The following is a 55,811-nucleotide window of genomic DNA, read 5'->3' on the forward strand; positions in this document are numbered from 1 at the left end:
CGCGGCTACAGTATTTTGCTGGACGAACGCGGCCAGGCGATCCGCAACGCCGCGCAGACCCAAACCGGCCAGCGCCTGACCGCGCGGCTCGGTGAAGGCGAACTGCTGGTGCGGGTCGAAGACAATCACCTGACGCCGGTCACCCTTTCTCTATTGGATTGATTCATGCCGCGATATCTCGCCCCATTGCTCTTGCTGTGCCTGACCTTCAACGCCAACGCCGACAGTTACATCACCCGCCTGCTGAACAAACCGGTGCCCGGCGGCGTGGCCGTGGTGGACCTGGGCAGCGCGGCCCAGGCGCCAAAAGCCAGTTACCAGGGCAAACCGGTGCTGGTGGTCAAGGAAAAGGATAACTGGCTGGCGATTGTCGGCATCCCGCTGACGGTCAAGCCCGGCACCCAGCAGATCAGCAGTGGCGGCAGCACCCAGCCGTTCGTGGTCGGCTATAAAAAGTACCCCGAGCAACACATCACCCTGAAGAACAAGCGCCAGGTCAATCCGAACCCGGCGGACCTCAAACGCATCAACGCCGAACTGGCCGTGCAACTGAAGGCCTATCGCAGCTTCAGCCCGAACATCCCCAGCAACCTGCTGCTGGACAAGCCGGTCAATGGTCCGATGTCGAGCAAGTTCGGCGTGCGGCGCTTCTTCAACGGCGAAGAACGCAACCCCCACGCAGGCCTGGACTTCGCCGTGCCCGCCGGCACACCCATCAAGACTCCGGCCGCTGGCAAGGTGATCCTCACCGGCAATTACTTCTTCAATGGCAACACCGTGTTTGTCGATCACGGCCAGGGTTTCATCAGCATGTTCTGCCACATGTCGAAGATCGACGTGAAGGTCGGCCAGCAGCTCAAGCGCGGCACGGTCGTCGGCAAAGTCGGCTCCACGGGCCGGGCAACTGGCCCGCACATGCACTGGAATATCAGCCTGAACGATGCGCGGGTGGATCCGGCGATTTTTATCGGGGCATTCCAGCCCTGAGTTTTTTGCGGTGAAGCTGCCGTCATCGCGAGCAGGCTCGCTCCCACACTTGGATCTCTTGTGAACACAACATTTGTGACCAACAGAAAATCCCTGTGGGAGCGAGGCTACTCGCGATGACGGCAGCCACATCCCCACCATCCAGCGAATTGCCAAGCTCAAAACATCGACGCAATTTCCAAGATCAACACTTCGAACCTGCGCGATTAAATCGCGCAAACCCGCCTAAAAACAGAACTTATCTCAATTTTTCCCGACTGCTTGCGATCCGCCCTCCGCGCGGTTAGGGTTGAAGGCATGAAAACCTCTCACACCCTCATTCAGCTTCGCCAGCACCGCAGCCTGTGCCTCGTCAGCGCACGACTGCCGGGCTGAATCGCGGCACCTCGTTCCGGCTGTAAAGCCACCCCGTTCGAACCACCGGCAGGCCGCCTTTTCCCGGCCACGACAATAAAAGGATTCTGCGATGAGCATGCTCAAAGACCCGTCTTCCAAGTACCGCGCCTTCCCGACCATCAACCTGCCGGATCGCACCTGGCCGTCGAAGACCATCACCGCCGCGCCGATCTGGTGCAGTTCCGACCTGCGTGACGGCAATCAGTCGCTGATCGAGCCGATGGACGCCGCCAAGAAGCTGCGTTTCTGGAAAACCCTGGTCGCCGTGGGCGTGAAGGAAATCGAAGCGTCGTTCCCGGCGGCTTCGCAGACCGACTTCGACTTCGTGCGTACCCTCATCGAAGAAGGCCACATCCCGGACGACACCACCATCCAGGTGCTGACCCAGGCCCGTGAAGACCTGATCGCCCGCACGTTCGAATCCCTGCGCGGCGCGAAAAAAGCCATCGTCCACCTGTACAACGCCACCAGCCCTTCGTTCCGCCGCATCGTGTTCAACCAGGACAAGGAAGGCGTGAAGGAAATCGCGGTGAATGCGGCCAAGCTGTTCGTCAAATACGCCGCGCAGCAGCCAGAAACCCAGTGGCAGTTCGAATACTCGCCAGAAACCTTCAGCGCCACCGAGCTGGAATTCGCCAAGGAAGTCTGCGACGCAGTGATCGAGGTCTGGAACCCGACGCCTGAGCGCAAGGTCATCCTCAACCTGCCGGCCACCGTGGAAGTCGCGACTCCGAACGTCTACGCCGACCAGATCGAGTGGTTCGGTCGCAACATCACCCGTCGCGACAGCGTGCTCATCAGCCTGCACACCCATAACGACCGTGGCACCGGCGTAGCCGCCACAGAACTGGGCCTGATGGCCGGCGCCGACCGTGTCGAAGGCTGCCTGTTCGGCAACGGCGAACGCACCGGTAACGTCGACCTGGTGACCGTCGCGCTGAACCTCTACACCCAGGGCATCAACCCTGAGCTGGATTTCTCCGACATCGACGGCGTGCGCAAAGTGGTCGAAGAGTGCAACCAGATCCCGGTGCACCCGCGTCATCCGTACGTGGGCGACCTCGTTCACACCGCGTTCTCCGGCTCGCACCAGGATGCCATTCGCAAAGGTTTTGCCCAGCAGAAACCGGACACCCTGTGGGAAGTGCCGTACCTGCCGATCGATCCGGCCGACATTGGCCGCAGCTACGAGGCGGTGATCCGCGTCAACAGCCAGTCGGGCAAGGGCGGTATCGCCTACCTGCTGGAACAGGAATACGGCATCAGCCTGCCGCGTCGCATGCAGATCGAGTTCAGCCAAGTGGTTCAGCGCGAAACCGATCGCCTGGGCCTGGAAATGACCGCCCAGCAGATCCATGCCCTGCTCCACAGCGAATACCTGCAAGCCAACACCCCGTACGCGCTGGTCAGCCATCGTCTGCAGGAAGAAAACGGCAACAGCGCCGTGGAAGTCGAAGTGGCCAGCAAGGGCCAGGGCGAAACCAACCTGCACTGGCGCGGCAAGGGCAACGGCGCGCTGGAAGCGCTGGTGGCCGGGCTGCCGATTCCGGTGGAGATCATGGACTACAACGAACACGCCATCGGCGCCGGCACCAACGCCAAGGCTGCGGCGTACATCGAGCTGCGGGTCAACGGTGAGCGTGCGGTGCACGGCGTGGGCATCGATGAGAACATCACCACCGCCAGCTTCAAGGCCCTGTTCAGCGCGCTGAACCGCTCCCTGAGCCAGCCGGAAGCCAAAGCGGCCTGATGGTTTAGCTGAAATGCAAAAGGCCCTGGGGTGTGAACCCTGGGGCCTTTTTGTTTGGCGGGTGGTTTTGTACTGCCTGTCAGGGCCTCATCGCGAGCAAGCTCGCTCCCACACGGGATCTTCAGTGGGGCCGAAATCCTGTGCCCGCCTCAGCTCCCCTGTGGGAGCGAGCCTGCTCGCGATGGCGGCCTGTCAGGCAATACAAGTCTCAGGCATGGGTATCAATCGAAATAGTCATCGCCTGCAGCAAAGCGGCCTGCAAGGTCTGCAATGTGGCCTGGGTCGCCATGATCTGAGTCTGGATCGCCATGGCTTCCTGGGCTTTCTGCTCCTGGTTGGCCTGGCTTTTCTGCACGCGAGCCAACTGGGCTTGCTGCTCAGCCAGCAGCTTTTCAGTTTGCTCTATCTGTTTTTTCAGCTGCTCGATGACATCGCCGCTGCCGCTGGCTGGAGCACCGCCGATGTTCGCGCCACTGGTGTCAACTTTCAACTGGCGGTCTTTGTCTTCGCTGGCGTCAGTCGATACCGCAGGGCTGACTGCTGCTACGTCTTCCGCACCCTTGATGGAAACCTTGGGTGCAGAGAGAGGGTATGGATTTACCGTGATTGCGCTGATGCTGGTCATAAGGGACTTCTCCTTGGCTGCCCCGGTTATCGGCAAACACCAGCGCTTCTGAAGGGCTGAAACGTTTCAATCAGATGAATTCAAAACGATCGGCATCCAGGTTCGCCGGAAAGCGTGCGCGGTAAGCCGCCAGCTCCGCCGCACTCAGACACACAGTGAATACCCCGTCGGCCTCACCGGTGCTGAGCAGGGTTTCGCCCTGAAAGTCCAGCACCTGACTGTCACCGGTATAGGCAAAGCCCTTGCCGTCGTGGCCGATGCGGTTTACCGCGGCCACGTAGCACAGGTTCTCGATTGCTCGGGCCGGCAGCAAGCGGTTCCAGTGCTGGCGCCGCGCGCCGGGCCAGTTGGCGGTGTACAGCAACAGGTCGGTGTCCTCGGCGTCGCGGCTCCACACCGGGAAACGCAGGTCATAGCAAATCAGCGGGCGGATCCGCCAGCCGTTGAGTTCGAACAGCACCTGGCGCTCGCCCGGCGTGTAGTGATTATGCTCACCGGCCATGCGGAACAGATGACGCTTGTCGTAATGCAGCACTTCGCCGTCCGGTCGTGCCCAGAGCAGACGATTGCGATGGCTGCCGTCGGCGGCCTGGATAATCACACTGCCGGTGATCACCGCTCCGAGCTTCGCAGCCTGAGCCTGGAGCCACTTGTGCGAAGGACCGTTTTCCGGCTCAGCCAGGGTCTCGGACTCCATGGAAAAACCCGTGGTGAACATTTCCGGCAGGATAATCAGGTCCGCCCCGCGCGCCTGCGCAAGCAAGCCCTCGAAATGTTCCAGATTGGCCTGGCGATCGTGCCAGGCCAGGGTGGTCTGGATCAGCGCAACATTGAGATTGGGCAAGGTACTCAGATCACGCATAGTTTTTCCGCCGCTTCGCGCAGCGTCTCCTCGCGTTTGGCAAAGCACAGGCGCACCAAGCGCTGGCCTTCGGGTGGGTTCTGGTAGAACACCGAGACAGGGATCGTCGCCACGCCGTGCTCACGGGTCATCCAGACTGCCATGTCGACGTCATTGAGGTCCGGGCGGATCTGCGAGTAATCCACCAGTTGGAAATAGGTGCCGGGTACTCGCTTGAAACTGAAGCGCGAGGGGGCCAGCAAATCGCAGAACAGGTCACGCTTGGCCTGGTAGAAGTCCGGCAGTTCTTCGACGTGCTCCGGGTGATCGGCCATGTAGTCGGCCAGGGCGTACTGCAACGGCGTCACGCCGCAGAAGCTGACGTACTGATGCACCTTGCGCAGTTCCGCCGTCAGGGCGGGTGGCGCCACCACATAGCCGGTTTTCCAGCCGGTGACGTGGTAGGTCTTACCGAAGGAACTGACCACAAAGGCCCGCCGGTACAGTTCTTCATGGGCCAGGACACTGGCGTGGGCGACGCCGTCGAACACCAGGTGTTCGTAGACTTCGTCACTGATCAGGTAAATATCGCGGTCACGAATCAGCGCCGCCAACTGGTCGAGTTCGGCGCGGCTGATCAGCGCGCCACTGGGATTGTGCGGCGTGTTGAGAATGATCATGCGCGTACGCGGGCTCAGGGCTTCAGCGAGCTTCTGGAAATCGATGGCGAAATCATCCAGGCCCAATTGCACATGCACACAACGGCCACCGGCCAACTCGACGGCGGGCTCATAGCTGTCGTAGCAAGGGTCGAACACGATCACTTCGTCGCCGCTGTGAACCACTGCCGCGATGGCGCAGAAAATCGCCTGGGTCGCACCGGGGGTCACGGTCACTTCCTGGTCGGCATCGACGGTGACGCCATAGCTGCGGGCGATCTTCGCCGCGATCTGCTGGCGCAGCGCCGGCAAACCGGTCATGGGCGAGTATTGGTTATGCCCTTGGGCGACATGCCGGCCGACTGCATCGCGCAGGGCCTGCGGACCATCGAAATCGGGAAACCCCTGGGACAGATTGAGGGCGCCGGTCTGCGCGGCGAGCTGGGACATCTGGGTGAAGATAGTGATGCCGACATTCGGCAACTTGCTGGTGATCATTGGGGGTTCCCTGCGTCTACACCCGGCTCTGGTGCGGCGCGGGAGAGGTCGAGGATAGCCCAATCGCCGGGCATGAAAAAGGGTGCCACCAAGGGCACCCTTCTTACGCTGACACAACTCATACCCTGTGGGAGCGAGCTTGCTCGCGATGGCGGTGGATCAGCATGCATCCCTGTTGATGTACTGCCGCTATCGCGAGCAAGCTCGCTCCCACAGTGGAACTGCGGTGACTATCGATCAGCGTTTATCACGACGCTTCTTGTCAGCCTTCTTATGGTGCGACATCAAGCGGCGCTTCTTGTTGACCTGACGGTCGGTGAGCGTGTTCTTGTTGCCTTCGTACGGGTTCTCGCCGCCCTTGAACTCGATGCGGATCGGCGTGCCGACCAGCTTCAGGACGCGGCGATAAGTGTTTTCCAGATACCGGACGTACGACTTGGGCACCTTCTCGATCTGGTTACCGTGAATCACGATGATCGGCGGGTTGGCGCCACCCAGGTGAGCGTAACGCAGCTTGATCCGGCGGTTGTTGACCATCGGTGGCGCGTGCTCGCCGACGGCGTCTTCCAGGATCTGGGTCAGACGGTTGGTCGGCCAGCGGGTGACCGCCGACTTGAACGAGTTCTGCACCGACGCGTAGAGGTTGCCCACGCCCGTACCGTGCAAGGCCGAAATGAAGTGGATGTCGGCGAAGTCAACGAAGAACAGGCGACGCTGCAGTTCGATCTTGACGAAATCCCGTTCGCTAGGCGTCATGCCGTCCCACTTGTTGATCGCGATGACCAACGCACGGCCGGCTTCCAGGGCGAAGCCCAGCAGGTTCAGGTCGTGATCGACCACGCCTTCGCGGGCGTCCATCACGAAGATCACCACGTTGGCGTCTTTGATCGCCTGCAGGGTTTTGACCACGGAGAACTTTTCGACTTCTTCGTGGATCTTGCCGCGCTTGCGCACACCGGCCGTGTCGATCAGCGTGTACTTCTCTTCGTTGCGCTCGAACGGGATGTAGATACTGTCGCGAGTGGTGCCGGGCTGGTCGTACACGATGACCCGGTCTTCGCCGAGCATGCGGTTGACCAATGTCGACTTGCCGACGTTCGGGCGGCCGATGATGGCGATCTTGATCCCGTCTTTTTCGCTAGGGCCAGGAATGCGCTTGGCTTCCTCGCCTTCGGCAACGATTTCTTCTTCACCGTCTTCCGGTTCGTCTTCGTCGTCTTTGGGGAAATCAGCCAGGGCGATTTCCAGCATCTGGGTGATGCCACGACCATGGGCGCCGGCGATCGGGATCGCCTGGCCCATGCCCAACGGCGCGAATTCGGCGCGAGCCATGTCCGGGTCGATGTTGTCGACCTTGTTGGCCACCACGTAGGAACGCTTGTTACGTTTGCGCAGATGCTCGGCGATCATCTGGTCGGCGGCGGTAAAACCGGCCTTGGCGTCTACCAGGAACAGCACCACATCCGCTTCTTCGATGGCGAGCAGCGACTGCTCGGCCATTTTTTCGTCCATGCCGTGTTCATCACCGGAGATGCCACCGGTGTCGACCAGAATATAAGTACGCCCTTGCCACTTGGCCTCACCGTATTGGCGATCACGGGTCAGACCGGACAAGTCGCCGACAATAGCGTCGCGAGTCCTGGTCAGGCGGTTGAACAAGGTGGACTTGCCGACGTTCGGTCGGCCCACCAGGGCGATTACGGGAACCATGCGGCTCTCCACTTCGTTATTTCAGAAAATACAAAAGCCGCTGCGAGGCAGCGGCTGGTGCTCGGGGGCCATCCTGTGGGAGCGAGCCTGCTCGCGAAAGCGTTGGATCAGTCGACATCCATGCCACTGGACCACCGCATTCGCGAGCAGGCTCGCGCCCACAAAAATGAAGCCGCTTGGGATTAACCCAAGCATAGTCTTACTTGATGGTCAGGGCTTCCAGTTTGCCGCTGTTGCCATACACATAAATCATGTTGCCCACCACCAGCGGACGGGCACGCAGGCCGTCGCTGTCGATGCGCTCACGGCCGACGAAACGACCGTCCACCTGGCTGAGCAGGTGCAGGTAACCTTCCAGGTCACCGACTGCAACGTAGCTGGAGAACACTTCCGGGGCCGACAGTTGACGACGGGCCAGGGAGTCGTTGCTCCACAATGCGGTGGTGGAACGCTCGTCGACGCCTTCAACCGTGCCCGAGGACAGGCTCACGTAGACGCTGCCCAAACCCTCGGCGACGCCGGCGTAGCTGGACGCATCGCGCTGCCACAGCGGGCGACCGCTTTCCAGGTCCAGCGCCGCAACGCGTCCCTGGTAGCTGGCAACGTACAGCGTACTGCCAGACAACAGCAGGCCGCCGTCGATGTCGACCACGCGCTCCAGTTCCGAACGGCCCTGTGGGATGGCCACGCGCTGTTCCCAGACCGGCACGCCGTTGGAAATATCCAGGGCCACCACTTTACCGGTCGACAACCCGGCCACCGCGAGACGGTTGGTGACGATCGGCGCACTGGTGCCGCGCAGGGTCAGTACCGCCGGGGTGCTGTCGTACAACCAGCGCTGCTCGCCAGTGGCGGCATCCAGACCGATCAGGCTGTCATCCTGGGTCTGTACCACGACCACGTCACCGTTGGTGGCCGGCGGTGCGAGGACTTCACTGGTCACGCGAGCGCGCCATTTCTCTTCACCGCTGCTGGCGTCCAGGGCCACGATTTCGCCCTTGAGCGTGCCGATCATGACCAGCCCGTAACCCACGCCAACGGCGCCGGAAACGGGCAGTTCAAGATCCTGCTCCCACTTGACGTCGCCATTGGTGCGATCCATCGCCATCACCACGCCAGTGACGTCGGAGGCATAGATAGTGTCGCCATCGATGGCTGGCACCAGCATGTTGTAGGTTTCACCCTGGCCGTCACCGATGGAGCGACTCCATTGCTTCTGCAGCACGACTTCTTCTTTGAAGTCGGTCAGTTCGGCCGGTGGCAGTTCTTTCTTGCTGTTGCTGCTGCAACCCGCGGCCAGAATGGCCAGAGCCAGCAATGCTGCATGTTTCCAACGGATCACGTCACGCATCCCCTTTGGCCAGGTCGTCCAGCTTGATTTGCAGGCCACCGACCGCGGCTTCATCCGACAGCGCAGCCTTGGCTTTTTGGTAGGCCGCATGGGCCTCATCAGCACGACCAAGCTGTACCAGCAGGTCGCCCTTGAGTTCTTCGCGGGTCGCCAGGAACGCCTTGTCGGCATCACCGTCGAGCAGCTTCAACGCATCTTCGGCCTTGTTCTGCGCCGCCAGCACCTGCGCCAGGCGCTGACGCGCCACTTCGCCCAGGGTCGGGTTGACCGGCTTGTCGACAATGGCCTTCAGCTCGGTGGCGGCGTCGTCCAGCTTGCCGGTGTCTACCGCGACCTTGGCCACGAACAGACGGCCATATTGCGCGTAGGCCGTGCCGCCGAATTCGTTGTCGAGCTTGCCGGCCAACTCCGCCACGCGGGCAGCGTCAGGCTTGCCGTCCGGGGTCAGGGTGGTTTCCAGCAACTGCTGATAGAGCATCGAAGCGCCTTGCGCCTGGTTGCTCTGGTATTTCTGCCAGGCCTGCCAGCCGAACACGATGACCAGCGCCAACAGGCCGCCAGTGACCAGCGGCTTGCCGTTGCGCGTCCACCAGTCCTTCAAATCCGCCAGCTGTTCATCTTCGGTACTCGACACCCCAATACTCCTTAATCGCTAAATCGGCTGTTTGACAGCTTCAACCCTGCACGACGCAGGTGGCCAGGTGTGCGGCAAGCGCATCCCAGGCAATGCTTTGTTGTTCGCCCTGGCCACGCAGGGGTTTGAAACCTACCACTTGCTGGGCCAATTCGTCGTCACCGAGAATCAGTGCATACAGCGCACCACTCTTGTCGGCCTTCTTGAACTGGCTCTTGAAGCTGCCGCCGCCGGCGTTGATCTGCAGGCGCAGGTTGGGCAACTGGTCGCGGACCCGCTCGCTCAGCGCCAGGGCCGCCAGTTCGGCTGCTTCGCCGAAGGCGCACAGGTAAACGTCGACCTGACGGGCGATTTCCTGCGGGATCTTGTCCAGCGTCTCAAGCATCAACACCAGACGTTCGATGCCCATGGCAAAACCCACGCCCGAGGTCGGCTTTCCGCCCATCTGCTCCACCAGCCCGTCGTAACGGCCGCCGGCACACACAGTTCCCTGGGCGCCCAACTTGTCGGTGACCCATTCAAAGACGGTCTTGCTGTAGTAATCCAGCCCGCGGACCAGCTTCGGGTTGATGACATAGGGAATACCGACGGCATCCAGGCGCGCCTTCAGCCCCTCGAAGTGCGCACGGGATTCATCGTCGAGGTAGTCAGCCATTTTCGGCGCATCGACCAGGATCGCCTGCGTGTCGGCGTTCTTGGTATCCAACACCCGCAGCGGATTGGTCTTGAGGCGGCGCTGACTGTCTTCGTCCAGCTTGTCCAGGTGAGCGGACAGGAACTCCACCAGCGCTTCGCGGTAGCGCCCACGGGACTCGCTGGTGCCCAGGCTGTTGAGTTCGAGCTTGACCGCATCACGAATGCCCAGCTCGCCCCACAGGCGCCAGGTCAATACGATCAGCTCGGCGTCGATGTCCGGACCGTCGAGGTTGAATACCTCCAGGCCTATCTGGTGGAACTGGCGATAACGACCTTTCTGTGGACGCTCGTGGCGAAACATCGGGCCGATGTACCAGAGTTTCTGCACCTGGCCACCACCGGTAATGCCGTGCTCGAGCACTGCACGCACGCACGCCGCCGTGCCTTCGGGGCGCAAGGTCAGCGAATCGCCGTTGCGGTCTTCGAAGGTGTACATCTCTTTTTCGACGATGTCAGTCACTTCGCCGATGGAACGCTTGAACAGTTCGGTAAACTCGACGATCGGCATGCGGATCTGCCGGTAACCGTAGTTATCCAGCAAACGCGCCACGGTGCCCTCGAAATAGCGCCACAGGGGCGTCTGCTCGGGCAGGATGTCGTTCATGCCACGAATGGCTTGCAGGGACTTGCTCACAGGTAATCCTTAAATTCGTTCGACTCAACCACGCGCGATTACAGCAGCGTCGGCCTCGACCTTTTCGGCCGCTTTCTGGCGGATCAGCCGTTCCAGTTCATCCACCAGATTGTCATTCGTCAGTTTCTGCGACGGCTTGCCGTCGATGTAAATCAGGTTCGGTGTACCGCCGGTGAGGCCGATATGGGCCTCCTTGGCTTCACCCGGCCCGTTGACCACGCAACCAATCACCGCGACATCCAACGGCACCAGCAGGTCTTCCAGGCGCCCTTCCAGCTCGTTCATGGTCTTGACCACATCAAAGTTCTGCCGCGAGCAGCTTGGGCAGGCGATGAAATTGATGCCACGGGAACGCAGGTGCAGGGACTTGAGAATGTCGTAGCCGACTTTCACTTCCTCCACCGGATCGGCCGCCAACGAGATGCGGATGGTATCGCCAATTCCTTCGGCGAGCAGCATACCGAGGCCGACGGCGGATTTCACCGTGCCCGAACGCAACCCACCGGCCTCGGTGATGCCCAGGTGCAGCGGCTGGACGATTTCCTTGGCCAGCAAGCGATAGGCTTCGACGGCCATGAACACGTCGGAAGCCTTCACGCTGACCTTGAAGTCCTGGAAGTTCAGGCGCTCCAGGTGCTCGACATGGCGCAGGGCCGACTCCACCAGTGCAGCCGGGGTCGGTTCGCCGTATTTCTTTTGCAGGTCTTTTTCCAGGGAACCGGCGTTGACGCCGATGCGGATCGGAATACCACGGTCGCGGGCGGCATCCACCACCGCACGCACGCGGTCTTCGCGACCGATGTTGCCCGGGTTGATGCGCAGGCAGTCCACACCCAGCTCGGCCACGCGTAGGGCGATGCGGTAGTCGAAGTGAATGTCGGCCACCAGCGGCACTTTGACCAACTGCTTGATTTTGCCGAACGCCTCGGCGGCGTCCATGTCCGGCACGGAAACCCGCACGATGTCGACACCGGCGGCTTCCAGTCGGTTGATCTGCGCAACGGTGGCGGCCACGTCGTTGGTGTCGCTGTTGGTCATGCTTTGCACAGCGATGGGCGCATCGCCGCCAACAGGAACGTTGCCGACCCAGATCTTTCGCGATTCGCGACGTTTGATTGGAGATTCGCCGTGCATGACTTATTGACCCAACTTCAGGCGAGCGGTCTCGCCACTGGTGAACGGAGCCACGTCGACCGGTTGGCCGTTGTAGCTGACCTGCGCGCCACGGGCATAACCCAGGCGCACGGCAAACGGCGGCGTGCCGTTGACGGAAGTGCTGTCGCCCTTGCGCTTGAGGCCACTGAACAGCACCTTGCCGGTGCCATCGGTGATCTGCGTCCAGCAGTCGGCGGTAAATTGAATCTGTACCTGGCCTTGACCGGCTGCGGGAGCGACGGGCGCTACCGCAGTGGTGGAGGCTGTCGGAGTTGCTGGCGCTGCGGCTGGCGCAGCCGGAGTCTCGACGACAGGGGCTGGTGTGCTCGGTACAGCTGGCGCTTGAGTAGCCGGCGCATTGGCGGTCGGGGCTGGCGTGGCGGGTGCAGCAGGCGCGTCTGCCGGAGCGGCCGGCACACTCGGTTCAGCACCGACGGCCGGATCTGCGCCATCCTGCCCCTGAGGCAACACCAGGTTGGTCTCCCCTGCGCTCTGGCCTTCCACCACAGCCTGATCTTCCGGCTCATCCAGCGGATGTATGCGGGTGGTGCCGTCGGCGCCTTCGACCTCGACATGCTCAGGGTTCATGGCGATGGGATCCTTGGCGCGCAAGGCGGCCTGGTCCTGCCACCAGAGGAAACCGCCACCAATCACCGCGATCAACAGCAACAAACTGACGATTCGCAAAATGGTGTGGGAAACGCGAACCGGCTCTTCGATGCGGCCCAGGCTGTGCACGCTGCTGCCCTGGGCGTCGGAACCGGTGTATTGATCGAATTGCTGGACCAGTTCGGTCTGGTCCATGCCGAGCAATTTGGCGTAGGCACGGATGTAGCCCCGAGCGAAAGTATGCCCAGGCAATTTATCGAACGCGCCGGCTTCCAGGTTGCCCAGGGAAGCCACGGTGAGATTGAGCTTGAGGGCCACCTCTGCCAGCGACCAACCATTGCTTTCGCGAGCTTGGCGCAGGGTCTCACCGGGATTTACGCGAGTCGCTGCTACAACTTCAGGATGCGCCGCTTTCATCATTGCTCCGACAGGTATTGCTGATATTCCGGCGTACCGGGATAGAGTCTTTTTAGTTGCAGGCCAAAACTGGCGGCCTTGTCACGATCTTCGAACACATGGGCCAGCCGAACACCGAGCAATAGACTACGTGCATTTTGCTCGCTCAGCAGGCTAAAACGTTCGTAATAATCGCGCGCGGGCACATAATGCCTGTCTTCGTAAGACAACTCAGCCATTTCCAGCAATGCCCGTGGCTGCTGGCGGTTGAGCCGCAGCGCTTTTTCAAGCTGCTGGCGAGCCAGATCACGCTGGCCGAGTTTCGAGGCCGTCATGCCCAGGTTTTCAAACACCCGCGAACGCTCGGGGTAAAGGGTATCGGCGGTCGCCTGCTCGAAGCGCTCGTAGGCCTCTTTGTAACGCTTCTGCTCGAAAAGGAAGCTGCCGTAGTTGTTCAGGATCCGCGCATCCTGCGGCACGGCGGAGAGCGCCTTGCGAAAATGCGCGTCGGCCAGTTCAGGTTCCATCTCGGCCTGGAATACCAACGCCAGGGCCGCGTTGGCATCAGCATCTGAATCGTCCAGCTCCAGGGCTTTCTTGAGCGGCACCTTGGCCCGCTCGGTCATGCCCTGTTGCAGATAGCCTATGCCCAATTGCACATAGGCTTCACGCGCCTCGTCGCGCCCCTTGCTGGTTTTCATGGGGTTGTAGTCACCCGACAGAACACAGCCGGTGCAAAGACCGGCCAACAGCAACAGCAGCGCGAAGCGCAGGGACATAGAGTTCCTCTCTTAGTGACTGTTCGCAGCGTTTTGCGCAACATCGTCGGCGGCGTTCAACTCACGCACGGCAATGTAGCGTTCACTGCGACGGGTGCGATCCAGCACCTGTCCTACCAATTGGCCACACGCGGCATCGATGTCTTCGCCGCGGGTGGTACGCACGGTGACGTTGAAGCCCGCGTGATGAAGCTGGTCCTGGAAGCGACGAATCGCGTTGTTGCTCGGACGCTCGTAACCGGAATGCGGGAACGGGTTGAACGGGATCAGGTTGATCTTGCAAGGGATGTTCTTGAGCAGCTCGATCATCTCGACCGCGTGTTCAACCTTGTCGTTCACGTCCTTGAGCAGCGTGTACTCGATGGTCAGCACGCGTTTTTCGCCCAGGGACGACATGTAGCGCTGACACGATTCCAGCAGCATCTTAAGCGGATATTTCTTGTTGATCGGCACCAATTGGTTACGCAATGCGTCATTGGGTGCGTGCAGCGACAACGCCAGGGAGACGTCGATGTGCTTGGCCAGCTCATCGATCATCGGCACCACGCCGGAGGTGGACAGGGTCACTCGGCGCTTGGAGATGCCATAACCCAGATCATCCATCATCAGGTGCATGGCAGCGATGACGTTGTCGAAGTTCAGCAGCGGCTCACCCATGCCCATCATCACCACGTTGGTGATGGCACGGTCGACGGTCGCCGGGACGCTGCCAAAGGATTTGTTGGCAATCCACACCTGGCCGATCACTTCGGCGGCGGTGAGGTTGCTATTGAAGCCTTGCTTGCCGGTGGAGCAGAAACTGCAATCCAGGGCACAGCCTGCCTGGGACGAAACGCACAAGGTGCCGCGTTTGCCCTGGGGAATGTAGACGGTCTCGACGCAGCTGCCGGACGCCACGCGCACCACCCACTTACGGGTGCCGTCGCTGGAGATGTCCTCGCTGACCACTTCCGGACCGCGAATTTCAGCAACGGCCTTGAGCTTTTCGCGCAGGGCCTTGCTGACATTCGTCATGGCGTCGAAGTCGTCGACGCCAAAGTGGTGAATCCATTTCATCACCTGGCCGGCACGGAAACGCTTCTCCCCGATCGAGTCGAAGAATTTCTCCATTTCCGGCTGGGTCAGGCCCAACAGGTTGGTTTTGCCGTTCGATGTAGTCATGGATTCACCTTCACTCAAAAGCCTGGGCTTAGCGAGTGGTTACTTCAGTAGCGGAGAAAAAGTAAGCGATTTCGCGAGCAGCAGCGGCTTCGGAGTCCGAACCGTGAACGGCGTTGGCGTCGATCGACTCAGCGAAGTCAGCACGGATGGTGCCGGCAGCAGCTTCTTTAGGGTTGGTGGCGCCCATCAGCTCACGGTTGCGAGCAATGGCGTTTTCGCCTTCCAGCACCTGAACGACAACCGGACCGGAAGTCATGAAGGCAACCAGCTCACCGAAGAAGCCGCGCTCGCTGTGCTCAGCGTAGAAGCCTTCGGCTTCGGCCTTGGACAGTTGCTTCATTTTCGAAGCTACAACGCGCAGGCCAGCGTCTTCGAAGCGGGTAACGATCTTGCCGATCACGTTTTTAGCAACGGCGTCAGGCTTGATGATGGAGAAAGTACGTTGAACAGCCATGGTGTAACTCCAGAAACGGTAATTTGCGAAAAATTAAACCCGCGAATTATACGCGGGTTCAGGGGTATTGCCTAACTGCGTAAGGGAAGCTTCAGTCCTGCTCTTCTTTCCAGGCAGTCTGGATCGCTTCAAGGACCTTTTCACCGCCGCGATCCCGATCGTCGTCAAACCCCGGCAAAGCCATGACCATGTCACGCAATGCCACAAAGTTTACCGAATAGGGATCCGTATCCGGATAACCATCAGCCAACAGGATAGCGATCTCTTGTACATCAACCCATTTAAGGCCCATGACAGCTCCTTGAATCAGTGCGGCGCTTCGGCAGCGTGGTTAAGCGAGTATCTTGGGATTTCGACAGTCAGGTCTTCCGTACCGACAATCGCCTGACAGCCCAGGCGCGATTGCGCTTCCAGGCCCCAGGCCCGATCGAGGAAGTCCTCTTCCAGCTCGTCTGCCTCTTCGAGCGAATCGAAGCCCTCGCGAATAATGCAATGGCAAGTCGTGCACGCACAGACGCCGCCACAGGCACTTTCCATCTCGATATGGTGCTCATGGGCCAGCTCGAGAATGGAAATTCCGGGCTCACACTCCACGACCATGCCCTCGGGACAGAACTTCTCGTGGGGCAGAAAAATCACCTGCGGCATCAGTTATTCCTCAATTTCATTCAGGTTGCGCCCCGCCAGGGCGGCTTTGACCGTCGAGTCCAGGCGGCGAGCAGCAAAGGCATCGGTGACTTGCGACAGACGCTTGGTCTGCTGCTCGATGGCATAACCATCGGTGCCTTTGATCAATTCAGACAATTCCTGCATTTGCAGCTCGATCACCATGCGTTCCTCGGCGTCCAGCAGACGGTCGCCATCGGCCTCAAGAGCGGCCTGCACGGCTTCGACCAGACGCTGGCCGTCGACCTGTTGCTCGCGCAGTACCCGGGCGACCTTGTCGTCGCTGGCATGCTGGAACGAATCCTTGAGCATTTTGGCGATTTCGCCGTCGGTCAGACCGTAGGACGGCTTGACCTGGATGCTCGCCTCGACGCCCGAACCCAGCTCGCGGGCGGAAACATTGAGCAAACCGTCGGCGTCGACCTGGAAGGTCACGCGAATCTTCGCCGCACCGGCCACCATCGCCGGGATGCCGCGCAATTCGAAGCGAGCCAGGGAACGGCAGTCGCTGATCAGTTCACGCTCGCCTTGCAGCACATGAATCATCATGGCCGACTGGCCGTCTTTGTAAGTGGTGAAGTCCTGGGCGCGAGCAACGGGGATGGTGGTGTTGCGCGGAATCACCTTCTCCATCAGGCCGCCCATGGTTTCCAGCCCCAGGGACAATGGAATCACGTCGAGCAACAGCAGCTCGCCACCGTCGCGCTTGTTGCCGGCCAGGGTATCGGCCTGGATCGCGGCGCCGATGGCAACCACTTGGTCCGGGTCGATTTCAGTCAGCGGCTGGCGGCCAAAGGCCTCGGCAACGGCTTCGCGAACCCGAGGCACACGGGTCGAACCACCAACCATGACCACGGCCTTGACGTCTTCGAGCTCCACGCCGGAATCACGCACGGCGCGGCGGCAAGCCTTGAGGCTGCGGGCGACCATGGGCTCGATCAGCGCATCAAAGGCCTCACGGCTCAGTGCAGCCTTCCAGTCGCCGTACGCCACTTCGACACTTGCAGCGTCGGTCAGGGCTTCCTTGGCGGCGCAGGCCGTTTGCAGCAGGTGACGTTGCGCGCCCGGATCAAGGTCGGCGGACAGGCCCGCTTGCTCGATGATCCAGCCGGCGATGGCGTGATCGAAGTCATCGCCGCCCAGGGCGCTGTCGCCGCCGGTGGCCAGGACTTCGAATACACCGCCGGTCAGGCGCAGAATGGAGATATCAAAGGTGCCGCCGCCCAAGTCATAGATCGCGACGAGGCCTTCGGCGTGCTGGTCCAGACCGTAGGCCACCGCAGCGGCGGTCGGCTCGTTGAGCAGGCGCAGCACGTTCAGACCGGCCAGCTTGGCCGCGTCCTTGGTGGCTTGACGCTGAGCGTCGTCGAAATAGGCCGGGACAGTGATGACCGCACCGACCAATTCGCCGCCCAATGCCGCTTCGGCGCGCTGGCGCAGCACCTTGAGAATGTCAGCGGAAACTTCCACCGGGCTTTTCGGGCCCTGCACCGTTTCAATGAACGGCATGTGGGATTCGCCGTCGACGAAACGGTACGGCAGCTGATCACCCAATTGCTTGACGTCGGACAGACCACGCCCCATCAGGCGCTTGACCGACACAATGGTATTGAACGGATCGGTCGCGGCGGCCAGCTTGGCTGACTCGCCCACTTCCACATGATCGGCGTGATAGCGCACGGCGGACGGCAGGATCACTTGCCCCTGCTCATCGGCCAGCGGTTCGGAAAGACCACTGCGCAACGCAGCGACCAGGGAATTGGTAGTACCCAAGTCAATTCCCACAGCCAGGCGACGCTGGTGCGGTTGTGGACTTTGGCCGGGTTCGGCGATCTGCAGTAGGGCCATCGTAATCAGGACTTATCTGTAATCAGGCGTGCGACCGGAGCGGCACTGGGTTAATCGTCGAGGCGCTCTTCGAGCTGGCGCACTTCGTAGGTGAGCTTGTCGAGGAACTGCATGCGCCGCATCAGGCGTTCGGCCTGTTCGCGTTGCGCGGCATCGTCCCAACAGGCTGCGAAGCTTTCATTCAAGGTGTGCTGGGCGTCCTTCAAGCGGCGCTTGAACACCGCGACACCGGCCAGATCGGCGCTGTCCTGCAGATCTTCGAGTTCTTCGCGCCACTGCATCTGCTGCAACAGAAACTCGGGATCATGCACGGTGACTTCCAGAGGCAACTCATGACCGCTGATGGCCAGCAGATAACGCGCGCGCTTGGCCGGGTTCTTGAGCGTCTGGTAAGCGTCGTTGAGGTTCGCCGACTGTTCCAGCGCGCGCCGCTGCTCTGCCTCCGAGGCATCAGCGAAGCGGTCGGGATGGACACCGCGGGCCAGCTCCAGATAACGAGCGGACAACTGCTCGAGATCCAGGGAAAAGCCCGGCTGCAACTGGAACAAAGCAAAATGACAAGGAGTACCCACAAGCCGCCTCAGATGTTGAAGCTTTCGCCGCAGCCACATTCACCGCGCACGTTGGGGTTGTTGAACTTGAAGCCTTCGTTCAACCCTTCCTTGACGAAATCCAGCTCAGTGCCGTCCAGGTACGTCAGGCTTTTCGGGTCGATGATCACTTTCTGACCATGACTCTCGAACACCTGATCGTCTTCGCCCACTTCGTCGACGAATTCGAGCACGTAGGCAAGACCAGAGCAGCCCGTGGTGCGAACACCCAGGCGGATACCCTCGCCCTTGCCGCGCCCCTCAAGAGAGCGCTGCACATGCTTAGCTGCCGCTTCTGTCATCTGGATAGCCATGAAAACTCCTTACCTGTGCGCGGATCAGATCAAGCCTTTCTTCTGCTTGTAATCGCGAACGGCAGCCTTGATGGCGTCCTCGGCGAGTACCGAGCAGTGGATCTTCACTGGCGGCAGGGCCAGTTCTTCGGCCAGCTGAGTGTTCTTGATGGTTTCAGCCTCATCAAGGGTCTTGCCCTTCATCCACTCGGTGGCCAGGGAGCTGGACGCAATGGCCGAACCGCAGCCGTAGGTCTTGAACTTGGCGTCTTCGATGATGCCTTGCTCGTTGACCTTGATCTGCAGACGCATGACGTCGCCGCACGCTGGGGCGCCGACCATGCCGGTGCCAACATCAGGATCCTGCGCGTCCATCTTGCCGACGTTGCGCGGGTTTTCGTAGTGGTCGATGACCTTTTCGCTATATGCCATTTGCTTCAATCCTCATCAGTGAGCCGCTCTGGTGGCGACTTCTTCAGTGCGCCGCCCACTCGATTTTCGAGATGTCGATGCCGTCTTTGTACATGTCCCACAGCGGCGACAGAGCGCGCAGCTTGGTAACGGCCTCGCAGACTTTCTGCGCGGCGTAATCGATTTCTTCTTCGGTGGTGAAGCGGCCGAAGGTGAAGCGGATCGAGCTGTGAGCCAGTTCGTCGTTGCGGCCCAGGGCGCGCAGTACGTACGAAGGCTCGAGGGACGCCGAGGTGCATGCCGAACCAGACGACACAGCCAGATCCTTGAGCGCCATGATCAGCGACTCGCCTTCAACGTAGTTGAAGCTCAGGTTCAGGTTGTGCGGTACGCGGGCGATCATGCTGCCGTTGACGTAAAGCTCCTCGAGGTGCTCGACCTGCTTGAAGAAGCGGTCGCTCAGGGCCTTGATGCGTACGTTCTCGGCGGCCATGTCTTCCTTGGCCACACGGAAGGCTTCGCCCATGCCGACGATCTGGTGGGTCGCCAGGGTGCCGGAACGCATGCCACGCTCGTGACCGCCGCCGTGCATGGTCGCTTCAAGGCGAACACGCGGCTTGCGGCTCACGTACAGCGCGCCGATGCCTTTAGGGCCGTAGGTCTTGTGGGCAGAGAACGACATCAGGTCGACTTTGAGCTTCGACAGGTCGATGTCGACCTTGCCGGTGGACTGAGCCGCGTCGACGTGGAACAGGACGCCCTTGGAGCGGGTCAGCTCGCCGATGGCCTCGATGTCGTTGACGGTGCCGATTTCGTTGTTCACATGCATGATCGAAACCAGGATGGTGTCGTCGCGCAGTGCGGCTTCCACCATGGCCGGGGTGATGATGCCGTCTTCACCTGGCTCGATGTAGGTGACTTCGAAGCCTTCACGCTCCAGTTGGCGCATGGTGTCCAGGACAGCCTTGTGCTCGATCTTGGAGGTGATCAGGTGCTTGCCCTTGGTGTGATAGAAGTGCGCGACACCCTTGATTGCCAGGTTGTCGGACTCAGTAGCACCAGAGGTCCAGACGATTTCACGCGGGTCGGCATTGACCAGGTCAGCGACCTGGCGGCGGGCGTTTTCGACCGACTCTTCGGCTTTCCAGCCGAACACGTGGGAGCGGGACGCCGGGTTACCGAAGTTTCCGTCGACCAGCAGGCATTCACTCATCTTTTGCGCGACACGCGGATCAACCGGGGTGGTCGCAGAGTAATCAAGGTAAATCGGCAATTTCATGGACTTTCTCCTAAATCAGGCTGGCTGGCGTTCCGCTTGCTCTGCGGCGGTCATTCGACGGCGGACGCTTCAATCTTGTCCAGGTGCGGCGTCTTGCCATTGCAACGACGCTGGTCCTGACGCTGGGCTACTTCCTGCACCTCGCGACGAGTTACAAGGTCAGCCAAGCTGATACCGCTAAGAAATTCGTGGATCTGCAGGCTCAAGTCACACCACAAGTGGTGGGTCAGGCAAGTATCGCCGCCATGGCAGTCGCCAAGGCCCTGGCATTTGGTCGCATCGACCGATTCGTTCACCGCGTCGATCACCTGGGCAACCTGGATGCCCTGCATGTCGCGTGACAGCTGATAACCGCCGCCGGGGCCGCGCACACTGGAAACCAGGTTACTGCGGCGCAGCTTGGCGAACAGCTGTTCAAGGTAAGACAGGGAAATGCCCTGGCGCTCGGAGATATCGGCCAGGGACACCGGCCCGTGCTGCGCATGCAATGCCAAATCCAGCATCGCGGTCACGGCGTATCGGCCTTTTGTAGTCAGTCGCATGGACAATTACCACGGAGTTCGGAATGGGGCGAGTATGCAATTCCCGAGTATTTAAGTCAAGTATAAGACCTAGTGCTTTACTCAGGTTTACCCGCAAAAGAGCGCGCGCATCATAGCAAAGGCTGGCCAGTGGCGACCAGCGATACCGCGTTATCGTTCATCGCGAGCAAGCTCGCTCCCACATTGGATCTGCGGCGGCCTTCGATTTTGTGGCCATTGCAAATCCCCTGTGGGAGCGAGCTTGCTCGCGATGAGGCCAGCAGGGTCTCAGCTGGCCTGGCTCTCATCCTTGTCCTTCACACACGCAAAATCTTCCTCGCGCAGTTCAGGCAGGTCCTTGGCGCAGTAATTACTGCCCAGGTCCTTCAGGGCGCCGCACATGCCCTCCAGGCGCCCATCGACGGCCTGCAGGTGATCGAGCAACTGGTTGATCGCACGGGCGACCGGGTCGGGCATGTCTTCGCCGACACCGTAGGCATCGAAGCCGATCTTCTCGGCCATGGCCTTGCGGCGGGCGTCCTGCTCGTCATCGGTCTTGACGATGATCCGCCCCGGAATGCCCACCACGGTTGCACCGGCCGGCACAGCCTTGGTCACCACCGCATTGGAACCGACTTTCGCCCCCGCCCCCACCGTGAACGGCCCGAGCACCTTGGCACCGGCGCCAACCACCACGCCGTCTTCCAGCGTCGGGTGGCGCTTGCCTTTGTTCCAGCTGGTGCCGCCGAGGGTCACGCCCTGGTAGAGCGTCACGTCATCGCCTATCTCGGCGGTTTCACCAATGACAATGCCCATGCCGTGGTCGATGAAGAACCGGCGACCGACCTTGGCGCCCGGGTGGATCTCGATCCCGGTCAACCAGCGTCCGAAGTTGGAGACAACTCGAGCCAACCACTTCCAGCCCATGCCCCACAAGGCACTCGACAGGCGATGGATCCAGATGGCGTGCATGCCCGGGTAGCAGGTCAGCACTTCAAAGGCATTGCGCGCCGCCGGGTCACGATGGAAAACGCTTTGGATATCTTCACGCAAACGATCGAACATCTTTATTCCTTCCGCTTAATCAGCTCGCCACGGGCCGCTTTCTGGGTTTCCGTGAGGATGCCGCGCAATATATTCATCTCCGCCCGGCTGACCGAGCTTCGTCCGTACAACCGACGCAGGCGCGCCATCAAGTGCCGGGGCTTGTCCGGGTCGAGAAACTCGATGTCCACCAGGGTCTGCTCCAGGTGTTCATAGAGCCGCTCCAGCTCGTCCATGGTCGCCAGTGTCTCACTGCGCGGCGACGTGGCCTCGAATTTTTCCACCTTGCTGGGCTTGCCTTCGGCTGCCAGCCAGGCCATGCGCACTTCATAACTCAACACCTGCACCGCCGCCCCGAGGTTCAGGGAACTGAACTGCGGGTCGGAAGGGATATGCACGTGAAAGTGACATCGCTGCAGCTCTTCGTTGGTCAGGCCGGAATCTTCACGGCCAAACACGAGGGCGATCTCAGCACCCTGCCCGGCTTCCTCGACCACTTTCGTTCCGCATTCGCGGGGGTCGAGCAGCGGCCAGGGGATACGGCGGTCGCGGGCGCTGGTGCCGAGCACCAGGTTGCAGCCCACCAGGGCGTCTTCCAGGGTGGCGACCACTTGGGCGGCTGCCAGGATGTCACCGGCGCCGGAAGCCCGGGCGTCGGCTTCGTGATGGGGAAACGAGCGTGGCTCGACCAGCACCAGCCGCGACAGGCCCATGTTCTTCATGGCCCGCGCAGCCCCGCCGATATTTCCCGGATGGCTGGTATTGACCAGGACGACACGAATGTTCTGCAACAAGGGAGGCGCTCTCGAACACGATAAAGGGAGCAAATCTTACCTAAGCACCTACCGTTAAGCTATGAAAGCGAACACCAACCTTCTCCTGGGAAAACTTTCTGATAGAATGCGCGGCTTTCTTTAACAACCTTAGGTGACACATCCATGCAGCCCATGCTGAATATCGCGCTGCGCGCCGCCCGCAGCGCCAGTGAACTGATCTTCCGCTCCATCGAGCGCCTGGATACCATCAAGGTCGATGAAAAAGACGCCAAGGACTACGTGTCCGAGGTTGATCGCGCCGCCGAACAGAAAATCGTCGACGCACTGCGCAAGGCTTACCCGAACCACTCGATCCTGGGTGAAGAGACCGGCATGCACGCCGGCACCGGCATCGAAGGTGAAGAGTACCTGTGGATCATCGATCCGCTGGACGGCACCACCAACTTCCTGCGCGGCATCCCTCATTTCGCTGTCAGCATCGCCTGCAAATACCGTGGTCGCCTGGAACACGCCGTCGTGCTGGACCCGGTTCGCCAGGAAGAATTCACCGCCAGCCGTGGCCGTGGCGCCCAGTTGAACGGTCGTCGCCTGCGCGTCAGCGGTCGCACCAGCCTGGACGGCGCCCTGCTGGGTACTGGCTTCCCGTTCCGCGACGACCAGATGGACAACCTGGACAACTACCTGGGCATGTTCCGCGCCCTGGTCGGCCAGACCGCCGGCATCCGCCGCGCTGGCGCCGCGAGCCTGGACCTGGCATATGTCGCCGCCGGCCGTTTCGATGCATTCTGGGAGTCGGGCCTGTCCGAATGGGACATGGCAGCAGGCGCCCTGCTGATCCAGGAAGCCGGTGGTTTGGTGAGCGACTTCACCGGCGGCCACGACTTCCTTGAAAAAGGCCACATCGTTGCCGGCAACACCAAATGCTTCAAGGCTGTGCTGACGGCCATCCAGCCACACCTGCCGGCTTCGTTGAAGCGCTAAGCAGCTCGGCTACAGAAAAAGCACCTTTCGGGGTGCTTTTTTTATGCCTGTCTCACACCACTCACTGATCGTTCCCACGCTCTGCGTGGGAATGCCGCCAGGGACGCTCCGCGTTCCGCTTCTAGAGGTGACGCAGAGCGTCACGGGATGCATTCCCACGCAGAGCGTGGGAACGATCAACATTCACACCGCTATCGCGAGCAGGCTCGCTCCCACAGGGAATTTGGGGTGGGCCATAGAATGCGGGCATAAAAAAGCACCCCGAAGGGTGCTTCTTCATAACCGCTGGATCACTGAGCCGGTTCGTTCTGACCCAGGATCAGTTGGCCTTCCTTGTTCACCGGGATCTGGTTGCCCGGGTCGCGGTCCATGCGGACGTTGCCTTCCTTGCCATCGAGCATGTAGCGAACGTCATAACCTACAACCTTATCGCTGATGTCGTTGACCGTGTTGCAGCGAGTTTGGGTGGTGGTGTAAGTGTCGCGCTCCTGCATGCCCTCCTGAATCTTGTTACCGGCATAACCGCCGCCGGCCGCACCCGCCACGGTGGCGATTTTCTTGCCGGTGCCGCCGCCGATCTGGTTACCCAACAGGCCACCGGCCACGGCGCCCAATACGGTACCGGCGATCTGGTGTTGATCCTGGACCGGCTTCTGCCGGGTCACGGTGACGTCCTTGCACACCTCACGGGGGGTCTTGATTTGTGTTTTAACCGGGTCCACGGCCAATACTTGCGCATACTCAGGGCCGCTTTTGACCAAGCTGTAGGTGGCTACCGCACCACCGGCAGTCACACCGACAGCACCCAATACCGCACCAACCAGCATCGATTTGTTCACTTGAACCTCCTGACCATCACATGCGGATTTATCCGCGCTTCTCCCAGCCTTGGAGCACAAAAAAAGGCGCGAGTTCAACTCGCGCCTTTCAGGCCGTGACGGGCGGAAGCCAAACCTTACGGTCGGTCGTCCACTTCCGTATCTGTGGCCACCGGAGGAATCAGATCCTCGGTGCTCAGGTTCAGCCAGATCAGCACCACGTTGGCGATGTAGATCGACGAGTAAGTACCCGCCAATACACCAATGAACAGCGCAATGGAGAAGCCGAACAGGTTGTCGCCACCGAAAATCAGCAGCGCGCCGATCGCCAGCAACGTGGAGATCGACGTCGCCATGGTCCGCAGCAGAGTCTGGGTGGTCGAGATGTTGATGTTCTCGATCAGCGTCGCCTTGCGCAGCACACGGAAGTTTTCACGCACCCGGTCGAACACCACGATGGTGTCGTTGAGCGAGTAACCGATGATCGCCAGCACCGCCGCCAACACCGTCAAATCGAAGGTGACCTGGAAGAACGACAGGATGCCCACAGTCACGATCACGTCGTGGATCAGCGAGACAATCGCGCCCACCGCGAACTTCCACTGAAAGCGGAAAGCCAGGTACAGCAGGATCCCGCCCAGCGCCATCAGCATGCCGAGGCCGCCCTGGTCGCGCAGCTCTTCACCCACTTGCGGGCCGACATACTCGACACGCTTGACCTGCGCCGGGTTGTCACCGCCGGCCTTCTGCAAAGCCTCGGCCACTTGCTGACCCAGTTGCGGGTCTTCACCCGGCATCCGCACCAGCAGGTCGGTGGTCGCGCCAAAGCTCTGCACCACAGCGTCGGTGTAACCCGAGGTCATCAGTTGCTCGCGCACCTTGGTGACATCGGCCGGACGCTCGTAGGTCAGCTCGATCAGCGTACCGCCGGTGAAATCCAGGCCGTAGTTCAGGCCCTTGCTGAACCAGCTGAACAACGCCAGCAGGGTCAGCAATACAGTGACGCCGAACGCAACGTTGCGAACGCCCATGAAGTTGATTGTACGTAACATGGCAGCCCCTTAAATCCACAACTTCTTGAAGTCACGGCCACCATAAATCAGGTTGACCATTGCACGGGTCACCAGAATGGCTGTGAACATCGAGGTAAAGATCCCGAGGGACATGGTCACTGCGAAGCCCTTCACCGGGCCGGTGCCCATGGCGAAGAGAATCCCGCCCACCAGCAAGGTGGTCAGGTTGGCATCGATAATCGCAGTAAATGCCCGGCCGAAGCCTTCGTTGATTGCCCGCTGGACCGACATGCCCGCGGCGATCTCTTCACGAATCCGCGAGAAGATCAGCACGTTGGCGTCCACCGCCATACCCATGGTCAACACGATACCGGCAATACCCGGCAGGGTCAGCGTAGCCCCCAGCAGCGACATCAGCGCCAGCAGCAGCACCATGTTCACCGCCAGCGCAACCGTGGCGATCAGGCCGAAGAAGCGGTAGATGGCGATGATGAACAGCGAGACAAACAGCATGCCCCACAGCGATGCATCGACACCCTTGGCAATGTTGTCGGCACCCAGGCTCGGGCCAATGGTGCGCTCTTCAGCGAAGTACATCGGCGCAGCCAGACCACCGGCACGCAGCAGCAGGGCCAGTTCCGAGGATTCACCCTGGCCATTGAGGCCGGTGATGCGGAACTGGCTGCCCAGCGGCGACTGGATGGTCGCCAGGCTGATGATCTTTTTCTCTTCCTTGAACGTCTGGACCGGTACGTCTTTCTCGACGCCGTTGACCACTTGCTTGGTGTAAGTGGTGGTCGGCTTCTGCTCGATGAAGATCACCGCCATGCTGCGACCGACGTTGCTGCGCGTGGCGCGGCTCATCAGTTCGCCGCCGTGGCCGTCCAGGCGAATGTTCACCTGTGGGCGACCCTGCTCGTCGAAGCCCGCCTGGGCGTCGGTCACCTGGTCACCGGTGATGATCAGGCCGCGCTCGATCTGCGCCGCCGGACGACCGCCTTCACGGAACTCGAAGCTCTCGGTGGTAGCGCGGGAAGCACCCGGTTCGGCCGCGAGACGGAATTCCAGGTTGGCGGTCTTGCCGAGGATACGCTTGGCTTCGGCGGTGTCCTGCACGCCCGGCAGCTCAACCACGATGCGGTTGGCGCCCTGGCGCTGCACGATCGGCTCGGCCACACCCAGCTCGTTGACCCGGTTACGCACCGTGGTCAAGTTCTGCTTGATGGAGTATTCGCGGATTTCCGCCAGCTTGGCCGGGGTCATCGCCAGACGCAGCACCGGCTGACCATTGAGGTCGGCTGGCACAATGTCGAAATCGTTGAAGTTCTTGCGGATCAGCGCACGGGCCTTCTCGCGTACATCTTCGTCAGTGAAACCCAGCTGAATGGCACCGTCGAGCTGCGGCAGGCTGCGATAGCGCAGACGCTCTTTACGCAACAGGCTCTTGACGTCGCCTTCGTAGACTTTCAAGCGTGCATCCAGCGCCTTGTCCATGTCCACTTCCAGCAGGAAGTGCACACCACCGGACAAGTCCAGACCCAGCTTCATCGGATGCGCGCCGAGGTTGCGCAGCCATTGCGGGGTGGTCTGGGCCAGGTTCAGGGCCACGACATAGTCGTCACCGAGGGCCTTGCGCACCACGTCCTTGGCCGGCAGCTGGTCTTCAGCCTTGAGCAGACGCAACAAACCGCCCTTGCCGCCTTCGGCAACGGTCGCGGCCTTCACTTCGATACCGGACGCCTTGAGCGCAGCGCTCGCACGGTCCAGATCGGCCTGAGTGACCTGCAAGGCAGTGCTTGCGCCACTGACCTGAATGGCCGGGTCATCAGGATAAAGATTGGGAGCGGAATAAATCAGACCGACCGCCAGCACCGCCAGGATCAGTAAATATTTCCACAGAGGGTATTTGTTCAGCATCACGCCGCCCGCTTATGACGCGGGGCGCCTTGCGCGCCCCGTCGATTGAATAGAAGTTGTTACTTAGATCGCTTTCAGCGTGCCTTTTGGCAGCGTGGCCGCGATGGCGCCCTTCTGGAATTTCATTTCAACGGTGTCGGACACTTCCAGTACCACGAAGTCATCGGCCACTTTGGTGATCTTGCCAGCGATGCCGCCGGTGGTGACCACTTCATCGCCCTTTTGCAGGCTGCTGAGCAGGTTCTTCTGCTCTTTGGCACGCTTGGCCTGTGGACGCCAGATCATCAGGTAGAAGATGACCAGAAAGCCAACCAGGAAAATCCACTCGAAACCGCCACCCATTGGCGCTGCTGCAGGGGCAGCGGCATCAGCCATGGCATTAGAGATAAAAAAGCTCATTTAGCACTCCAGTTGCAAGTATTGAATCTTAGGATCGGAAAACTCAGTCCAAGGGCGGAACAGGCAACCCGCGCTTGGCATAGAAGGCATCGACAAAGGCGGCCAATGTACCCTGTTGAATAGCCTCGCGCAAACCAGCCATAAGCACCTGGTAATGGCGCAAATTGTGGATGGTATTCAACATGCTACCCAGCATTTCGCCGCACTTGTCCAAATGGTGCAGATAAGCACGGGAGAAGTTCTGGCAGGTGTAGCAATCGCAGGTCGGATCCAGCGGCGATTCATCATGGCGATGGAACGCGTTACGGATCTTCAGCACGCCTGTATCAATGAACAGATGCCCATTGCGGGCATTACGGGTTGGCATCACGCAATCGAACATGTCCACACCGCGGCGCACACCCTCAACCAGATCTTCCGGTTTGCCAACGCCCATAAGGTAACGAGGTTTGTCAGCCGGCATCTGGCCCGGCAGGTAATCGAGCACCTTGATCATTTCATGCTTGGGTTCGCCCACCGACAGACCGCCAATGGCCAGGCCGTCGAAGCCGATCTTGTCGAGGCCTTCGAGCGAGCGCATGCGCAAATCCTGGTGCATGCCGCCCTGGACGATGCCGAACAGCGCCGCCGTGTTCTCGCCATGGGCGTTCTTGGAGCGCTGGGCCCAGCGCAACGACAGCTCCATGGACACCCGCGCCACGTCTTCATCGGCCGGGTACGGCGTGCATTCGTCGAAGATCATCACGATGTCCGAGCCCAGGTCGCGCTGGACCTGCATCGACTCTTCCGGCCCCATGAACACCTTGGCGCCATCCACCGGAGAAGCGAAGGTCACACCCTCCTCCTTGATCTTGCGCATCGCACCCAGGCTGAACACCTGGAAACCGCCGGAGTCGGTCAGAATCGGACCTTTCCATTGCATGAAATCGTGCAAGTCACCGTGGGCCTTGATCACCTCCATGCCCGGGCGCAACCACAGGTGGAAAGTGTTGCCGAGGATGATCTCCGCGCCCGTGGCCACAATATCCCGAGGCAGCATGCCCTTGACCGTGCCGTACGTGCCCACCGGCATGAACGCGGGGGTTTCCACCGTACCGCGGGGGAAGGTCAGACGACCGCGACGAGCCTTGCCATCGGTAGCAAGCAACTCGAAGGACATGCGACAGGTGCGACTCATACTGTTTCCTCGGGTCCGCGTGGCGCGGGGTTACGGGTGATGAACATCGCATCACCGTAGCTGAAAAAGCGGTATCCATGCTCGACGGCGGCCTTGTAGGCGGCCATGGCTTCGGGATAACCGGCGAACGCCGAAACCAGCATCAACAGCGTGGATTCGGGCAAATGAAAATTGGTGACCAGGGCATCAACCACATGAAACGGCCGGCCCGGGTAGATAAAGATGTCAGTGTCGCCACTGAACGGCTTGAGCACGCCATCGCGCGCAGCGCTTTCCAGCGACCGCACACTGGTGGTCCCCACCGCCACCACCCGCCCACCGCGAGCGCGGCAGGCCGCCACGGCATCGACCACTTCCTGGCTCACTTCGAGCCATTCGTTGTGCATATGGTGATCTTCGATACGCTCGACCCGCACCGGCTGGAACGTCCCGGCGCCGACGTGCAGCGTCACAAACGCCGTCTCCACGCCCTTGGCGGCAATCGCCTCCAGCAACGGCTGATCAAAATGCAGCCCCGCCGTCGGCGCCGCCACCGCCCCCAAGCGCTCGGCGTACACGGTCTGATAACGCTCGCGGTCCGAACCTTCGTCCGGGCGGTCTATATAAGGAGGCAACGGCATGTGCCCGACACGGTCGAGCAGCGGCAATACCTCTTCGGCAAATTCCAACTCGAACAACGCGTCATGCCGCGCCACCATCACCGCCTCACCGCCGCCGTCGATCAAAATCGACGAACCCGGCTTGGGCGACTTGCTCGAGCGCACATGGGCCAGCACACGGTGACTGTCCAGCACCCGCTCCACCAGAATCTCCAGCTTGCCGCCGGAGGCCTTCTGGCCAAACAAACGCGCCGGAATCACCCGGGTATTGTTGAACACCATCAAATCGCCCGGGCGCAAATGCTCAAGCAAATCAGTGAATTGACGGTGAGCCATGGCACCGCTGACCCCGTCCAGGGTCAACAGTCGACTGGCGCGACGCTCGGCCAGAGGGTGGCGAGCGATCAGCGAATCAGGGAGTTCGAAGGTAAAGTCAGCAACACGCATGATGGGGTTCGTCTAGCAGGGCCGGAAAGTCTAGCGGAATTATCAAAAATTCACCATGAAACGTGATTGACCAACGGTAGGCACCTCTCTATACTTCGCCGCCATTGAGCCCTGATGGCGGAATTGGTAGACGCGGCGGATTCAAAATCCGTTTTCGAAAGGAGTGGGAGTTCGAGTCTCCCTCGGGGCACCATATAGCAGTATCTGAAAGTCTCTACCAGACTCTCAGACCCAGAGAAACCGGCCACTTGAGCCGGTTTTTTTGTGCCTGTCTATCCATCCCTGTCTCTTCCTATCCGTTGTATCCCTGTATCCCAGCTTGTATCCTCAGGAAAATACCTAACTTTGGGATACAAGGATGAAGCGCGCAGACATCAAGCGCCGCCCTCTCGCTGATACGACACTCGCGGGGTTGGAGCCGGAGTCAAAGGAATACCGAGAGCTCGATGGGAACGGCCTTTACTTCCGGGTCAAACCTGATGGCGGTAAATCCTGGCAGCTCCGCTACAAACGTCCGGCGGGCAATTGGGCTTGGATGGGGCTAGGGGGTTATCCAGAAGTAAGCGGCGCACTGGCACGGGACAAAGCTGCTGCGCTCCGCAAGGTAGTTAGTAGCGGCGAGGACCCTTTAGAACAAAAACGCTCTGCTAAAGCGGCCGTTGATGCAGCCAAGACGCGAACGTTCCGTGCGGCTGCCGATGCGTGGCTCAGGGCAAAAGAGGAAAAGGGTCTAGCTCCCTCCACCCTCAACAAAATCCGTACATACCTCGATAAAGACATTCTTCCTGCATTGGGGGATAAACCTCTCGACGAGATTACCCGCACTGATTGCGCAAAGCTCCAAGCATCCATTGAAGCCCGAGACGCGCACAACGTCGCGGAAAAGTGTCGCACTTGGATCAATCAGATCTTTGGGCGGGCCATTGGTTTAGGCTTGACCGAAAATGATCCAGGGAGTCGCCTTCGCGATATCGCCGCCCAAGCGCCAAAGACCCAGCAACATCCACATTTGTTAGAGCCCGAGCTTGGCGACTTTCTGACTGCGCTAAAAAATACTCCAAGTAGACTGACGGCCCGAACTGCGGCATGGCTTTGCATATGGACGGCATCTCGACCGGGCATGGTTCGCTTAGCCGAATGGAAAGAGTTCGACCTTGATAAAGCGATCTGGACCACACCTGCCGCCAAGATGAAGATGCGAAGGGACTTTGTATGCCCACTTCCTAAACAAGCGGTGTCAGCCCTCGTAGAGCTTCGGTGTCTAACCGGGCGCAGCCGATGGCTGTTCCCCGGAGTCGGCGCTAAAAACCCGACCATCAGTGAGAACACCATCAACAAGGTCTTCGCGACTATTGGTTACAAGGGACGTTTAGTCGGTCATGGCACCCGCCATACCGCTAGCACTCTACTCAGAGAACATGGTTGGCCGAAAGAGCACGTCGAAGCGCAACTCGCCCATAAAGAAGAAGGGATCTCCGGGGTGTACAACAAAGCCCAGTACCTTGAGCAACGCATAAAGATGATGCAGTGGTATGCCGATCACCTTGATGCACTTGAAGCCGGAAATGTTATTCAAGGTCAGTTCGGTAAGGCTGTATGAGCACCCACTACCATACCCCCCTCAAAAATCATGTTACGGGTGTTACTCGTGTAACTAACCTCACCAGACGCCCGCTTTCATTGGCTTTCACGCCTGTTACACGCCCGCGCAAACATCCGTACACCGCGTGTGACACTGCCTCAATGTGTAACGCGTCCACTCCCCCTAACTCACTGTGGGCTGACGTTAGACGTGCCTGGTCATCGAGCGATTCACGCTGGCTTCACTTGCGACACACAGGGCGTGGGATAAAGCGCGACACAACGCCTGAGACGCTCGGCCATGGCTGATCATCAATCCCTAGTAGATTCCGCGTTTACCTCGGGGCTAATGAGTTTTCTCTCGGCACAGCCGCTATACAAGCTCTGCCGTGAACAGATTCATGACGTGTGCTATTTGATCGAACAATGCTGTCTTCGCGTTCGCGACGACAGCAACGACTTCGATCCCAGCAGCCTCTGCATCAAGACGACAATGCATGAAGAGACAATTTTTCAGTATGCCTCCACCGACACCAGGGCACGTCTCGCCCACTGGGTTCGTCAGTACAGCAAATGTGAGACGGTTTCGGATCGCGATGCCCACGCAGCCTACATCATGGCTTGCGCTGTTAAAGCATTGGGGGCGCTAAACGATTGGATGCGGACAACCAATCAAAAGGCTTGGTCCCATCTCTCAGAACCTCCGACTGACTTGTCGTGGGGGCTTTACTGTCAGCTCGTGGAGATACAGGCCAATCCGGATGAGCGCATTGAGGCGCTCGATCAGTACGTCCTTTATCTGGAGCCAATCACGTCCCTGCCCTGCTTGATTGATGATGAACTGACGCCCGTCGCTGATCGAGCGATCAAGAATGCGACCCGCAAAAAAGGCGGCATCATCAGCGGCATGGAGCGTAGAAAGGACATCAGTGTTCGAGACGCAGCCATCGTTGTGCAGGCGAAACGTCTACAGGCGAAAGGCATGGAGAACCAAAATATCCCTAGCGCCGTGCATGCTTGGCTGGTGCGGGAAGTGGCGAAGACGTCGAAACAGCGTCCCGAGTGGATCGCTCTTGAAACGGAAAAAGCACTCACGCGCAAAAGCGTAGAGGCCATCCTCAAACGCAACTTTGTTCTGTAACTGAAATTTCAATCGAATTTCAATTGGAAGTGAACTGCTCACCGCATTTCATCGCCTAGATCATTGCTCTCGTCAGTCCAAATCAATCGAGAGCAATACCTATGAATACCTCAATCACCGGCCTTTCCCGCAAGGCTCCTGCAAATTCCCCCTCGCTGTTTGATGCCACCTCGACGTTGATCCGCATGCGTGAAGTCGAAGGCATCGTAGGGATGAAACGGTCCACCATCTACAAGCTGATGCAGCGTCCTGACTGTGGCTTTCCTCAGCCCGTCAAACTGAGCAACAGCAATGCTCGCGGTGCGCCGGTCGCCTGGGTTCTATCTGAAGTCCAAGCATGGGCACGCAGCCGCATCGAGGCCCGTGATCAGGTGGCCGCATGAGCCGCAAGATCGCCAACAAAGCCCTGATGCACCCGTTCTCTATTCTTCGTCAGATCGGCTTCCCGCCTCGCCTCATGCAACGCCTGGAGCGCTACCGCAGCCAGCAGGACAAACAAGGTCGTGTGGTCGCCGTGCTCTGTTGGGCCGACGGTACCTGGTGCGCATTGTCAGTTCCCTGCGAAGCGCCTCGAGCAATCATCGTTGACGAAGGCCAACAAATCGACGCCTACGAAGATGCACGCGCCTGCCTAGATGGCGACCTCTTACCCTTTGTTTCCCTGCGCTGGGAAGTCAATGCCTGAAACGAAAACGCCTCCGGGGGCGATCCGGAGGCGTTGAGGTAAATCTACATGCACGAACAATTTATGCCACACCCGAAAAATCCGCAAGACACCCCCATAGTTGCACTTTCGAAAAACGGACGTTACTCTCTGGTCGTCGCTGCAAAATCAGCGACCGGGTTTGACGGCCCGAGTACATACAGGCGCACAGGCGCCCCCATACCGATTGCAGGCGCTTTTTTTGTGCCCGCATTCTCGTTTCATGGTGGCTGTGCGTGGGAGACCTTCGGGTCTGCCGGGGTCCTGTATGCCCGGTCCGTCAACCTGCGCACAGCTGCCACCCTAATTCGTTTGACGGCGAACCGTGGCAGCTCCTCACATACAGGAGTTCCGTTAGATGAAACACGCCCTCAATCCGTCCAAATTTCGCGCCGCTGCACACCGTGCAATGGCTCTCGCCGCTCTACACGCCAACTCCAGCCTCGCTACTCGTCTTGCCCGTTACAACGCCCATATGGTCAAAGCTCGCGCTCTCGAAGCCGCAGGCGGTGCCCAATGAATTCCTCCCTCAGCTTCGCCTTGCCCGAAGACCTGCTCTGCGTCAGCAAAGACATCGAGAAGGGTGTCCCGGTTGATGCAATCACCTGTGCTATCAACCGCGCAGAGTCCGTGCTGATGTTGCTTGAGGACCATTTCGAAAGCGAAAGCGACAGACCACGCCTAGCCAATCACGTCCTGGCCGCTGTTATTTGGGATGTCCGGGGCACCCTGGGACTGATCAAAACCCTAACCCTGCACGGAGACACCACGTCTGTTCCGATGGATCAGAAAGGCGGTGCCGTATGAGCGCGCACACCACACTAGGCCGAGCGTCGTTTTTCAATAAAACATCCGGCCAGGGCGTGTTTCGGGTGAATGCGGGCATTCCTATTGAGGATGCACTCGAAACGGTTTCGCTCCTCCAGCATTACGCCAATCAACTCTCCCTCGATGCCGCCATGAGCGATAAGGGCGAGCGCTACAGCTGGTGCGCGCTTTACCTGGGCGAAATGGCAAAAGCCCTGATCGATGACGTGAACGATGCGATGTTTATGCCGGCGGCCGATATATGACCCAGCGCATGAATAACCCAACAAAACGCCCCAGCTTCGCCGACGTGAAAAGTGCCGCACTCAAGGACATTGATCGCGTGCTATCTCACTGGCTGCCCAATGGCAAACGGGTCGATGGCGGCAAGGAATACACCGCCCCCAATCCGACCCGCACGGACAAACGTGCCGGGTCGCTCAAGGTCAACTTGAGCAAAGGCACCTGGGCGGACTTTGCTACCGGTGACAAGGGCGGTGACCTGATCGACCTGGTGCGCTACATCGATGGCGGGACAGACATCGAAGCCTGTAACAAGCTGGCGGATCTGCTGCACGTATCGGCAGGCGCCGCGCAATCGAAGCCTGTACCGAGCAAAAGCAAAGCACCGGAATGGATCGTCATTCAGCCGATCCCGGTCGAGGCCATGAACAAGTGTCCGGCCAAGCATCGGCAACACGGCGCGCCCTCCAAGGTGTGGATCTATCGCGATGCCCAAGGCCACCCCCTCATGGCGCTTTATCGCTTTGACCTGGGGCCCGACGAAGACGGCAAGCCAAGGAAAGTCTTTGCACCGTTGACCTGGTGCCAACGCGCCGACGGCCAAACCACTCAATGGCGGTGGCAAGGTCTGCCCGATCCGCGCCCTCTTCTGCGCTTGGACGAACTGTCGCAACGGCTCGATGCCCCGGTCGTACTGTGCGAAGGTGAGAAAGCCGCCGATGCCGCTGCCGAGTTGATGCCGGGCCATGTGGCGACCTGCTGGCCGAACGGTTCCAACTCTTGGCACAAGGCCGACCTGACACCACTCAAAGGGCGGGCGGTCTTGTTGTGGCCGGACAACGACTCCAGCGGTCAGAGTTGCATGGAGGCCGTCGCGGAAAAGCTGCGTGAAATCGGTGCTGTCTCAGTGCAAGCAATCGCCCTGGACGTCTTCAAACGCAAGCCCACGTTCAAGAATGGCAAACCTACCTTTGCCAAAGGGGGTCAATGGGACGATGGCGACGATGCAGCCGACGCACTCGCCAAGGGCTGGACATCGGCCCACCTCGCCGAGCTGGAGCGCACTGGCGAGCTGTTTGGCTCAGCACCCGCTCCCGCTCCGGCCGGAGAAGTCGAAACAAAGGTGCAGCCCAAAACCAAGCGGCCAGCCAAATCAAAAAATGACCTTTTGCCCGGCGGTTTTCGCCTGACCCCAGAAGGCGTGTTTTATTCTGGCGACGACGGCGAAGCGCGGCCTGTGTGCTCGCCTCTGGAGATCCTCGCTCGCACCCGTGACGACAAGGGCCACAACTGGGGCTTGCTGGTCGAGTTCGACGACCCGGACGGCCAGAAAAAGCGCTGGAACATTCCAGCCCGCACCATGACCGGCGACTTTGGCAAGGACGTGCTTGGCCCTCTGGTGGACATGGGTCTACGTCTGGCGGGCAGCCGTTCAGGACGCAACGCACGCAACGACCTACAAAGCTATTTGCAGGGCTTTGACAGCGCGCAACGGGCTCGTCTGGTCACTCGGCTGGGCTGGCACGGGAATGCCTTCCTATTGCCCGAACGGCAGATCGGTTCGCATGACGAACACCTGCACTTCTATGAGGCTGGGGCACAACTCCCACCGATCAGCGAGTCCGGCACGCTGGAACAATGGCAGGAGCAAATCGGCGCATTGTGCGTCGGCAACCATCGTTTGGCGTTCGTCGTCAGCGTGGCCTTTGCGGGACCGCTGTTGAACATGCTCGGTCACGAGTCGGGCGGGTTTCACCTCTACGGTGACAGCTCCGGTGGCAAGACCACCCACCTACAAGTGGCCGCCTCGATCTATGGCGGACCACGTGTGGTGCGCTCCTGGCGCTCGACAGACAACGCCCTGGAATCCATCGCCGCCGCGCATTCGGACGGGCTCCTGGTGCTGGATGAAATCGGCATGTGCGACCCGCGCATCATCGGTGAAACGGTGTACATGCTGGGCAATGGCACCGGCAAGGCTCGCGCCAATGATCGAGGACAAGCAGGCCGACAGGTACAGGAGTGGCGCTTACTGTTTCTCTCGACCGGCGAGAAGACGTTGGCGCAGCACATGGCCGAGGCAAACAAGGAACTGAAAGCCGGCATGGAAGTGCGCATGCTCGCCGTACCGGCGGATGCCAGTAAAGGCCTCGGCATGTTCGACGTGTTGAGTGGCTTCGACGACGCAGCGGCCCTCTCTGACGCGCTCAAGGCTCGGGTAGCCAAATACTACGGCACGCCACTCACCGCGTTCCTGGCGGCCCTTTGCGAGCCCGGCAAGATGCACGGTTGGTCAACCATCCTCCGTCGGACTCTAGAAGCGTTCGTTGCCAAAGCCCTCCCCGCTTCGGCCAGTGGGCAGGCACACCGGGCCGCCGCACGCTTTGGGCTGGCCGCCGCAGCCGGAGAGCTGGCGACCGCTCTCGGCATTACCGGCTGGCCCGACGGCACCGCGACCACAGCAGCACGTGTGTGCCTAAGCGCGTGGCTGAATGAGCGCGGCGGTGCAGGAAACCTAGAAGGCGATGCGATTTTGGCCCGTCTCCGGCAGATCATCGAGCGCTTTGGGGAAAGCCGCTTCACCCGCTGGGAAACCGCCGCCGCGAAGATCGACGAGCATGGGCCACGCACCATTGACCGCCTGGGCTTTCGCAAGACGCTGGAGCACGGCATGGGCGACACCATGCACACCACCCACACCTACTACGTGCTGCCCGAGGCATGGCGCTCCGAGATATTTCGGGGCATGAACATCAACGCCGTGAACAAGGAGCTGCTGCACCGGGGTGTGTTGGAACCTGGTAGCGATGGCAAGGCATCGAGCTTGGTCCGGTTGCCTGGCCTCGGCCCGCAACGCTGCTACATCGTGAAGACGATTCCGGGAACGGATGAGAGCGAGGCTCGGGCTGCCTGACGGCATCCCTACTGATCGAGGTAGCGCCGGCTGATTCCCGGCCTCGCCAGCCGCTCAACCCAACCCAATCGAATTACACAGAGACGAAACAATGAACGACATCCAAAAACTGAAAGACCGCCGTGAACGACTGACCTCCGAAGTGGAACGCCTGCGAGCCGAACTCTTGCACTATGAGACCGCTCTAGCCGCCCCCGAGTCTATCCAGCGAGGCCGGGAGCGGGACGTGCAGGATCAGTACGCCGACCGGAAAAGAAAATGTGATTCACTGGACTTTGAAATCAATCAGTTAAATCAAAAAATTGTTCGACGCGAAAACATCGCCAATCACGAAACCCTGATGGCGGGCTACCGCGACGCCATGGCGACGTGGAAAGCCGACGAGCACGAGCTCAACGAAAAGCGCCAGAGTGTCAGCACACGCCTGAATGAAATCCGTCAGCAAGCCACAGACGAAATGGCGAAGGCACGTCAGGCTGAGACCGAAGCGGCCACTGCCTACGCTCAGGCTGTTGCATGGGGCGACACCGAAGGCGAGAAGACCGCTAACGCTGACGCTCAAAAAGCCGCCAAAAACCTCGCGACGGTAGCCGAACAAAACCGTCGTCAACAGCTGATGATCAGCGCTCTCGAACAAGAGCTGTCCACCATCGATCAACACATCGCTGAAGCGCAGCAAGAACATCAAAAAATTGAGAACAAGGCGCTGCACCTCGCCAACGCGGTGCTTGAAGAGAAGTGGAATGAGGCGGCTCAGGCTTTGCTTGATGTAGGCGGACAACTTTGCGCGGCGCGTCGGATGATCGACCGGGATCCTGTTGCGCTGCTCAAGCTCAACGTTCCAGAGCAAGGCGAAAATTTCAGCAGTTGGGACTGGAGTGACCTGTCGGAGCGCTCAGTGCGGTACAAGGTGCAAGACGTGCTGGCTTTGTAACGACCTGCCCAACCTGAAACAGCCCACGTGTGTGGGCTGTTTAAACACTGCCCAAGGATCAGCACTATGAACACTGCCATGCAGAACAGCCCCAGTCGTACCGAAACGCTGAAGACAAGGAAAACCCATCTGAGCAGCCTGCTCAAGCTCATGGGCTCTCGCTGGGGGAAAAGCACAGCAATACAAAGCCTCACCGCCAACGCGATCAAAGCAGAGCTGAGCCTCATCGATCAGCAATTGAAGCGCCGGAGTTAACGCACGTGGAAGCCTATACGGCTTCCGCTGCCCGCTCTATAGGTAGTTGGTTGAGCCGACAGGTTTAACTGTTCAGTCCCACCCTCACATTTAAGAGGGCAGCTTTCGGTCCAGAGTGTGTAAAAACGCTTCGCCAAAATTGAAGTGTGCGCATCTACGTTAAATCTGAAATTTATCGGCACGTCAGCAGATGTGGATTTCGCATAGAAGCGCGATTTTCAGTCCGGTTTTGAGTAACTGTCGCGCTCAAAAATGTTTTTACACACCCTCGGCCAAAAGGAGTCGCTCGAATGCGTTGAGATCAGAGGCGTTTCTGAGCGCGATAGCACCTGCCCAGATGTCATTTTCCTGTCCAAGCATCCAGCGTGGATGGAATGCCAGTAGCAGGAGTGGATTTAGCCATAGTAGCGTTGCGCCTCTACGACCCTGATCGGGTGAACGTGTAACGGAGCAGTGAAATGGATTTTGTAGAACGCTTGAACGCAATGTCAGCGAAGGTCAATCAGCTAGCGTCGACTATACAAACGGAGGAAGCAACGAAAACTGCTTTCGTCATGCCGTTCATTCATACCGTGCTGGGCTATGATGTATTCGACCCTTCCGAAGTTGTTCCAGAATACGTCTGCGATGTGGGCACGAAAAAAGGAGAAAAAATTGATTACGCGATTTTGAAAAATGGCCAAATCCAGATATTGATCGAAACAAAAAAAGTCGGCGAGCCGCTCAATATCAACCATGCGAGCCAACTTTTCCGATACTTTCATGTCACCACTGCACGAATTTCCATTCTTACAAATGGCAGGTTTTATCGGTTCTACACCGATCTAGATGCACCAAACAAAATGGATGAAAAGCCGTTTCTAGAGATCGACCTGCTTAATATTGATGAGCACGTAATCCCTGAACTTCAAAAGCTTACGAAGTCCGCTTTCGACGTTGACTCGATCATCAATGCCGCAGGCGAACTGAAGTACGTGGGAAACATAAAAAAGGAAATGGCTACGCAGTTCACCGAACCTGATGATGATTTCGTGCGCTTCTTCGCATCGCGCGTCTACGAAGGGGTCATAACCCAGAAAGTGCGAGATCAGTTTACTCAGCTCACAAGGAAAGCCGCAGCCCAGTTTCTCAGTGACCAAATCAACGACAGGTTGAAGTCGGCGATGAGCAAAGCCACATTTCCCACGCCCGCTGAATCGGTCGTCGCTGAAAATCAGGCTGAAGCCCAACAAGAGCCTGAAGATCGTATTCTGACTACGATGGAGGAGCTGGAAGGTTTTCATATAATCAAAGCGATTATCCGGACCGTCATAGATGCAAAGCGCATAGCCAGCAGAGACACCCAGAGCTACTTCGGTATACTTCTAGACGACAACAACCGCAAACCTATCGCGAGACTCCACTTCAATCGTAGCCAAAAATATCTTGGGATTTTTGACAAAGACAAAGTCGAAACGCGCCACCCTATCAACTCACTCGACGAGATCTATGAGTTTTCAGCCTCGCTAAAAGAGACGATATCTTTTTACCAAGAAGCCTGAGCAAGGACTTCCCAGTCCTTTGCCTACAGGCCCAGGGACTGGGATTACGCTAATCTCCGGCCAATAGCTGGTATTGGTGACTGCCAGCTTTCGGCCAGAAGCGACTCATCCATCCACCTCTAATGCGGCATACACTGTTGCTGCTGTCCTAGCCCAGATCGCCACCTTGTGGTTGTACGGCCTCAGTAACATAAATGGACTTCCAGAGAATGAAAAAAATCGAGATCACACAGGATGACCTAGACCAGGGCACCGAAAAATTCCATTTATACATGCTTTATGTAAAACATCGGATAGCCGGACTAGCGGACCCCAGAATGGCGGTATTCACCGCTATAGATACCATCCAAAAAGATGGCTATAGAGTAATTTTCGGTTCGTATCCGGATAATGCCGGTAAAAACGTTAGCAATTGGATTGACGAGCATTATGGAGACAGAAGTCATATTTCCTATTGCTTTCCTTCCATAGCTTGTGAGATTGACGGCAGCGCGTATTTACTGAGAATGCCTTTGCTGCGCGTAGATGAAATACCGTTGACCCAAGCAGTGATTGATATCACAGAAAGTAGTGCTTCTTCAATCTCTTCGAAAAGACATTCGCTTCTGGAGCAAGAATATACTGATTATTACAACGCTCTTTACAATATTAGTGTTTTCAATCCTGCGAGCATTATTCACATAAGCGCTGCGGCCAACTATATTCTTCACAGCAAGGCTACTTATGCCCTTGCTCGGTGGGAAAGTCTTTCATTTGTGGAAAAAATCATGAAAGAGATCCTGCGTGCATTCGACATCAAAATGAGCGGGGCGGATGGTCACGACATTCAAGGTGCATTACACACAGAATGGAAAAATGCCGGCCTACCCGCATTGCCGGAAACGCTACTATCGGATGTTATGTGCACGACTGCGATGAGGTATCAAGAAACACCTCAACCGCTCGCGGCCACACTAAAAGCGCATCATTCCTCAGTACGGCTAGGAGCAATAATCTCAAAGCAAAAGCAAGCCATGCCACAGATAGACAACGAATTTAAATTTAAAATAAAAGACATGTCTCTGGATCCATGCTTACATATTGCTCGTTTGGTCAAAGCCATTGACCCATTGGCTGGAAACTCTCCAAAGGTTCGCCTTATACGTTGAACTGTCCACTTTCGGCCAAAAGCGGAACTTTGAGAGCAATACCTTCCAGCCAGAAGCAGTCTCTCATTGCCTCAACACATTCCCCGGGAGGAGTTCTACACCATCGCCACCTTGTCTCGTTCCTAACGCACATCAGCAGGGTAAAAATTCCACATTGAGGTAATCCAATTGGTCTCTCGTAGCCTCAATTTTACCGATGATGAGTTCGAGCGAGTCTTTGGAGAATTGTACAAGTTCATGCTCAAGCCCCCGCTTACTGAATTTGATTTTGACTTGGGTATACCCATCCTCATTGGTGTGCATCCAATTCGCATGAACAACCTTGTTGCGAAGGCTTCCACATTCCCGAAGGTCTGATAGAAGTTGTGAAAACCAGACAGGCTGATCGCCTATGCCACGGAAAAAATCGGATGTGAATCGCTCGAACAAATCTAACTTAGTGGCATACATCATATTGCCCACGACCAAGAGACCTTTTTGATCCGTTCGGTCAGATATGAATCCGCATAGAATACTATCGATGTCCGCCTCAAGGGTATTAAACCAGAGGACAACCTCTCCGATTAGAGGCATCAACTCGGAAACGTATTCATAAGCATTATCTGTATCTCCGAGACCTTCAATAATCAGTTGGCCGACGGGTATGGTCTTAGTCCTCATGGGTATCCGATCCTATGAATTTGTCCGGCGTATACAGTACCGTCTAAGCAATGACCTTACGAGTGGCATTAGGTCGATCCACGCTGACGAAAATCTACCCGTGAGTTTCAGCTAAGGTCAAAAGCGGCTGCTGGCTCCGATCATGCGTATCTAAGCCACTCAAATGCGGCCGCATGAGCTAGGCTTTGCAAACCCCTCATTTCCAGGATGGATAGCATGCCAAGTAACTCGGCTTCCAATATCGCCACTGCGGACGCCCTGACATTGCTCCTGCACAACCAGCATGCACTGGCGGCGGCAATCGAGGATGTCGCCGTTTGGCTTGCAGCCAATGGAGTGGCAGTGGTTGCAGATAACGCTGTGATGGCTATGGAGACCTTAGATACAAATGCAAAAGCGATCACAGATGCGATTATGCGGATACGGCAATCCTAATATCGCCTTTGCAGGCAGCAATCGGTCATAAGACGGTCAGGCGTGGCCGTCAGCTTTCGGCCAAGAGCGGACTAAAAAACTGATCGACAAAATGAGTGGCGATTCGGTGATACTCAGACGAGCATCGTCATCGTCAACACGAATTTAAAATAGGAGATACCTTGTGGCTACGGACGATACAACTCCTTCTGAGAAAAAATCAATCCAACTACGCTTCAAAAGTCTCGAATTCGACGCAAACACTTGGCCTTGTCCTCAAGACTTACTGGGGCGGCATGCAGAGATTGAAAATCTTTCGCCAGTATTGCTGAATGCGCAGTCTCCGTTGGTATTCGCTATAGATGCCCCGTGGGGGGGAGGAAAAACTACTTTTTTCCGGCTTTGGCAGTGTTACTTGAGTTACGAAAATAAAGTCAGCCTATATCTCAATGCTTGGGAAAGCGATTTCGCCGAGGACCCCTTGCTGCCGATGTTATCGGTACTGGATCGCTGGCTTAGCGACCAAAGTAATACGCCTGCCGTCAGAAATGCGTGGGAGAAAGCGAAAACATATGCGCCAAGCATTATCAAGTCCACCGCAGTTGCTGCCACAAAGGCTGCCACCTTTGGAGCTTTGGATCTAGATAAGGAATACGAAAAACTCGCTTCCGAGCTAGCAGGTGGCTCTGTTGGTAGCTTAGTAGAAAGCTTTAATATCAAACAGAAATCCTTAGAGCGCTTTAAAGTTCAGTTGAGTAAGGCTCTCGATGCATTGCCAGATGGGCAAGAAAATCTAATTCTGTTTGTTGATGAGCTGGATAGATGCAAGCCAACTTACGCAATTGAGGTTCTGGAAAGAATAAAGCATTTATTCGACGTGGACCGCCTAGTCTTTGTTCTTGCAATAAATCGAGACCAGCTGAGTAAGAGTTTCCAGGGGGTTTATGGTTCAGCATTCGATGGATCTCATTATTTGAGAAGGTTTATCGATTTGGATTACCATCTAAACCTGGTGGATGTAGAAGCATACATTAATGCTCGAATTAGGCAACCTGATATATTAGATTACTTTAAGTCGCGAAACTCCGAGCGCGACGACTATGAGTACGGCGCAAAAGTATTAAATTTTTTAGCACTACGATTTAAGTTTACTCTTCGAGATATTGATCAACTTGTTGTTAGGCTAAGATTGATACTACGCAGCATTCCAAAAAATCACCTCTTAGATATTCCTTTGTTAATCCCCCTAATGGTACTGCGGCAGGAAAATCCGAATCTCTTTCATAGATATACAGCAAATGCGTCATGTGCAAACGAAGTGGCCGAGTTCATCTTAGATGGCCCCATTGGAAAGGTAGCCCTTAACCATCAAATGGCTGTGGTTGTCGGTTATCTGATCGCTGCGGCGCGAGATCCGTATGAACAAGTTCCCGTTGAACATTTGATTACTCCTTGGAGAAACTGGCTGATTCAAATGCCAGAAAAAGACCCGCAGGAAGCAGTTGTACGAACTGTTGTAGAGTTTGCATCTGATGCTAGAGCTTTTCGAGGACGTAGCGAAATGCAGAAGCTTGCATCTTCACGGATCGAACTCGTCAACAAAATGGATGTTTCTTGAATTAACGCTGAAAAACAACCGTGGTTCACCGCGGTTTTTTCCACCTGGCTATTTTTGGGTACTGTGTGGAATATGATTTTTTAGACGCGTCCGAAATGGCTGCTGTTGGCCGATTTCTGCCGTTCGTGACGGGCAGCAATCAGCCAATAGCGGACGTTTGAATTCGTCAGTTTATTACTGAAGTGCCTGTTATACCCTGACAGGCGCTGGCTGAAAACGGCCTGTCATAGTCAGGGGGAAAACAGTTACGGTTTACAGGGAGAGCAGCTATTGTTGGATGTTGCCAGTGCCCTCCTCTATCTTCGATAAATCATTGCGAACATTGTAGACTGCTGTTGGTTACAACCTCACCTTAACTGCTAGCTGCGCGGTGAGATTGAAGCAATTTAATATTTCTTCAGCGTGGCCAATACTACTAGGCGATTTTCCAAAGTTGAAAACTCGAACGCAGGGTTCTTTAAGGTGCGATTCGATCATGAGGCCACCCAACGACTCTGCCACTGATTCGGGGTCGTCGAAGCTGTCTCTCAGGCATCTGCGTACGCTTGATACTAAGATGTCAGCAAGCTGTATTCCCTCGGAATCCTCCGAATTTTCTAGCTTATAGTCCTCGTGCACAATTCTTATCAAGTCCCATCCCCCTGCGTTGGCATAAGGGGAGTCTTTTGGAAAGGGGGAATCTTCGGGTGCAGGAATAAGATATTTGTCAACGTAGGAGTAATTTCTTCCTACTACTCTGGGCGAAGGCTCTTCCCTAGATTGCTCTTGTATAGATCCCGTCACCATAGCTTCAATTATTTCTTCAAATGGCATTTTCTTTTGTTTGTTTTTTCTATCTATCCGCCAAGTGAAACTTGATAGCGCCTCGGGAGCGTGCAGTGCGTAATGCGTAATGCCCTTGCTGATGAATTGCTTTATTAATGATATATGTGCGATAGCTTGAAAGTATAATTGCGGAGACAGTTTTTCAATTGTTTTTATTGTTTTTTCTGCAAGCTGTATTGCTTCAAATGAACTATTTTTATTGCCAATGCGTAATGCTTCTATTTTTTGTTTCTTTAGTGCATCTACATCGCTTTCAGAATCCGGCCCTCCGTAGAGAGCGATGCAGTACAAAGAACAGTTAATTCGCCCAAGAGATGAGGCTAGTTTTTTAATGCTTCCGTCTTCGTAGGTAGACCTGTCTTTTGCTTCTTCGCTTGAGGAAGCTCCAGCATTCTCTTTGAACTCTTTGAGTATTAAGTGTGCTTCTGCAAGAGAATCTTCAGGGATAGCTAGTGCTCCAACAACTGACCAGGATTTTTCGTTAAGTGAGTGGATGAAATTTCCCGACTCGTCAATAAAAATATTCAAAAATAAATTCCTTTTCGATGACTATAACTTCTTAATAAATGCGAAGTGTCCATATGTGGACTCGTAGGATATTGTGCAGCGGAGAGCCAAGTAAAGCTAGAAAGGCTAAGAGGATTGGGCTGCCCCCGCTCTGGCCGTCCGCTTTTGGCCGGTAGCGGCCTGCCACACCAGCGGGCTAATCGCTGATAGCTTGCTGACGCCTAGCAAAGTGTTCATACCTAACTGCCAATCGTTGCTGATGGGCAGGGGAGAGTTCGACGAGAGCGTCTTTCCTGTTTTATGGGTCTACTTCAGACCTCGGAAGCGTTACACCAGTTGGCTTAGTAACACTCCTAAAAACTCATGCTCATACACAGTGTTACGCCGATAATATCTAATAAATACAGTCAGTTATCGACAACCGTTACACCAGTAACGTTCGTAACACTGCTTTTCAGAAGGATGCGTATTCCCCCGCTCCCCGGAAGCATCAATGCCACCAGCGAACGTCAGGAGCAGTTCCAAATTTTGCCGGGGACCCTGAGGTTTCTTTAAGACACGGGGTCGGAAACCCGCGTGATCGTGTTAGCGAAAAAGTGCACAGCTTAGTGAACAGGTGAACTGGTGGTTCACCTGTGCATTTGCCCTATCGCTTGGTAGCTCGCTGGGGGCCCTGGGCATTTCGAATGGGTACGGGGCAAAGAACCCGCAGCATCTTGTTAGCGACTAAGTTTTCTACGTCGGTTGACAGGTTGACGTGGTTGACACCATCCCCAAGGTTGACCGGGATCAACTGTTCGCTATCAACAACACAAGGGCTCACCTTTACCGTAGCGGTAACGATCCCCTGTTTTCGTCAGGATCCTTTCAATTTCAACGTTGAAATTTCAGTAAGGTGCAATCTCTGTCGCTACCAAGATCCCGCGGGTTTCCGACCCCGTGTCTACTCAATATCGCCAGGGGCCCCCGGCTATTTTTCAATCGCCAGGCGATCCGGACCCGTTTCGCTCGTTGTTAAAGGTTCGGAAAACAAGCGAGGCAGTTTGGCGCTAGACTTCACCTTCACGTTCGTCCGCCTAAGGCGATGATAAGGCCATCTATGATCGCAAACTGGGAAGGAATGAGACGAATCGATGGTGAGATATTGATCATCGAGGACGATCCGACTCTGCGTAGGATTACCCAACACATCGTGGAGGAGTTAGGCGCGGAGGCCGTCACGTTTGAGTCAGCCGATGACGCCCTGGTGTATCTCTTGCAATCAAGCAAGCACTGCTGCCTTGTGATCGCTGACTACGGCGTGCCGGGCCAGCTCAACGGGATGGAGCTTATTCGACTGGTCAGAGAAAAGTGGCCGTCCGTCAAAACATTATTGATGTCCGGTTACGAACTCTTGCCTGCAACAGTGTCTGCTCCTACGGTCTACCTTCAGAAACCGTGGACGATCGATGAGCTCTTGGTTTCGATAGCTGATTTGCTACAACCCGACTTCCCTATACAGAAACTGTAGGTCGCAATCAGTCGTCGATACAGCCCGGCGAAAGGATGAGAAGGCTAACAGAGCACACCGTGTATCCCAGCTTGTATCCCAAACTTTCGGAATCCTCTACAGACCACAGGATATCTGGAACAAGCGAGTCTCCCTCGGGGCAAAAAAAAAAGGTCTTGCTAGGCAAGACCTTTTTTTCATCCGGGCCGCACGCAGCACTGTTGCCCTACCTCACCTCAACAATATCCAACGCCCGATTCGCCAACAGCTCACTCACCTCAATCACCTGCAAAATCCCCAACGCAACACGCCGCCGAGACCCATCCAGATCAAACGCCAAATCACTGATCATGGCATTCGCCGAAGCCAGGTTCTCACTCAGATTCGCAAGCAAGCACTCAGAATCCACCCCCGGATCAATCCGTAAAATGGAGTCGGACTTGTCAGACGTTTCGTTCTCAGGCTTGGGCTTCAGATAAAAATCCAACGCTCGCGTGGCAGCGTCGTCGATTTTCTTGTTGCGGGCGGACTGGGCGCGGGACGTAGGTTCGTTTGTCGCAGGAGGATTCGGAGTAACTTTTGCCATCGTCTTGCTTCCTGTAGTTGGAGCCATCACCCGCTCGCTGCTAAACGATGGGAGGCAGCTGTACGCAGGTTAGCAGACCGGGGAAACAAGAAACCGGCGCGTCCGGGGACGCCCTGCGCACAGCCACCATCAAGTGCAGGATGGAGATTCCTGACTGGATGACGCCTTGCACAACCTGTTTCACCGCGAGCTGCTAAACCCGATCACTGATGAGCAGTGACAGGTCCCAAACTACCGACGCAACCCAAGGCGAACAAGCCGGCGGATTCTGGCGTAGTTGTAGGCAAAGGCGCAAGGCGAGGTCGGTTGGCGAGTTGCGGGCGCCCAATGTCTGACAGCCTGATCTGACGCTGCAGATTGTTTCGAGCCTCGAATAGCCAGCCCTACCGGTATTGAGGAAACCAGAACAACGACTTCAAGAAAGCTCCTACATCGCGCCCCTCTGTTCCCGCGTTAGCGTCTGTCCTGCATTTTTTCCGGACGAGACTCACTACGTGGCGGCACGCAAAAAAGACATCCCCCAGGTCCGAAACCCGCCCAGCGGCGATGGGCATCACGTCACTTATCGGGACATGACCGCCAGCGAACTGACCGAGCGCGAAACCCGGCAGCAGGCTTACGAAGCCATGCTTGCCCGGCAAGCTGCCTATGAACAAGCGCGCTGGGCCGCGGTGGGTAACAAGCCTTTTTCCTCCGTGGCCGGATGCGTGTTTGCCAAGAGCTGCAAGCTCCCCAACGGCATCATCGATTACAGCAACCCCAACGGCTACGTGCCGGCAGATCTGGTCAAGCAGTACGGCGATCTCATGTGGCTCGGCGGCCGGAGCGCCGACCCATCCGGCACGATTCCCCTCAGGCGGATCGGCGCAGGCACGGTGCCCGTTACCTTGGGCAGGCTCGCGCTGGGCGGTTCGGCAACTTCCACGGCTGCGGCTGCCAGCGGCACCGTCGGCGCAGCGCTGCTGACCGGCATCGTCGCCCTGCTCTGGCCGTCCAATCTGGGCGACAGCGCGCTCTACAGCGAAGAGCAGTTACGCAACCTTAAGCAGGCCCGCAGCCGCATGCGTTTGAGCATCGAGCAGCAGGCCGATGGCAGCCTCAAGGGCTACGGCTTTTACACCGGCCAGAATCCCGATTGGGAAATGGTTGATGTTGTTCAGTTCACGTCGCGAGCCGATCAGTTCATCGCCGACCTGGGGGATGGCATCGAACTGATCTGGACGCCGGTTACCAACCCGTCCGACACCCTTGGCATTCCCGCTCTGGAAGCGGCGCCTCAGGCACCTCCCATCTGGATCTACCCGTCGACGCCGATGGCCGACAGCATCATCGTCGACCCGATCTATCCGCCGGAGTACAGGGATTTCATTCTGGTGTTTCCGGCGGATTCGGGGGTTCGGCCGGTTTATGTGGTTTTGAGTGTTCCGGGGGATCACAAGTACTACCCTGCTCCATCGTCACTTCCGGCGTTTCCAGACGCAACGTCTGCCCCATTAAAAACTGCTGTACGTGGAGGAGGTAAAAAACGCCGACGATGGAAAGATCGCTCAGGAAAAATTTATGAATGGGACTCACAGCATGGCACCGTAGAGCTGTACACAAAACAAGGTAAACACCTTGGTGAGTTCGATTCTGAAACGGGTGAACAAACAAAACCCGCAAACCCATCAAGGAGGGTAGAAAAATGAAACACGTTATTGAAATTTTCGACACAACGTCCGAAGAGTTGTTGCAGAGCGTGGAAATTCCACAGTCGTATTCAGCACAACTCGCTGAGCTGATGGGCTGGACACAACCTGACGACCCATATGATGGCTATGATCTTTCACCGGAGCAGATAGAAACATTAGAGAAATGGACCCATACCACATTGAATGGCGACAACCGCATCATTCAAATCGTCTGTCTTGAATAAAGCCAAGGAGTACTCTGGCGGCTTCGCCCAACACTTCTAACTCACTCCACATCTGCCTGCCGCGTACAGACCCACCCGTGCATCAATCCCGCCTGAAAGAACTGCACAGGAGCGTCAAACCCGGCGGCCTTGATAAGGCTCGCGACCTGTTGCGCAGGCAGGATCGCAACATCTCTGGCGTAAGCAATACGCGCTCGCTCCAGCACTTCTGGCTGAAGACCATCGGAGGACATCAATGTCATCCAACTGCGTAACAGCACCTCATAGGCAGGCGATTCGGTATCAGAGGCAAGGTCGGCGTTCGCCAATATTCCGTGGGGTTTAAGGCGCTGGGCTATTTCGCGAAAGAACCTGATACGGGCACCTTTTTCCAACAAGAATTGGGAGACCAGCAAGCAGGTAGCCGCGTCGTAGCTGGCCTCGGCGACGAGCGCATCCAGGTAGCCTTCGTGAAAATGGCAGCGCGCGAGAAAGCCATGCTGAACAGCCCTCTGACGACAGACATCAAGCATAGCGCCCGAAGGGTCGACAGCAGTGAAATGCCAGCCGGGGAAGCGCTCCGCCAGATGGGCAAGTTCCGCCCCCGTGCCAACGCCGACGCAGAGTATCCGGGCATTTTCCGGCAGGCCGGCGAACTGAGATTCGAGCAGCAAATAGAGGGCGGCGCGAATCGGCGCCATCCTTTCCCATTGCTTGTCGTAGCTGACAGCTTGCTGGTCGAACAATATCTTGAGGTCTTCACTGCGCATAGGGCACCTTGTGTCGTGATAGACGCATCGCGTAACCGCGGTACTGCTTTCAGTATCCCAGACCTGTCAAGCCCCACACCTTTGCGGCCGCCATGCTGTGGATCAGCACTTCCCAGGACCCCAGTCGAGCATTGATATTAGGATTATCTCAGCAGGTTGCGAGGGGGGACTCAACCCGATCACTGACCTCGGCCTATTCTGACGCTGTCCCCTCTCCCACAGGCAGGCCCCCATGATCCACTGCAAACGAGCCTACGAAGCAGCCAGCACCGAGGACGGCGTACGGGTACTGGTGGACCGTCTATGGCCGCGTAATTGTCACAAGGACGAACTCCCCATCGCGCAGTGGCTGCCGGAGGTGGCGCCTTCTCATGAGCTGCGCAAGGCGTTCAAAGCGGGGGCGGTTTCGTTTGAGCAGTTCAAGGTGGCCTATCGCAAGGAGTTGGCTGCACGGCCGGAGGGGTGGTGGCGGTTGGTGGATGTTGCGCGGGGCGGCAATCTCACTCTGGTATATGCCGCCAAGTCCACGGTCGAGAACAATGCCGTGGTGTTGGCTGAATGGTTGGAGGATGAGGTGGAGAAGCAGGCGGAGGGGAGTTCGCCGGTTTGTTATTTGGGTGGGGAGTTCTGATGGGCGGCAGGATGGTTTTGGGGCCGCTGCGCAGCCCAGCGGGAGCAAGCTCCCTCGCCACGGTGGTAGTTATTCTTTTCAGGCGGGGTGCGGCTAAGATGGCGCGCAGGCGAGTTCACAAGGAAGGCTGGCGTGATGCAATCCCGTTTTGATCCCTTGGTTCATATCGATTGGAAAACACCCGGCGCTGAGTTGCTTGGGCTGCTGCAGCATTACTATCCCGACATCGGTGTGTTTTCCGGGCCGGAATTCGAGGCGCTGTTGGATGAGCTTTCCAACGAAATGGCCGAGGTCTGTTTCGAGGCGTTGGTACCTGTGCTGGCGCGTCACGGCTTTGACCTGTGGAACCTGGACGCCGGCGGTGATGATTACCGACCGGTGATTGTCCCAGCCGATCAACGCGAGGCTTTTGCACAACACTGGCAAGGTCAAAGCGCAGAACCGAGGTTCACGCCGAGGCTGATCGAACCGCAAAAGCCTGCCGCCCCCGACCGTAAATCCAGCAAGCCCAAGCGCAGTAAGCTGAACTGGCTACAGGACGTCCACGACTATCCCGGCCCCACTTACGTGCATGACTACAACTACCGCAACGGCTGGGCCGCCATCACCGAGCAGGACGAAGACCAGTGGCTGTGTTTTCTGATCGATTACAACCCATGGCCGCCCGCTGAGCAGGACATGCTCGAACACCGCACCGATGGGGTGGACGGCGCAGACTTGCAGCTCATCGATGCCAATGCCCAACGCAGCCTGTGGAAGCGCCGGGTGAAAAGCGGCGCTTACAGTTCGGATGACCGCTACCAATACGAGATTCGCCAAGGCGATGACATCCAGAGTTTCGGGCCCGCCGGGATGGAATGGTCGGAGTTTGAAGAGCCCTGTGTAGTAGTCGACTCTGAGATATTCGAACGCCAGCGTATTTACGAGCCCGAGCATTTGACTCGGATCTGGCGGATCACGGCGGACTCCAGCGAGATTATTTTCGAGTACGCGGATGAACTGACGATCCTGCCCATCGGCCCGCGCCGCTTGCTGTTCATGCAGCACAACGGCCCGCGGTGCTGGGTCTGGAAACAAGACCCGCCGAAGCCGGCCACTGCCGCCAAGCCGATGCCGGCTGACGCCTATAAACTGCGGGCGGCGACCGCGTACCTGGGCGGTGACGAGGTCCTGCTGTTCAGCGAAGGCGAGCGGCAGAACCTTGAGCACTCGGGCTATCAGGAGACGGTGCTGCTGGCGTGGCGCTTCAACTTCGTGACCGGCGCCACGACGAAGGCGCTGTTGGACGGCTTTGGCAGTGAACTGCGCCAGGACACCCGCCTGCTTGTTACACAGCCCAAGCAGGTCATCACGTTGCGCACGTTTCATGGGCAACTGCATGTTGCCCGGGGGCATGGGGATTGGTGGGTGTGGAATTACCGGACGAATACGTTTGGCACGCAGACCTTGGCGTGGTTTTGGAATCAGCGCAGCAGTGAGGTGATGAAGCTGTCTTCCAAGGATATTGCGCGGGTCAAGCCGGAGATTCGTTACCTGGCGGCGCAGGATCGGTATCTGGCGTTTGAGGCGGAGTTTGTGGCGCGGTTACCGGGGTTTGCGCAGATGGTTGAGGCTAAGGGGTGTGAGGTTTTAGTCTTTGAGTGAGGCGGCTTTGCTGCGTGCGGGAACAAGAAAGGGCTCCTCAGAGCCCCTTCCAGCTGAGGTTATTCTATAACTGGATACCACGTTGCATAGTTATCGCTAAAGTCGTCCAGCAGGGGAAACTCCTCATTGCGAGGACCTTTCACCACAGCCTTTTTTCGCTCAAACGCTTCTTTCATGTGCTCTTTGCAGAGCTCAGCGGAGATGTAACACAGCCCGTGCCAGCGATGGCGCCATGCGATTAACTGACGGTCCGTTTCTACGATAAAGACGGTTTTATCAAGCGACTTGCGCAGACGGGGAGCCGACTCGCCATGCAACGACCTGGGCACCCTGACTTCCTGCCCAAATTTGTCCCAGCCAGCCCATTGGCTATAGAACCTTAGCCGGGTGTCGTTGTTGACCGAGAGGAATTCATAGTAAGCGACGTTTGGCTTGGGCTGAGCCACCTCGCAATACCGGCGCATCAGCGTGGTGGAGATATTGCCGATCAGGTCTTCGGGGAGACGCTCAACGACCTTACGCAAGTGATGGAAATTATTGAAACCGAACTCTTTGCTGATGTGGGTCAATCGCTGGCAATACGTGTATTCGCCAATGACAGACACGCGGGCCAACTCTTTGAGGTCGTCGATACACTCAGCAGCACTTGAACGGGACATAGCTCACTCCTTTAGCCAAATCGAAGACGTACTTCGACTAGCATGCTGCTTGCAGTGGCTAAATAAGTGGGTAAGTTCACTTAAATTTTTCGTATTTCCCATCGCAGCAGGGAGGCTACTTGTGCCTGCCCGTATAAAAACACAGGGACGCCTATGGCGTAAACCATCTGGTGAAAACCTGTGGCGAGGGAGCTTGCTCCCGCTCGGCTGCGCAGCAGTCGTAAAACCTGCAGATGTCGTTTTTCCTGTTACATCGTGTTGAATGGCTTTGGGGCTGCTGCGCAGCCCAACGGGAGCAAGCTCCCTCGCCACCGGTTTGCTTAAATGCACAGCACGCCGCGAAACCCTCGCGCCGCGTAATACGACTGCACACCATTGTGATAAACGAACACCCGTTCATAACGATAGTCACCGAACAGCGCCCCGCCGAGGGCGCGAAGTTCAGGGGGGGTTGCCAGCCAACTGGACGTTTTGGCATCAAACTCGCCAAGCTGCTGCAAGGCTCGGTACTGGTCTTCAGTCAGCAGGGCGATGCCCATTTCTTCGGCCACTTCTACCGCACTGCCTTTGGGTTTGTTCTCCTTGCGTGCGTCCAGGGCGGCGCGGTCGTAGCAGAGGCTTCGGCGACCGGTTGGGCTTTCTTTGGCGCAATCGCAGAAGGTGATGAGACCGGTCTCTTTATTCTGGTCGATGACGTCGGGTTCGCCGCCGGTGGTTTCCATGGCCTGAAGGGATTTCAGGGCATTGGGGTTGGCTTCGAGCCGGGTGTGGACGTCGGCCCAGGGGATGTTTGAGTGGCGGTGGGGGTGTTGGTCGAAGCGGGTTTTGAGTGTGTGGACCAGCGTTTCTTGCTCTTGTTTTCTCATGGTCATTACCTCTATTGCTGGCGTGCCGACTTTCCAGCATAGCCGGCCTGATACCACTGCGAATTAATCCGGTCGCGGCTACTTGTCCGAAGGAAGACCAAAAAGATAGCATTGAGCCATCAACCCCAAGGAAGCCCGAAAATGCCTGGAACGCCCGCCCCTCTGAGCGTCACAACGAAGATCAGCTCATGACCCTCCTCACCGCCGACGCCATCGGGCAACGTGCTACGTTTTTCATCATCGTTTTATCCTGCTTACTTGTCCTGGGCATCACTAAGACCTTGAGCAAAGCCCATCAAAAATCGAATCAAGACTCTCAGTTGTTCATGTACGGCACCATTGCCACGTCCTTCATCATAATCATGTCTGCGGTACTGATTTGGGGCAGCAAGGATCTTCCCGCGTGGCTTCAAGGCATCGGCAGCATCTACGCAATCATCGTGGCAATACTCGTATCCCGGCATGAAGGCCGAAATGCCCAGGAAAGAAGCAGACGGGAACGAGCAGAAGATCACAGACGTGAAGCCCAAAGAGTCAACGAAGAGAAGATAGAAACCACCAGGGCGATCTACCAGATCGTGCTTCGCGCGTTCATGAGCTTCAGCTACGTGCGTGAGAATGCCTATGACAAGAGTCTGTCAGCCAAGGATATCGGCCCGCGCAAGGGCGAGCCCGACCTGAAAATAACAGGCGGCAAACAATGGCGGTCACTGGGTTTCAAGGCTGCCGACATTCGCGTACAGCTTCGGCAACTGGAAGCATTTGTAGAGCAACTGGAAAAAATTTCCCCCTTTGAGCATAGGGATGCAGTTCTCGCCCTGCTGACATCCGAATTCTGCGCCTCGATCAAAGTGTTATTGGCTGATTTGAAGACAGGCTGGAATATCGAAAGTCAACGAACGGCGCCCGGCTCCGGCGCAAAATCGACGATCAAGTACCCTCCTTGCGTAAAAAACGCCACCTACACAGAAACTGAAAAACTCATTGGCGTCACCGAGTATCTGGCCCATGGGATTTTTCATATGTATCTGGATGAGCCGGAGTGCAATCGTATCGAGGAGGTTTTCCTGAGTTGGTCCCAAAGGGCAAACAAAATTTTTTTAAGTCATGGGCCCCAGGCATCATCCGGTGCGCAAGAGGATGTTAATCAGGCACAGCAGAGCTGACTTTTACGACGACATTCCTGCATGGGTAGCTAAGGTGAAGTAACCCGTTAGCGGCTAGCACTGAACAGGAGGCCCGCATGAGGAACTTCACGATCCAACACATCGACCACATCGTCCTGCGCGTAAAAGACATCGAGCGCAGCCTCGCTTTCTATACGTCCGTGCTCGGTTGCGAGCTCAAGAAGCGCCGGGACGATCTTGGAATGCTCCACCTCAGCACCGGTGTTTCGATGATTGATCTGGTGGCTGTCGACGGGCCGCTGGGGCGCGAGGGTGGGCCGGCGGCTGGCAAGCAAGGGCACAACGTCGACCACCTCTGCCTGCGCATCGAACCGTTTGATGAACAAGCCCTCATCGCTCATTTGGCCTCAGCCGGCCTGAGTGTTGAGAAAGCGCAGATGCGCTATGGCGCGGAGGGGAAAGGCTGGTCGATCTACTGCTTCGATCCGGATGGCAATCAGATTGAGCTGAAGGGGCCCGCGCTGGAGCCCTGAGCTTCTTGGTCTGTCTGGGCCAGTGATGTTGGATGGGCCGCCGTCATCGCGAGCAGGCTCGCTCCCACAGGGGGATGTGTGACGGGCACAAAATTCGTGAACACCACCAAAAAACTGTGGGAGCGAGCCTGCTCGCGATAGCGGTCTGCCTGAACCGGTGATGTTGGATGGGCCGCCGTCATCGCGAGCAGGCTCGCTCCCACAGGG

Annotated in this window: 59 protein-coding genes and 1 tRNA gene (1 of these 60 running past the window's edge); 25 read left to right on the forward strand and 35 right to left on the reverse strand. The window is 57.6% G+C overall.

Annotation, left to right across the window (positions count from 1 at the left end; translation table 11 throughout):
• The 3 genes from xseA to leuA all read left to right on the forward strand — a co-directional run.
• A protein-coding gene (gene xseA, locus PSEUDOMOFG3G_RS21570; protein ID WP_139051124.1) for an exodeoxyribonuclease VII large subunit crosses the window boundary here: on the forward strand, positions 1–162 show its final stretch. Its footprint begins 1,218 nt before the window's first position; 162 of the gene's 1,380 nt are visible here — the last part of the coding sequence; the start codon falls outside the window, past its left edge; the stop codon is at positions 160–162.
• 3 nt (positions 163–165) lie between these two features.
• Complete coding sequence (locus PSEUDOMOFG3G_RS21575; RefSeq protein WP_047227485.1) at positions 166–987, forward strand: peptidoglycan DD-metalloendopeptidase family protein; 822 nt, start codon at positions 166–168, stop codon at positions 985–987.
• A gap of 466 nt (positions 988–1,453) precedes the next feature.
• A complete protein-coding gene (gene leuA / locus PSEUDOMOFG3G_RS21580) occupies positions 1,454–3,133 on the forward strand; it encodes a 2-isopropylmalate synthase (protein ID WP_047227484.1) in 1,680 nt (559 codons plus the stop codon).
• 208 nt (positions 3,134–3,341) lie between these two features.
• On the opposite strand, the gene PSEUDOMOFG3G_RS21585 is transcribed toward leuA, so the two are convergent.
• The 22 genes from PSEUDOMOFG3G_RS21585 to trmJ all read right to left on the reverse strand — a co-directional run bounded on the left by PSEUDOMOFG3G_RS21585 (position 3,342) and on the right by trmJ (position 22,781).
• Positions 3,342–3,758: a hypothetical protein gene (locus tag PSEUDOMOFG3G_RS21585; protein WP_139051093.1), complete on the reverse strand. Its 417-nt coding sequence runs from the start codon at positions 3,756–3,758 to the stop codon at positions 3,342–3,344.
• 70 nt (positions 3,759–3,828) lie between these two features.
• The gene (locus PSEUDOMOFG3G_RS21590; protein ID WP_076386229.1) at positions 3,829–4,620 is read right to left on the reverse strand and encodes an amidohydrolase; all 792 of its coding nucleotides are present in this window, start codon (positions 4,618–4,620) and stop codon (positions 3,829–3,831) included.
• Positions 4,608–5,756 (reverse strand): pyridoxal phosphate-dependent aminotransferase, encoded by a 1,149-nt coding sequence (locus PSEUDOMOFG3G_RS21595; protein ID WP_139051094.1) that lies wholly within the window; start codon positions 5,754–5,756, stop codon positions 4,608–4,610. Before PSEUDOMOFG3G_RS21595 ends, PSEUDOMOFG3G_RS21590 begins: the two co-directional genes overlap by 13 nt.
• A 237-nt stretch (positions 5,757–5,993) precedes the next feature.
• The gene (gene der / locus PSEUDOMOFG3G_RS21600; protein WP_047227481.1) at positions 5,994–7,466 is read right to left on the reverse strand and encodes a ribosome biogenesis GTPase Der; all 1,473 of its coding nucleotides are present in this window, start codon (positions 7,464–7,466) and stop codon (positions 5,994–5,996) included.
• Positions 7,467–7,665: 199 nt separating this feature from the next.
• Positions 7,666–8,817 carry an outer membrane protein assembly factor BamB gene (gene bamB, locus PSEUDOMOFG3G_RS21605; RefSeq protein ID WP_047227480.1) on the reverse strand — a complete coding sequence of 384 codons (1,152 nt, stop codon included), beginning with the start codon at positions 8,815–8,817 and terminating at the stop codon, positions 7,666–7,668.
• Entirely contained in the window at positions 8,810–9,451 is a 642-nt protein-coding gene (locus PSEUDOMOFG3G_RS21610; RefSeq protein WP_047227479.1) for a tetratricopeptide repeat protein, read from the reverse strand. Before PSEUDOMOFG3G_RS21610 ends, bamB begins: the two co-directional genes overlap by 8 nt.
• A gap of 40 nt (positions 9,452–9,491) precedes the next feature.
• The gene (gene hisS / locus PSEUDOMOFG3G_RS21615) at positions 9,492–10,781 is read right to left on the reverse strand and encodes a histidine--tRNA ligase (RefSeq protein ID WP_047227478.1); all 1,290 of its coding nucleotides are present in this window, start codon (positions 10,779–10,781) and stop codon (positions 9,492–9,494) included.
• A 24-nt stretch (positions 10,782–10,805) separates the two neighbouring features.
• On the reverse strand, positions 10,806–11,915 hold the full coding sequence (ispG, locus tag PSEUDOMOFG3G_RS21620) for a flavodoxin-dependent (E)-4-hydroxy-3-methylbut-2-enyl-diphosphate synthase (RefSeq protein ID WP_003185136.1): 1,110 nt from the start codon (positions 11,913–11,915) through the stop codon (positions 10,806–10,808).
• Positions 11,916–11,918: 3 nt separating this feature from the next.
• Positions 11,919–12,962 carry a RodZ family helix-turn-helix domain-containing protein gene (locus PSEUDOMOFG3G_RS21625; protein ID WP_047227477.1) on the reverse strand — a complete coding sequence of 348 codons (1,044 nt, stop codon included), beginning with the start codon at positions 12,960–12,962 and terminating at the stop codon, positions 11,919–11,921.
• Positions 12,962–13,720 carry a type IV pilus biogenesis/stability protein PilW gene (gene pilW / locus PSEUDOMOFG3G_RS21630; RefSeq protein ID WP_047227476.1) on the reverse strand — a complete coding sequence of 253 codons (759 nt, stop codon included), beginning with the start codon at positions 13,718–13,720 and terminating at the stop codon, positions 12,962–12,964. Before pilW ends, PSEUDOMOFG3G_RS21625 begins: the two co-directional genes overlap by 1 nt.
• Before the next feature lie 12 nt (positions 13,721–13,732).
• Positions 13,733–14,881 (reverse strand): 23S rRNA (adenine(2503)-C(2))-methyltransferase RlmN, encoded by a 1,149-nt coding sequence (gene rlmN, locus PSEUDOMOFG3G_RS21635; RefSeq protein ID WP_047227475.1) that lies wholly within the window; start codon positions 14,879–14,881, stop codon positions 13,733–13,735.
• A gap of 28 nt (positions 14,882–14,909) precedes the next feature.
• Positions 14,910–15,335, reverse strand: a complete 426-nt coding sequence (gene ndk, locus PSEUDOMOFG3G_RS21640) for a nucleoside-diphosphate kinase (RefSeq protein ID WP_042727994.1) — start codon at positions 15,333–15,335, stop codon at positions 14,910–14,912.
• Between the two features lie 91 nt (positions 15,336–15,426).
• Positions 15,427–15,627, reverse strand: a complete 201-nt coding sequence (gene iscX, locus PSEUDOMOFG3G_RS21645; protein ID WP_139051095.1) for a Fe-S cluster assembly protein IscX — start codon at positions 15,625–15,627, stop codon at positions 15,427–15,429.
• Positions 15,628–15,641: 14 nt separating this feature from the next.
• Positions 15,642–15,983 (reverse strand): ISC system 2Fe-2S type ferredoxin, encoded by a 342-nt coding sequence (gene fdx, locus PSEUDOMOFG3G_RS21650; protein ID WP_076386240.1) that lies wholly within the window; start codon positions 15,981–15,983, stop codon positions 15,642–15,644.
• Positions 15,984–15,986: 3 nt separating this feature from the next.
• On the reverse strand, positions 15,987–17,849 hold the full coding sequence (hscA, locus tag PSEUDOMOFG3G_RS21655; protein WP_047227473.1) for a Fe-S protein assembly chaperone HscA: 1,863 nt from the start codon (positions 17,847–17,849) through the stop codon (positions 15,987–15,989).
• A 50-nt stretch (positions 17,850–17,899) separates the two neighbouring features.
• Complete coding sequence (gene hscB / locus PSEUDOMOFG3G_RS21660) at positions 17,900–18,421, reverse strand: co-chaperone HscB (RefSeq protein WP_047227472.1); 522 nt, start codon at positions 18,419–18,421, stop codon at positions 17,900–17,902.
• 8 nt (positions 18,422–18,429) lie between these two features.
• A complete protein-coding gene (gene iscA, locus PSEUDOMOFG3G_RS21665; protein ID WP_047227471.1) occupies positions 18,430–18,753 on the reverse strand; it encodes an iron-sulfur cluster assembly protein IscA in 324 nt (107 codons plus the stop codon).
• Positions 18,754–18,777: 24 nt separating this feature from the next.
• Positions 18,778–19,164, reverse strand: coding sequence for a Fe-S cluster assembly scaffold IscU (iscU, locus tag PSEUDOMOFG3G_RS21670; RefSeq protein WP_003185157.1), 387 nt, complete (start codon positions 19,162–19,164; stop codon positions 18,778–18,780).
• 43 nt (positions 19,165–19,207) lie between these two features.
• The gene (locus tag PSEUDOMOFG3G_RS21675; protein ID WP_139051096.1) at positions 19,208–20,422 is read right to left on the reverse strand and encodes an IscS subfamily cysteine desulfurase; all 1,215 of its coding nucleotides are present in this window, start codon (positions 20,420–20,422) and stop codon (positions 19,208–19,210) included.
• 50 nt (positions 20,423–20,472) lie between these two features.
• Positions 20,473–20,964, reverse strand: a complete 492-nt coding sequence (gene iscR / locus PSEUDOMOFG3G_RS21680) for a Fe-S cluster assembly transcriptional regulator IscR (RefSeq protein WP_047227469.1) — start codon at positions 20,962–20,964, stop codon at positions 20,473–20,475.
• A gap of 267 nt (positions 20,965–21,231) precedes the next feature.
• Complete coding sequence (gene cysE / locus PSEUDOMOFG3G_RS21685; RefSeq protein ID WP_139051097.1) at positions 21,232–22,008, reverse strand: serine O-acetyltransferase; 777 nt, start codon at positions 22,006–22,008, stop codon at positions 21,232–21,234.
• A gap of 2 nt (positions 22,009–22,010) precedes the next feature.
• Entirely contained in the window at positions 22,011–22,781 is a 771-nt protein-coding gene (gene trmJ, locus PSEUDOMOFG3G_RS21690; RefSeq protein ID WP_047227467.1) for a tRNA (cytosine(32)/uridine(32)-2'-O)-methyltransferase TrmJ, read from the reverse strand.
• Positions 22,782–22,925: 144 nt separating this feature from the next.
• Here trmJ and suhB point away from each other — a divergent pair, with 144 nt between their 5' ends.
• Positions 22,926–23,744, forward strand: coding sequence for an inositol-phosphate phosphatase (gene suhB / locus PSEUDOMOFG3G_RS21695; protein WP_003185165.1), 819 nt, complete (start codon positions 22,926–22,928; stop codon positions 23,742–23,744).
• A gap of 290 nt (positions 23,745–24,034) precedes the next feature.
• Here suhB and PSEUDOMOFG3G_RS21700 read toward each other — a convergent pair whose 3' ends face one another.
• From PSEUDOMOFG3G_RS21700 to queA, 6 genes are all read right to left on the reverse strand, one after another.
• Positions 24,035–24,583 carry a glycine zipper 2TM domain-containing protein gene (locus tag PSEUDOMOFG3G_RS21700; RefSeq protein ID WP_139051098.1) on the reverse strand — a complete coding sequence of 183 codons (549 nt, stop codon included), beginning with the start codon at positions 24,581–24,583 and terminating at the stop codon, positions 24,035–24,037.
• Positions 24,584–24,699: 116 nt separating this feature from the next.
• A complete protein-coding gene (gene secF, locus PSEUDOMOFG3G_RS21705; protein ID WP_139051099.1) occupies positions 24,700–25,614 on the reverse strand; it encodes a protein translocase subunit SecF in 915 nt (304 codons plus the stop codon).
• 9 nt (positions 25,615–25,623) lie between these two features.
• Complete coding sequence (gene secD / locus PSEUDOMOFG3G_RS21710) at positions 25,624–27,492, reverse strand: protein translocase subunit SecD (protein ID WP_139051100.1); 1,869 nt, start codon at positions 27,490–27,492, stop codon at positions 25,624–25,626.
• Between the two features lie 63 nt (positions 27,493–27,555).
• On the reverse strand, positions 27,556–27,891 hold the full coding sequence (yajC, locus tag PSEUDOMOFG3G_RS21715) for a preprotein translocase subunit YajC (protein ID WP_007956696.1): 336 nt from the start codon (positions 27,889–27,891) through the stop codon (positions 27,556–27,558).
• 43 nt (positions 27,892–27,934) lie between these two features.
• Positions 27,935–29,050, reverse strand: coding sequence for a tRNA guanosine(34) transglycosylase Tgt (gene tgt / locus PSEUDOMOFG3G_RS21720; RefSeq protein WP_160891620.1), 1,116 nt, complete (start codon positions 29,048–29,050; stop codon positions 27,935–27,937).
• Positions 29,051–29,064: 14 nt separating this feature from the next.
• A complete protein-coding gene (gene queA / locus PSEUDOMOFG3G_RS21725; RefSeq protein ID WP_025211994.1) occupies positions 29,065–30,114 on the reverse strand; it encodes a tRNA preQ1(34) S-adenosylmethionine ribosyltransferase-isomerase QueA in 1,050 nt (349 codons plus the stop codon).
• A gap of 108 nt (positions 30,115–30,222) precedes the next feature.
• Between queA and PSEUDOMOFG3G_RS21730 the strand changes: the two genes are divergently transcribed.
• The 12 genes from PSEUDOMOFG3G_RS21730 (at position 30,223) to PSEUDOMOFG3G_RS21785 (ending at position 41,381) form a co-directional block, all read left to right on the forward strand.
• A tRNA-Leu gene (locus tag PSEUDOMOFG3G_RS21730) sits at positions 30,223–30,307 on the forward strand.
• A 165-nt stretch (positions 30,308–30,472) separates the two neighbouring features.
• A complete protein-coding gene (locus tag PSEUDOMOFG3G_RS21735) occupies positions 30,473–31,714 on the forward strand; it encodes an integrase arm-type DNA-binding domain-containing protein (protein ID WP_139051101.1) in 1,242 nt (413 codons plus the stop codon).
• 282 nt (positions 31,715–31,996) lie between these two features.
• Positions 31,997–32,836, forward strand: coding sequence for a hypothetical protein (locus PSEUDOMOFG3G_RS21740; RefSeq protein WP_139051102.1), 840 nt, complete (start codon positions 31,997–31,999; stop codon positions 32,834–32,836).
• 101 nt (positions 32,837–32,937) lie between these two features.
• Positions 32,938–33,219, forward strand: a complete 282-nt coding sequence (locus PSEUDOMOFG3G_RS21745; RefSeq protein ID WP_003205554.1) for an AlpA family transcriptional regulator — start codon at positions 32,938–32,940, stop codon at positions 33,217–33,219.
• Positions 33,216–33,521, forward strand: a complete 306-nt coding sequence (locus PSEUDOMOFG3G_RS21750; protein ID WP_139051103.1) for a hypothetical protein — start codon at positions 33,216–33,218, stop codon at positions 33,519–33,521. The genes PSEUDOMOFG3G_RS21745 and PSEUDOMOFG3G_RS21750 overlap by 4 nt, the downstream gene beginning before the upstream one ends.
• Before the next feature lie 534 nt (positions 33,522–34,055).
• Positions 34,056–34,346: a hypothetical protein gene (locus PSEUDOMOFG3G_RS21755; protein WP_010457912.1), complete on the forward strand. Its 291-nt coding sequence runs from the start codon at positions 34,056–34,058 to the stop codon at positions 34,344–34,346.
• On the forward strand, positions 34,343–34,612 hold the full coding sequence (locus tag PSEUDOMOFG3G_RS21760; protein ID WP_139051104.1) for a DUF3077 domain-containing protein: 270 nt from the start codon (positions 34,343–34,345) through the stop codon (positions 34,610–34,612). Before PSEUDOMOFG3G_RS21755 ends, PSEUDOMOFG3G_RS21760 begins: the two co-directional genes overlap by 4 nt.
• Positions 34,609–37,503: a DUF927 domain-containing protein gene (locus tag PSEUDOMOFG3G_RS21765; RefSeq protein ID WP_139051105.1), complete on the forward strand. Its 2,895-nt coding sequence runs from the start codon at positions 34,609–34,611 to the stop codon at positions 37,501–37,503. The genes PSEUDOMOFG3G_RS21760 and PSEUDOMOFG3G_RS21765 overlap by 4 nt, the downstream gene beginning before the upstream one ends.
• Positions 37,504–37,594: 91 nt before the next feature.
• Entirely contained in the window at positions 37,595–38,437 is an 843-nt protein-coding gene (locus PSEUDOMOFG3G_RS21770) for a chromosome segregation protein SMC (RefSeq protein WP_139051106.1), read from the forward strand.
• A gap of 66 nt (positions 38,438–38,503) precedes the next feature.
• Complete coding sequence (locus PSEUDOMOFG3G_RS21775) at positions 38,504–38,692, forward strand: hypothetical protein (protein WP_139051107.1); 189 nt, start codon at positions 38,504–38,506, stop codon at positions 38,690–38,692.
• Between the two features lie 458 nt (positions 38,693–39,150).
• A complete protein-coding gene (locus PSEUDOMOFG3G_RS21780; RefSeq protein WP_139051108.1) occupies positions 39,151–40,233 on the forward strand; it encodes a type I restriction endonuclease in 1,083 nt (360 codons plus the stop codon).
• 209 nt (positions 40,234–40,442) lie between these two features.
• Positions 40,443–41,381 (forward strand): hypothetical protein, encoded by a 939-nt coding sequence (locus tag PSEUDOMOFG3G_RS21785; protein WP_139051109.1) that lies wholly within the window; start codon positions 40,443–40,445, stop codon positions 41,379–41,381.
• 132 nt (positions 41,382–41,513) lie between these two features.
• Here the strand turns inward: PSEUDOMOFG3G_RS21785 and PSEUDOMOFG3G_RS21790 are convergent, their stop codons facing one another.
• Entirely contained in the window at positions 41,514–42,041 is a 528-nt protein-coding gene (locus PSEUDOMOFG3G_RS21790) for a hypothetical protein (protein WP_139051110.1), read from the reverse strand.
• 216 nt (positions 42,042–42,257) lie between these two features.
• On the opposite strand from PSEUDOMOFG3G_RS21790, the gene PSEUDOMOFG3G_RS21795 reads away from it, so the two are divergent.
• Entirely contained in the window at positions 42,258–42,476 is a 219-nt protein-coding gene (locus PSEUDOMOFG3G_RS21795) for a hypothetical protein (protein WP_139051111.1), read from the forward strand.
• Between the two features lie 163 nt (positions 42,477–42,639).
• On the forward strand, positions 42,640–44,073 hold the full coding sequence (locus PSEUDOMOFG3G_RS21800) for a P-loop NTPase fold protein (protein WP_139051112.1): 1,434 nt from the start codon (positions 42,640–42,642) through the stop codon (positions 44,071–44,073).
• Between the two features lie 339 nt (positions 44,074–44,412).
• Here the strand turns inward: PSEUDOMOFG3G_RS21800 and PSEUDOMOFG3G_RS21805 are convergent, their stop codons facing one another.
• Complete coding sequence (locus tag PSEUDOMOFG3G_RS21805) at positions 44,413–45,426, reverse strand: DUF3800 domain-containing protein (RefSeq protein ID WP_139051113.1); 1,014 nt, start codon at positions 45,424–45,426, stop codon at positions 44,413–44,415.
• Between the two features lie 1,078 nt (positions 45,427–46,504).
• Between PSEUDOMOFG3G_RS21805 and PSEUDOMOFG3G_RS21810 the strand changes: the two genes are divergently transcribed.
• Complete coding sequence (locus PSEUDOMOFG3G_RS21810) at positions 46,505–46,915, forward strand: response regulator (protein WP_122507812.1); 411 nt, start codon at positions 46,505–46,507, stop codon at positions 46,913–46,915.
• A 205-nt stretch (positions 46,916–47,120) separates the two neighbouring features.
• Here PSEUDOMOFG3G_RS21810 and PSEUDOMOFG3G_RS21815 read toward each other — a convergent pair whose 3' ends face one another.
• A complete protein-coding gene (locus PSEUDOMOFG3G_RS21815) occupies positions 47,121–47,480 on the reverse strand; it encodes a DUF6124 family protein (RefSeq protein WP_139051114.1) in 360 nt (119 codons plus the stop codon).
• 494 nt (positions 47,481–47,974) lie between these two features.
• On the opposite strand from PSEUDOMOFG3G_RS21815, the gene PSEUDOMOFG3G_RS21820 reads away from it, so the two are divergent.
• On the forward strand, positions 47,975–49,168 hold the full coding sequence (locus tag PSEUDOMOFG3G_RS21820) for a colicin E3/pyocin S6 family cytotoxin (RefSeq protein WP_139051115.1): 1,194 nt from the start codon (positions 47,975–47,977) through the stop codon (positions 49,166–49,168).
• A complete protein-coding gene (locus tag PSEUDOMOFG3G_RS21825) occupies positions 49,165–49,395 on the forward strand; it encodes a hypothetical protein (protein ID WP_139051116.1) in 231 nt (76 codons plus the stop codon). The genes PSEUDOMOFG3G_RS21820 and PSEUDOMOFG3G_RS21825 overlap by 4 nt, the downstream gene beginning before the upstream one ends.
• Positions 49,396–49,436: 41 nt before the next feature.
• On the opposite strand, the gene PSEUDOMOFG3G_RS21830 is transcribed toward PSEUDOMOFG3G_RS21825, so the two are convergent.
• Positions 49,437–50,144, reverse strand: coding sequence for a class I SAM-dependent methyltransferase (locus tag PSEUDOMOFG3G_RS21830; RefSeq protein ID WP_139051117.1), 708 nt, complete (start codon positions 50,142–50,144; stop codon positions 49,437–49,439).
• Between the two features lie 232 nt (positions 50,145–50,376).
• On the opposite strand from PSEUDOMOFG3G_RS21830, the gene PSEUDOMOFG3G_RS21835 reads away from it, so the two are divergent.
• Together PSEUDOMOFG3G_RS21835 and PSEUDOMOFG3G_RS21840 are read left to right on the forward strand one after the other, a co-directional pair.
• Complete coding sequence (locus PSEUDOMOFG3G_RS21835) at positions 50,377–50,775, forward strand: DUF488 domain-containing protein (RefSeq protein WP_139051118.1); 399 nt, start codon at positions 50,377–50,379, stop codon at positions 50,773–50,775.
• Positions 50,776–50,910: 135 nt separating this feature from the next.
• Entirely contained in the window at positions 50,911–52,419 is a 1,509-nt protein-coding gene (locus tag PSEUDOMOFG3G_RS21840; protein ID WP_139051125.1) for a hypothetical protein, read from the forward strand.
• A gap of 59 nt (positions 52,420–52,478) precedes the next feature.
• Here PSEUDOMOFG3G_RS21840 and PSEUDOMOFG3G_RS21845 read toward each other — a convergent pair whose 3' ends face one another.
• A complete protein-coding gene (locus tag PSEUDOMOFG3G_RS21845) occupies positions 52,479–53,078 on the reverse strand; it encodes a hypothetical protein (protein ID WP_139051119.1) in 600 nt (199 codons plus the stop codon).
• Positions 53,079–53,398: 320 nt separating this feature from the next.
• A complete protein-coding gene (locus PSEUDOMOFG3G_RS21850) occupies positions 53,399–53,944 on the reverse strand; it encodes a DUF4256 domain-containing protein (RefSeq protein WP_139051121.1) in 546 nt (181 codons plus the stop codon).
• 188 nt (positions 53,945–54,132) lie between these two features.
• Here PSEUDOMOFG3G_RS21850 and PSEUDOMOFG3G_RS21855 point away from each other — a divergent pair, with 188 nt between their 5' ends.
• Positions 54,133–55,110 carry a hypothetical protein gene (locus PSEUDOMOFG3G_RS21855; RefSeq protein WP_139051122.1) on the forward strand — a complete coding sequence of 326 codons (978 nt, stop codon included), beginning with the start codon at positions 54,133–54,135 and terminating at the stop codon, positions 55,108–55,110.
• Positions 55,111–55,187: 77 nt separating this feature from the next.
• Positions 55,188–55,604 (forward strand): VOC family protein, encoded by a 417-nt coding sequence (locus tag PSEUDOMOFG3G_RS21860; protein WP_139051123.1) that lies wholly within the window; start codon positions 55,188–55,190, stop codon positions 55,602–55,604.
• On the opposite strand, the gene PSEUDOMOFG3G_RS21865 is transcribed toward PSEUDOMOFG3G_RS21860, so the two are convergent.
• The coding region (locus PSEUDOMOFG3G_RS21865) for a hypothetical protein (RefSeq protein ID WP_218939019.1) at positions 55,568–55,811 on the reverse strand (244 nt) is incomplete at its 5' end. The genes PSEUDOMOFG3G_RS21860 and PSEUDOMOFG3G_RS21865 overlap by 37 nt on opposite strands.

Origin of the sequence: Pseudomonas sp. FG-3G, assembly GCF_901007645.1 — a bacterium.
GTDB classification, from domain to species: domain Bacteria; phylum Pseudomonadota; class Gammaproteobacteria; order Pseudomonadales; family Pseudomonadaceae; genus Aquipseudomonas; species Aquipseudomonas rhizophila.

Coding starts and splice junctions, on each gene's coding strand:
- PSEUDOMOFG3G_RS21735 (WP_139051101.1), top strand. CDS start 30,473: ATGAAGCGCGCAGACATCAAGCGCCGCCCTCTCGCTGATACGACACTC.
- PSEUDOMOFG3G_RS21740 (WP_139051102.1), top strand. CDS start 31,997: ATGGCTGATCATCAATCCCTAGTAGATTCCGCGTTTACCTCGGGGCTA.
- queA (WP_025211994.1), bottom strand. CDS start 30,114: ATGCGTGTTGCTGACTTTACCTTCGAACTCCCTGATTCGCTGATCGCT.
- PSEUDOMOFG3G_RS21585 (WP_139051093.1), bottom strand. CDS start 3,758: ATGACCAGCATCAGCGCAATCACGGTAAATCCATACCCTCTCTCTGCA.
- PSEUDOMOFG3G_RS21825 (WP_139051116.1), top strand. CDS start 49,165: ATGAAACACGTTATTGAAATTTTCGACACAACGTCCGAAGAGTTGTTG.
- PSEUDOMOFG3G_RS21590 (WP_076386229.1), bottom strand. CDS start 4,620: ATGCGTGATCTGAGTACCTTGCCCAATCTCAATGTTGCGCTGATCCAG.
- cysE (WP_139051097.1), bottom strand. CDS start 22,008: ATGTTCGATCGTTTGCGTGAAGATATCCAAAGCGTTTTCCATCGTGAC.
- PSEUDOMOFG3G_RS21775 (WP_139051107.1), top strand. CDS start 38,504: ATGAACACTGCCATGCAGAACAGCCCCAGTCGTACCGAAACGCTGAAG.
- yajC (WP_007956696.1), bottom strand. CDS start 27,891: ATGAGCTTTTTTATCTCTAATGCCATGGCTGATGCCGCTGCCCCTGCA.
- PSEUDOMOFG3G_RS21760 (WP_139051104.1), top strand. CDS start 34,343: ATGAGCGCGCACACCACACTAGGCCGAGCGTCGTTTTTCAATAAAACA.
- PSEUDOMOFG3G_RS21845 (WP_139051119.1), bottom strand. CDS start 53,078: ATGTCCCGTTCAAGTGCTGCTGAGTGTATCGACGACCTCAAAGAGTTG.
- PSEUDOMOFG3G_RS21745 (WP_003205554.1), top strand. CDS start 32,938: ATGAATACCTCAATCACCGGCCTTTCCCGCAAGGCTCCTGCAAATTCC.
- PSEUDOMOFG3G_RS21815 (WP_139051114.1), bottom strand. CDS start 47,480: ATGGCAAAAGTTACTCCGAATCCTCCTGCGACAAACGAACCTACGTCC.
- suhB (WP_003185165.1), top strand. CDS start 22,926: ATGCAGCCCATGCTGAATATCGCGCTGCGCGCCGCCCGCAGCGCCAGT.
- iscX (WP_139051095.1), bottom strand. CDS start 15,627: ATGGGCCTTAAATGGGTTGATGTACAAGAGATCGCTATCCTGTTGGCT.
- fdx (WP_076386240.1), bottom strand. CDS start 15,983: ATGCCGCAGGTGATTTTTCTGCCCCACGAGAAGTTCTGTCCCGAGGGC.
- bamB (WP_047227480.1), bottom strand. CDS start 8,817: ATGCGTGACGTGATCCGTTGGAAACATGCAGCATTGCTGGCTCTGGCC.
- iscA (WP_047227471.1), bottom strand. CDS start 18,753: ATGGCTATCCAGATGACAGAAGCGGCAGCTAAGCATGTGCAGCGCTCT.
- PSEUDOMOFG3G_RS21575 (WP_047227485.1), top strand. CDS start 166: ATGCCGCGATATCTCGCCCCATTGCTCTTGCTGTGCCTGACCTTCAAC.
- PSEUDOMOFG3G_RS21840 (WP_139051125.1), top strand. CDS start 50,911: ATGCAATCCCGTTTTGATCCCTTGGTTCATATCGATTGGAAAACACCC.
- secD (WP_139051100.1), bottom strand. CDS start 27,492: ATGCTGAACAAATACCCTCTGTGGAAATATTTACTGATCCTGGCGGTG.
- hscA (WP_047227473.1), bottom strand. CDS start 17,849: ATGGCCCTACTGCAGATCGCCGAACCCGGCCAAAGTCCACAACCGCAC.
- PSEUDOMOFG3G_RS21830 (WP_139051117.1), bottom strand. CDS start 50,144: ATGCGCAGTGAAGACCTCAAGATATTGTTCGACCAGCAAGCTGTCAGC.
- PSEUDOMOFG3G_RS21855 (WP_139051122.1), top strand. CDS start 54,133: ATGACCCTCCTCACCGCCGACGCCATCGGGCAACGTGCTACGTTTTTC.
- PSEUDOMOFG3G_RS21835 (WP_139051118.1), top strand. CDS start 50,377: ATGATCCACTGCAAACGAGCCTACGAAGCAGCCAGCACCGAGGACGGC.
- PSEUDOMOFG3G_RS21780 (WP_139051108.1), top strand. CDS start 39,151: ATGGATTTTGTAGAACGCTTGAACGCAATGTCAGCGAAGGTCAATCAG.
- PSEUDOMOFG3G_RS21755 (WP_010457912.1), top strand. CDS start 34,056: ATGAATTCCTCCCTCAGCTTCGCCTTGCCCGAAGACCTGCTCTGCGTC.
- PSEUDOMOFG3G_RS21675 (WP_139051096.1), bottom strand. CDS start 20,422: ATGAAATTGCCGATTTACCTTGATTACTCTGCGACCACCCCGGTTGAT.
- tgt (WP_160891620.1), bottom strand. CDS start 29,050: ATGTCCTTCGAGTTGCTTGCTACCGATGGCAAGGCTCGTCGCGGTCGT.
- iscU (WP_003185157.1), bottom strand. CDS start 19,164: ATGGCATATAGCGAAAAGGTCATCGACCACTACGAAAACCCGCGCAAC.
- PSEUDOMOFG3G_RS21790 (WP_139051110.1), bottom strand. CDS start 42,041: ATGAGGACTAAGACCATACCCGTCGGCCAACTGATTATTGAAGGTCTC.
- secF (WP_139051099.1), bottom strand. CDS start 25,614: ATGTTACGTACAATCAACTTCATGGGCGTTCGCAACGTTGCGTTCGGC.
- PSEUDOMOFG3G_RS21860 (WP_139051123.1), top strand. CDS start 55,188: ATGAGGAACTTCACGATCCAACACATCGACCACATCGTCCTGCGCGTA.
- PSEUDOMOFG3G_RS21785 (WP_139051109.1), top strand. CDS start 40,443: ATGAAAAAAATCGAGATCACACAGGATGACCTAGACCAGGGCACCGAA.
- leuA (WP_047227484.1), top strand. CDS start 1,454: ATGAGCATGCTCAAAGACCCGTCTTCCAAGTACCGCGCCTTCCCGACC.
- pilW (WP_047227476.1), bottom strand. CDS start 13,720: ATGTCCCTGCGCTTCGCGCTGCTGTTGCTGTTGGCCGGTCTTTGCACC.
- rlmN (WP_047227475.1), bottom strand. CDS start 14,881: ATGACTACATCGAACGGCAAAACCAACCTGTTGGGCCTGACCCAGCCG.
- PSEUDOMOFG3G_RS21810 (WP_122507812.1), top strand. CDS start 46,505: ATGATCGCAAACTGGGAAGGAATGAGACGAATCGATGGTGAGATATTG.
- PSEUDOMOFG3G_RS21850 (WP_139051121.1), bottom strand. CDS start 53,944: ATGAGAAAACAAGAGCAAGAAACGCTGGTCCACACACTCAAAACCCGC.
- der (WP_047227481.1), bottom strand. CDS start 7,466: ATGGTTCCCGTAATCGCCCTGGTGGGCCGACCGAACGTCGGCAAGTCC.
- PSEUDOMOFG3G_RS21770 (WP_139051106.1), top strand. CDS start 37,595: ATGAACGACATCCAAAAACTGAAAGACCGCCGTGAACGACTGACCTCC.
- PSEUDOMOFG3G_RS21625 (WP_047227477.1), bottom strand. CDS start 12,962: ATGAAAGCGGCGCATCCTGAAGTTGTAGCAGCGACTCGCGTAAATCCC.
- ispG (WP_003185136.1), bottom strand. CDS start 11,915: ATGCACGGCGAATCTCCAATCAAACGTCGCGAATCGCGAAAGATCTGG.
- iscR (WP_047227469.1), bottom strand. CDS start 20,964: ATGCGACTGACTACAAAAGGCCGATACGCCGTGACCGCGATGCTGGAT.
- ndk (WP_042727994.1), bottom strand. CDS start 15,335: ATGGCTGTTCAACGTACTTTCTCCATCATCAAGCCTGACGCCGTTGCT.
- PSEUDOMOFG3G_RS21750 (WP_139051103.1), top strand. CDS start 33,216: ATGAGCCGCAAGATCGCCAACAAAGCCCTGATGCACCCGTTCTCTATT.
- PSEUDOMOFG3G_RS21765 (WP_139051105.1), top strand. CDS start 34,609: ATGACCCAGCGCATGAATAACCCAACAAAACGCCCCAGCTTCGCCGAC.
- PSEUDOMOFG3G_RS21595 (WP_139051094.1), bottom strand. CDS start 5,756: ATGATCACCAGCAAGTTGCCGAATGTCGGCATCACTATCTTCACCCAG.
- PSEUDOMOFG3G_RS21795 (WP_139051111.1), top strand. CDS start 42,258: ATGCCAAGTAACTCGGCTTCCAATATCGCCACTGCGGACGCCCTGACA.